The organism is Rhodococcus sp. IEGM 27, from assembly GCF_033142305.1.
Classification (GTDB): Bacteria; Actinomycetota; Actinomycetes; order Mycobacteriales; family Mycobacteriaceae; genus Rhodococcus_F; species Rhodococcus_F oxybenzonivorans.
Genome location: NZ_JAWLSG010000004.1, coordinates 95,465 through 152,256, shown reverse-complemented (window position 1 = coordinate 152,256; position 56,792 = coordinate 95,465). Strand labels below are relative to the sequence as shown.

The following is a 56,792-nucleotide window of genomic DNA, read 5'->3' as shown; positions in this document are numbered from 1 at the left end:
GTGGGGCCATTCCGTCTGCAGCCATTCCTCCATCCAGTCGAGGATCTTCGCGGCGCCGCCGGTGGTGGTGAAGACCTGGAACCGGTCGTCGTCCAGGCGCATCACGGTGCCGTCGTCGATGACCATGCCGTCGACGCCGCACATGACGCCGTAACGAACCATGCCGACCTTCAGTGTGCTCATCATGTTCGTGTAGACCATGTCGAGCAGCACCCCGGCGTCGGGACCCTGAACGTCGATCTTGCCGAGGGTCGAGCCGTCGAGGATGCCGATGCTGCGGCGCACGGCGGCGCATTCGCGCAGCACGGCGGCATCCATGTCCTCCCCGGGCAGCGGATAGTAGCGGGGACGCTTCCACTGGCCGACGTCCTCGAACACCGCGCCGCGTCCGACGTGCCAATCGTGCAGTGCCGTCACCCGTTCGGGGTCGAAGAGGGCGCCGCGGCTGCGGCCGGCGAGGGCGGCGAACGCGACCGGGGTGTACGGCGGTCGGAATGTGGTGGTGCCCAATGTCTCGATCGGCCTGCCGAGCAGTTCGGCCGTGATGCCGGAGGAGATCACCCCGGAGGTCTTGCCCTGATCGTGTGCGGTGCCGATGGTCGTGTAGCGCTTGATGTGCTCCATCGACGTCATCCCGGCACCGACCGCGCGGGCGAGGTCGGCGACCGTCGCGTCACGCTGCACGTCGACGAACTGGGTGTCCTCGCCGGCGGTGTCGGGCACCCGCCACAACACCAGGGGCGCCAAGCCACTGTCGTTCGCCGCATGACGGTCGACAGTATCGACATCGGTGACGGAGGCCGTGAACCCGAGATCGCGCACGGCAGCAGCACCCACGTGCTGGCCGTCGCGCAGGCACCCCTCCAGATCGAACACACCGTTCGCGGATCCGGTGACGGAGACTCCGTCAAGGGTCTCGCCGGGGACGAAGGCGCCCAGGTTGTCGTCGTAGCGGAGTTTGCCGCGGGCCTGGGAGAACAGGTGCACGGCCGGGTTCCAGCCGCCGCTGACGAGCAGGACGTCGCAGGCGAGGGGAACTGGGGTGCCGGTGTCCGCGCGTTGTGACACGACGGCGTGACTGATCCGGCCGTTGCCGCGGGTGCCGGACACCACCGACGCAGTGCGGATGGTGATGCCCCGCTTGTCGCATTCGGCCTGCCAGCGGGCGGGTGCCTGGTCGCGGGCATCGACGATCGCGTTGATGCGAACACCGGCGTCGTGCAGGTCGATCGCCGCTTCGTAGGCGCTGTCGTTGGTGGTGAACACGACGGCCTGCTCGCCGACCTTGACGCCGTAGCGGTGCAGGAAGGTGCGGGCACCGTGCGCGAGCATGATGCCGGGCCGATCGTTGTCGGTGAAGATGACGGGACGCTCGTGGGCGCCGGCCGCGACGACGATGTGCCGGGCCCGGATCCGCCACACGCGTTGCCGGCTCAGCGCGGTGGGGGCTTCGGCACCGAGATGGTCGGTGCGACGCTCGAGTGCGAGGACGAAACCGTCGTCGTAGTTTCCGAACGCGGTGGTGCGCTGCAGGTGCAGCACATCCGGGAAGGTGGCGAGCTCGGCGACCGCGGCGGCCACCCAGTCGAGGGCGGGGGCGCCGTCGATGAGGTCGGTGGACCCGAGCAGGTCTCCGCCGGCTTCGTTCTGCTCGTCGACGAGCACCACCCGCGCGCCCGCCCGGGCGGCGGTGAGCGCCGCGGCGAGACCCGCCGGGCCGGCGCCGGCGACCAGGACGTCGGTGTGGACGTGCGTGGCGTCGTATTTCGCCGAATCGGCGATCGTGGCAAGACGTCCCTGACCGGGGATGCCGCGGGCGACGAGGCCGTCGAACAACTCGATGGTGGTCGCGAGCAGCATCGGCTCGGGGAACGGCTCCTCGATCTGCACGAGGCCGCCGGTGTCCTCCGCCCACGCCGCGGTGATCCCGCGGGGCCGGCCGAGTTTGATGCTGGTGGTGATCTGGTGGACGCCGTTCGCGAGCAGGGCCGAACCGAGCGTGTCACCGGGGTGGCCGGTCAGTTCCCGGCCGTCGAACGTGAAGGTGTAGGAGGTGTCGCGGTCGAGGCGACCGCCCTGGCGGGTGCGGAAGGGTGCGTTCACGATATCGTCGGCTTCTGCTCGTCCAAGCGGTAGACGCTGTGGAATCGGTAGGTGGCGGTGTCACGTACGGCGTTGAACCAGCGCCGGCAGCCGACGCTGTGGTTCCACCGTTCCGCGAAAAGACCTTTCGGGTTCGCACGGAAGAACACGAAGTGTGCCCATTGTTCGTCGGTCAACGATTCGGGGTCTTCCGGGTACACGACGTGGGCTTCGCCGCCGTAGTGGAACTCGGTTTCCTCACGGGGTCCGCACCACGGGCATTCGATGAGTTGCATGGTGACTCCTGATTTCAGTGCGCGACGGGGGGATCAGTGCGCGACGGCCGCGGCGCCGTGCTCGTCGACGAGGGCGCCGGTGACGAACCGGTCGAGGCTGAACGGCGCGATGAACTCGTGCGGTTCGTCGTTGGCGATCGTGTCCGCCAGGCACCAGCCCAATCCCGGGGTTGCCTTGAATCCACCAGTGCCCCAACCACAGTTGAGGTACACGTTGTCGTACGGGGTGCGTCCGACAATCGGGGAGGCGTCGGGGCACACGTCGACGATGCCGCCCCAGGTGCGCAGCAGGTGCGCGCGGGCGAAGACGGGGAACAACTCGACCGCGGCCGCCATCTGCCGTTCGATGATGTGGAACGCGCCGCGCTGGCCGTAGCCGTTGTAGGAGTCGACACCGGCGCCCATCACCAACTCACCCTTGTGCGCCTGCGAGACGTAGACGTGGATCGCGTTGGACATCACGACGGTCGGGTGCACGGGCTCGAGCAGTTCGGAAACCAGTGCCTGCAACGGGTGACTCTGCACCGGGGTGCGGATGCCGAGCATGTCGGTGAGCGTCGAGGTGTGCCCGGCCGCGCACAGCGCGACCTGCCCGGCCGCGATGTCGCCGCGGTTGGTGCGCACCCCGGTCACCTTGTTGCCGTCCGTGACGAATCCGGTGACCTCACAGTTCTGGATGATGTCGATGCCTGCCTCGTCGGCGCGGCGCGCGAATCCCCAGGCCACGTAGTCATGCTTGGCGATGCCGGCCCGCGGCTGATACGTCGCGCCGAGGACGGGGTAGCGGATGTCGCTCGAGATGTTCACCAGCGGGCACAGCTTCTTGACCTCGTCGGGTCCGACCCACTCGGCGTCGATGCCGTTGAGCTTGTTCGCCTCCACCCGGCGGACGCTGTCGCGGACGTCCTGCAGGCTGTGCGCGAGATTGAGGACGCCGCGCTGGCTGAACAGGATCGGGTAGTCGAGGTCGTCCTCGAGACCCTCCCACAGCTTGAGGGCGTGCTCGTAAATCTTCGCACTCTCGTCCCACAGATAGTTCGAGCGGATCAGCGTGGTGTTGCGGGCCATGTTGCCGCCCGCGAGCCAGCCCTTCTCCAGGACCGCGACGTTGGTGATGCCGTGATTCTTGGCGAGGTAGTGGGCGGTGGCCAGGCCGTGTCCGCCGCCGCCGACGATCACGACATCGTACGACTTCTTCGGTTCCGGGTTACGCCACAGGAAGTCGGGGTGATCGGGCAGGTGGGCGCCGGGCGGCTGGGTGGCACTCATCGGTTCGCCTCCGTCAGGTCGGGGTAGAGCGGGAAACGCAGGGCGAGGGCGTCGACGCGGCCGCGGAGTTCGTCGAGATCGGCCTCGTCGGTGGCCGGCCGCAGCGCGTAGCTGATGATGTCGGCAACCTCGGTGAACGCGTCCAGGTCGAAACCGCGGGTCGCGAGGGCGGGGGTGCCGATCCGCACACCCGAGCTGACCATCGGCGGCCGCGGGTCGAACGGAACGGCGTTGCGGTTCACCGTGATTCCGACCCGGTGCAGCCGGTCCTCGGCCTGCTTTCCGTCGAGTTCGGACTCGCGCAGATCCACCAGCACCAGGTGCACGTCGGTGCCGCCGGAGACGACGTTGATCCCGGCCTCGCGGGAGTCGGGCTGCAGCAATCGGTCGGCAAGGATCTTCGCCCCGGCGAGGGTGCGTTCCTGGCGCTCGCGGAACTCCGGCTCGGCGGCGAGCTTGAACGAGACGGCCTTGCCGGCGATCACGTGTTCGAGCGGGCCACCCTGCTGTCCGGGGAACACCGAGGAGTTGAACTTCTTCGCCAGAGCCTCGTCGTTGGTGAGGATGACGCCGCCGCGGGGACCGCCGAGGGTCTTGTGCGTCGTCGACGTGACCACGTGGGCGTGCGGGACGGGGGAGGGGTGCAGTCCGGCGGCGACGAGTCCGGCGAAGTGGGCCATATCGACCATGAGGTACGCGCCGACCTCGTCGGCGATGCGCCGGAATGCGGCGAAGTCGAGCTGGCGTGTGTAGGCGGACCAGCCGGCCAGGATCAGCTTCGGGCGGTGCTCACGGGCCAGACGCTCCACCTCGTCCATATCGACCAGGTGATCGTCCTCGCGGACGTGGTAGGCGGCGACGTCGTAGAGCTTGCCGGAGAAGTTCAGCTTCATCCCGTGCGTGAGGTGACCGCCGTGTGCGAGGTCCAGTCCGAGGATGCCGTCACCGGGCTTCAGCAGTGCCGCCATCGCGGCGGCGTTGGCCTGCGCCCCCGAATGCGGCTGCACGTTGGCGTATTTCGCGCCGAAAAGGTCGGTGAGGCGGTCGATGGCGAGCTGTTCGATGACGTCGACATGCTCGCAACCGCCGTAGTAGCGGCGTCCGGGGTATCCCTCGGCGTACTTGTTGGTGAGCACCGATCCCTGCGCCTGCATCACTGCGAGCGGGGCGAAGTTCTCACTGGCGATCATCTCCAGGGTGCCCTGCTGGCGCTCGAGTTCGGCTGCGATCGCCTGGTGGACGGCGGGGTCGAGGTCGGCGAGCTGATCGGTCAGCGTCGGATTGCCTGCCGGTGCGGCTGTCGTGCGGCCGTCGATGTCGAGAGTCAAGAGTTCGCCCTTCTGAGAGATCAGTGACTTGTAGACTGATATATCAACTTGAAGGTAGAGTAGGGTCAGCGATGGATCGCAGTCAAGGCTCTACCGGAATTGTTTGGGAGATGAACATGAGCGTGGCGCAGCCGCCGGTTATCGAAGTTCAATCCGTAAGCGGCACCAATGCCGACCGTGCGTACGAGATCGTGCGCGAACGCCTGGTCATGCTGGACATCCGCCCTGGTGAGCCGATCAACGACGACCGGCTCGCCGAGGAACTCGGATTCGGACGAACACCGGTGCGGGAAGCGCTCAAGCGCCTCGAGCGGGAGCGTCTCGTCGTCGCGTACCCGCGTCGCGGCACGTTCGCCACCGCCGTCGACATGACCGACCTCGCCGACATTTCCGAAATCCGTAAGCAACTCGAACCCACCGCGGCCGCCCGCGCGGCACGGAGCGCGTCCCAGGACGCGCGGGCGCGGCTGTCCCTGCTCTCCGACGAGATCGCCGAGATCGATGACAGTGAGGATCCACGCGAAGTCCTGCGCAAGGACGTGCGCGTCCATCGCGAGATCTACCGAGCATCCGGAAATCCTCACCTCGAGGACATCCTTGTCAGCCTCGACGCACACGCCACCCGCATCTGGTGTCTCTTCCTCGATCGGCTGCCGGACGTCGCCGGCCATGTGCGCGAGCACGTAGCGCTGCTCCACGCCATCGTCGACGGGGACGAGGACACCGCCTCGTCCCTCACCCGCGCCCACGTCACCGGCTTCGAGAAAGCCATCCGCGACCTGCTCTAGTGCCGATTCTGCCTCAGCGGAAGGATCTGCCAACTTCCTAAGGATTTCGTGGTGCGCGAGTCGATCACTCACCCGACTCCTGACCGGCGGATTTCGAGATGACTCTTCACGACATCGACAGCAAGGCAGAGTGGAGACGCCGAGTTCTCCAGGCCCGTAGACAGCAGAGCGGCGACGAAATGCACCGCGCGAACCAGTGCATCGCCGACCACGTGCGGAACCTAGTACAGCCAGGACGATCTGTCGCCGCCTACGTACCTATGGACAGCGAGCCAGGCTCGGTGTCCATGCTGGATGCGCTGAAGGACAATGGCGCTCAGGTACTGCTCCCTTTCACCAGCGCGAACAGACCACTGTCGTGGGCCGTCTACAGCGGAGCTGACGATCTGGTCCCGGCCGCCTTCGGGCTGCTCGAGCCGACCGGTCCGGAACTCGAGCCAGACAGGCTCTCGCTTGTCGACGCGATCATCGTTCCCGCGCTTGCGGTCGACCGGCGGGGCGTCAGATTGGGGCGAGGAGCCGGATACTACGACCGGAGTCTGGCGATGGTCGACGGCGATATCCCACTGATCGCTGTGGTCAATGACGAGGAGTTCGTCAGCGCACTTCCTGACGAGCCGCACGACGTCCGGATGACACACGTCTTGACCCCCGCGGGAGGTCTTCAGTTGCTCGACCCGGCGCCATTCTTCGCGATCTACTCATAGACAGGGATTGGCATGACGTCCGAAACAGACCTGATCGACTTCGCGATCAAGTGGCGTCACTGGGGTGGGGGCACCCCCGAAGACATCTTCCGCGAGTTCGGACCGAGTTCCGAGCAGTACCTCAGCCGCCTGGCCTCCGTACTCGAGCGCAACACGTGGATGTACCCCGATATTGACCTTGCCCCAGATCTTCTCGCCCCGCTCGAGCACATCTGTGTCGTTCGGGGGAGTTCGCGTGCGCGGGCTTACCGGCGAGAGTGACCGTGGATTCACCACTCGAAGATTTTCCGCGCCAGTGCAGGCCGCCGCTGATGATGTGCGGCGGCCTGCACTTTGCTGATGGCGGCCTGCGTTTCGCAGCACAGGAGATGCAGCAAACATGCACCCTCTGCGCCACTCGGCCATGACAGAGCATGGCCTGGCCGCCGTCACTCGTCGTGTGGCAGGGCGGCGAGGATGGTCCAGCTGGCGGCCGGATAGGACGCGGCGATCTGCTTGTCGGGAGCGAGAATGCGAAGCGCCCCACCATCGAGCACATGACCGGTGAATCCCGCTGAGTATTCGTCAGTTCTCGTGCCACACTGCACGGACAGTCGTCTCATCGCAGCACCTTTCAGCTCGACGCTTTGCCTAGGCGATCGGACTCGGAATGTGCTGCCGCAGAGAACATCATGGCTGAGGGACTCTGCGGCAGCCGAAGGCCGTCAGCTGAAAATGACGGTCCTGTGCCCGTGCAGAAGAATACGATTCTCGCAGTGCCAACGAACAGCCCGGGACAATGCCAGCGCTTCTGCGTCCTGGCCGACGGTGGCGAGTCGGGCGGGATCGTAGCTGTGATCGATGCGGATCACTTGCTGCTCGATGATGGGCCCCTCGTCCAGATCCGGCGTGACGTAGTGGGCAGTAGCCCCGACCTGCTTGACGCCGCGATCGAATGCCTGGTGGTAGGGCTTGGCGCCCTTGAATCCGGGCAGGAACGAGTGATGGATGTTGATCGCACGGCCGTGTAACTTCCGGCATGCGTCATCGGACAGCACCTGCATGTACCGCGCGAGCACGACCAGGTCGGCGTTGTACTGATCCACGAGTTCGAGGAGCTGTGCCTCGGCCTGCGGTTTGGTCGCCGCCGTCACGGGGATGTGGATGAAGGGCAGACCGGCGGCTTCGGCCATTGGGCGCAGGGTTTCGTGGTTGGAAACCACGGCGACCAACTCTCCACCGAGATTGCCGGCACGCCAACGAAAAATGAGGTCGTTGAGGCAGTGACCCATCTTCGAGACCATCACGACGACGCGCGGCTCGCTGCACCCGTTGAAGTTGAATGACATACCGAATTTGTCAGCGACACTGCGAAACTCGGCGGTGAGCCTTTCCACGTCGAGGGCGCCCGCCGCGACAAACGATGTGCGAAGAAAGAAGGCGCCGTTTTGTGTGTCATCGAACTGCTGGTGTTCGGCGATGTCGCAGTTCTGTTCGAACAAGAAAGAACTGACTGCGTGGACGATTCCGGGCCGCTGAGCGCAGCTGAGCGTCAAGGTGAAGGTTTCGGTCATGTGCGTCTCCTCGGTGCTGGACGCTCTCCCTGGCAACGGCGGCGTCTCGGGTGGATATCGGGCTTGTTGTTGCGGCGAACGAGACCATCCGTGTCTCGATGGCTTCGACGGCTAGCGTGTCAGTAGCACAGAAGTGATATATCAGATGAGTATTAGCATTTCAGGCTGCGACGAAAGGGTCAAGAGGCGGAGTGGAACGCTAAGATGACGCCCATGGGGCTGCAGGCGATAGAGGCCGATGCTGGCGTGATCTCTCGCGCTGATCGTGTCTATTCCGCGATTCAAGACAAGTTGATCATGCTCGATATCCGCCCCAACGAGGCAATCGTTGAGAGTGCCCTCGCCGAGGAGCTCGGTGTGGGGCGAACACCGGTCCGGGAAGCGCTCAAGAGGCTCGAGGGGGAGCGTCTGGTCATTTCGTTCCCTAGGCAGGGAACGTTCGCCACAGGTGTCGACGTATCCGACCTCAGTCATATCTCCGAGATCCGGGCTCATCTCGAGCCCGTAGCCGCGCGACGAGCGGCGGAGGCGGCTTCCCCTACTCTCCGCCAGCTGCTTCTCGACATGGCGGACAAGACAGATGGACTCGATGTTTCCGGTATGGAACGGCACGAATTGATGCGATGGGACCTTACGGTGCATCGGACGATCTATCGGGTCGCGCGCAATCCGCATCTCGAGGACGTCCTCGTCCGATACGACAATCTCGCGACCCGAATCTTCTGTCTCTACCTCGAGCGGCTACCGTCGGTGCCCGAGCACGTCGGTGAACATGGGGAGCTATTGCGGGCTATCGCCAACGGTGACGGTGACCTCGCCGGAGAAATCGCGCGCCAACATGTCACGGGGTTCGAAAAAGCCGTCCGGGCAGTCGTTTAGCGTTAGGAGGGCGGGCGATCAGCTTCCCCTCGGGAGACAGCAGTTCACCCACGAAGACATCATTCGCTGCTGGGCGTTCCGACGAGGTTCAATTGCTTTCTCACTCGGGCGGTGACGGCATCGGCGCGGTCGGTGAGGGCATCGACAGTGGCGGCAGCGTCGATGAGGGACTGTCGGATGTTCGCATCGGTGATGCCGGGCAGATTGATCTCGACATTGACCCGAGCTGTTGTGGCTGCCGCTCGGGCCGCCTCTGCGGCAGCCGCGACGTCACTGACGACAGTGCGGTTGCCGACCGGTACGAGCTCCTCGGCAAGCGCGACCACCACCCCTGCTGCATTGATGACCTCGGCCGGAACTCGCGCCGCGCTCACGAGAGCGTTCTCGATCGCTGCCGATCGTGCGGCGATCTCCGCATCTGTGCTCTTGGGAAGCGTGTACGAGTCGATTACGGAACTGAATGCGGCCATATCGTCCTCGGCAAGCTCCAGTGCCCGCTCGCGAACCGTATCCGCTCCGGTGCACACACGCTCGATCAGAGCGCTGTGTTCGGCGTACCGATCACCGGTCGTGTATCGAGCCACCATCGCTACGAGCGCAGCGGATTGACCGAGGTGTAGCGCAGCGGTGGCACCGCCGCCGGGTGCGGGTACGCGGTCGGCGAGCGACGCGAGAAATGCGCTGATCGTGTCATGTCGCATGAGTGGGGTCGTCCTGTCGGTGGGGAAGGGCTGAGATGAAGCAAAGGGCACCACGTAACCGAGCGAGGGTGCCGGCCCCTGAGTAGCGAGCCGGCACCCCGACAGAGAGAGCTACGACCGGATCTTCTTCATCTCGGGGTCGACGAGCGGTTCGGCCACGACGGTGGCGGGGATACGCCGACCGAAGTACTCGATCTCGACCGCGGTGTCGACCGTCGCGCCGGCGGGCAGCCACGCGTAGGCGATCGGCGCCCCGACAGTGTGGGCGAACGAAGCGCTGGTGACATAGCCTGCTGGCTTGCCGTCGACGAAGACGGGCTCGTGGCCCAGCACGACCGACGTGCGGTCATCGATCATCAAGCACGCCAGCCGCCGGGCCACAGTGGCATCGGAGACACCCTCGAGTGCGTCGCGGCCCACGAAGTCACCCTTCTGCGGGCGGACCGCAAACCCGAGACCGGCCTCATAGGGATTGTGCTCGGTGGTCATGTCGGAGCCCCACGAGCGGTAACCCTTCTCCATCCGCAGACTGTTGAACGCTGCACGGCCGGCGGCGATGACCTCGTACTTCTGCCCCTCCGCCCAGAGTACGTCCCACAAACGTTGCCCGTAGTCGGCCGAGGTGTACAGCTCCCAGCCGAGTTCGCCGACATAGGACAGCCGCATCGCGGTGACCGGGATTCCGCCGATCCGGACCTGCTTGGAACGAAAGTACTTGAAGTTCTCGTTCGCGAAGTCGTCCCGGCTGATCGCCTGCACCAGATCCCGGGCACGAGGGCCCCACAGGCCGATGCAGCAGGTGCCGCCGGTGATGTCGCGGACCTGGACGGTACCGTCGTCGGGCGCCTGGCGGCGGAAGTAGTCGAGGTCGAGGTTGCCGTTTGCGCCGATCTGAAAAATGTTGTCGGACAACCGTGCAACGGTGAGATCGCTGCGCACCCCACCAGTGGCGTCGAGGGCGAGGGTGTAGGTGACGGACCCGATCGACTTGTCCATCTTGCTTGTGGTCAGGCGCTCGAGCAGGGCAAGGGCGCCGGGGCCGGAAATCTCGAGACGCTTGAGCGGTGTCATGTCGTACATCGCCACCGAGGTGCGGGTCTTCCACGCCTCAGCCGCGGCGATGGGGGAGTGGAACTTCGCTGCCCAGGGCTCGCGGGCCGGCGGCTGCCACTCGGTGGGAAGCTGCTGGACCAGGTGGGCGTTTGCTTCGTACCAGTGCGGGCGCTCCCAGCCGGCTCCCTCCAGAAAGACTGCGCCGAGCTCCTTCTGCCGAGCGTGGAACGGGCTGACCCGCACGTCACGGGGCGAAATTTTGGGCTGCAGGGGATGCAGGACATCGTAGATTTCGACAAAGTTCTGCTGAGACGTCTCGCTGACGTAGTCGGGGTCGAGCTGGAACTCCTCGAAGCGGTGCACGTCGCAGCCGTGCAGCTCGACCTCGGAGCGGCCGTCGACGAGCAGCTGCGCGACGGCCCGGCCGACACCGGCCGAGTGCGTCACCCAGACTGCTTCGGCGATCCAGAATCCGGCGATGTCGGGGGACTCGCCGATGAGCGGTCCACCGTCAGGGGTAAAGGAGAAGACCCCGTTGAATCCGTGCTCGATCTTCGCGGTCTCGAGGCAGGGAAGCAGCAGTTTGGACTGCTCCCACGACGGTGCGAAGTCCTCTTCCGTGAACGCCAGCATCGACGGCATGTCGGAGTCGGAAATCTCGTCGCTGTCGGTCAGCCCGCGGGTGTCTACCGGCATCGGACGGTGCGCGTAGGTGCCGATGCCGAGGCGGTCGACGTGCTCGCGGAAGTAGAGGTCCTGATCCTGGTGCCGCAGGATCGGGAAGCCCGCCTCGGCGAGTTCGGTGTTGCGACCGACCAATTCGGGAATCTGACCGGTTTTCGCGTACTGGTGCGCCAGGGGGAGCAAGGGCACGTCCATGCCGATCAGCTCACCGACGTCGGGCCCCCAGAAGCCGGCGCAGGACACGACGATGTCGGCGGGTACTACGCCGTGATTGGTGGTGACTCCGGTGACCTTGCCGCCGGAGTGCTCGATACCGATTACCTTGGTCGAACCCTGGAACACCGCGCCGCGCGATTCGGCGCGCCGGGCAAGCGCCACCACGACGCGGGAGGCCTTAGCGAGTCCGTCGGTCTCGACGTACAAGCCGCCGAGGACCCGCTTCTCGTCGAGAAGCGGGTGGAGCTTCGCACATTCGGCGGGGTCGAGGATGCTGCCGTCGATACCCCAGGAGGTGGCCCAGCCCTGTTTACGGTGCAGGTCCGCGAGTCGCTCTTCGGTGGTGGCGACCTCGAGTCCACCGAGCTGGCTGAAGCACCATTCGCCGTCGACGTCAAGGCTCATGAACTTCTCGACGGTGTATCGAGCCAATTCAGTCATCGTCTTGGACGCGTTGGTCTGGAACACGAGGCCCGGTGCGTGCGACGTCGAGCCGCCGGTCAGTGGCAGCGGCCCTTGATCGAGGACGGTGATCTTGTCCCAGCCCCGAGCTGTGAGCTCGTCGGCCAGGTTCGTGCCGACGATGCCGGCTCCGATGATCACTACGCGCGGTGAACCCATGATGGTCCTTCCTGGAGTGGTTGTGCGATCGCCTGCTCCCCGCGGATCGCCTCGGCATGCGCTGTCGCTGTGGGCCGACAGTCGATGTGCTCAGTGAGAACGGATGACCAGCAGCCGCGGGGCAAGTCGACAACTGATATATCAATCACAGTAGTGTGTGTCACAGGGGCGGTCAACCCCTGCCTTTGGGTGGTATTGCCTGACTCGAAGCTTGGCCGCACGAACCCTGGCCGGTGCGGAGGCCCGCCGGGATTCATGCGCGTTCCGCGGTCGGAGAGGCCGCGCTACCGACCGATGCACCGGTAGAAGTGGAGGTCGTCGTCGAAGTCGAGTGAAGCGATCGAATGAGTGGAGCTGTCGATTTCGCCGGTCGCTCCTGCCGATCGCATTGCACAAAATGCAGGCTTCGAACCCTGATTTCCGTACCGATCTCGGCGCTCTTACGGCGATCGGATTCCGACATCCCGCCCCACACCCCATACGGTTCCCTCGTGGTGAGTGCATAATCGCGACACCAATCAATGACCGGGCATGCGGCGCAGATGGCCTTTGCCGCTCGTTCTCGTTGAGCGCGCCGTGGCTTACTTTCCCCGCAGGGCGAGAAGAACACCTCCATGCCTTCCGACCGGCACCGTGCCTGTAGGCGCCAATCCGTTTCTTGCGGGGGCGCGGCGACTGTGGTGACGTTGTGCAAGGACATTCGGCTCCCTTGTAGTGCGCGGCAGAAGCGACGGGTAAGCATCCCTCCGACGTCGATGTCGTGGCGCTCAGGCGAGCTGGATGCGATGTATGAATATGAGCGCCGAGCCAATCGTCAAGGCCCGGCCTTTATCCGGTGGATTCAGGGCGGGCCTTGACGTTGTGCTGGTCTACCTCTGCGGGGTACTCACCCGCCGCGGCTTCCGAGGGGCTGCGATCAGTGGATCTCGGGTGATGTCGCGATACAGCGACACACACATGCCGATCATCACAACGGCGAACGGAGCGGCGACGATGATCGTCATCGTCTGCAGGCCGTTCAGCGCGTCCGAGCCGCCGGTCCACAGGATCAGCATGGCAACGCCTCCGGTGGCAACACCCCAGAACGCTACGGTCGGGCGGGTCGGTTCCAGCGTTCCCCGTTGGGACAGCGTTCCCATCACTATCGAAGCAGCGTCCGCGCCGGAGACGAAGAAGATCGCGACGAGAGCCATCACCAGAAGTGATGAGGCGCCCGCGAGGGGCAGATGATCCAGCATGCCGAACAGCTGCGATTCCGGAGTACCGCGGGAGAACAGGTCGTTACCGCCACGTTGTTCGCCGATAGCTGCCCCGCCGAAGATGACGAACCAGACAAGGCTCACGGAACTCGGGATGAGGATTACCCCGACGACGAACTGACGAATCGTCCGGCCCCGGCTGATCCGGGCCAGGAACATCCCGACGAACGGGGTCCACGAGACCCACCACGCCCAGTAGAAGATGGTCCAGGAGGAAAGCCAGGTTTCGGTCGCCGCATCGCCGGATGCTGCCGAGCGCGCCGACATGCCGGCAATTTGGGAAGCGTAGTCGCCCAACGTGGTGGGCAACAGATTCAAGATGAACACAGTGGGGCCGGCGACGAATACGAAGACGGCCAGAAGAAGTGCAAGCACCATGTTGATGTTCGAAAGCCACTGAATTCCACGAGAGATCCCCGACACCGCCGAGGCCACGAAGGCCAGTGTGAGTATGGCGACGATCGAGACGAGCAGCAGAGTTCCGGCCTCGCCCATCCATCCGAGAACTTTGATCCCGGAGCCGATTTGGAGTGCTCCAAGGCCAAGTGAGGCGGCGGTGCCGAACATTGTGGCGAAAATGGCCAGGATGTCGATGACCTTACCGATCGGCCCTTCAGCGTGGCGGCCGATGAGCGGAATGAAAGACGAGCTGATGAGTTGCTTGCGTCCCATCCGGTACGTGCCGTAGGCGATCGACAGACCAACCACTGCGTACATCGACCACGGGTGCAGTCCCCAATGGAAGAGTGCGGTCGCCATCGCGGTACCCACCGTGGAATCGGTGATTCCCGGTGGCGGCTGGACGAAATGTGTCAGCGGTTCCGTCACGCCCCAGAAGATCAAACCGATCCCCATCCCGGCGCTGAACATCATCGCAATCCAGCTGACGGTGTTGAACTCTGGTTTCTCCCCGTCCTTGCCGAGCGGGATTCGCCCGTACCGGCTCAGTGCCAGCCACAGAGCGAACAGGACGAAACCTGTGGCAGACACAACGAACAGCCAACCCAGGTTTGTCACTACCCAGTCCAGGATCGACGACATCGTGGTCGTCAGGCTGGCCGGCCATAACAGTCCCCACCCCAGGATCGCCACCACGATGGCGGTTGTAATTCCGAACACCACGCGATCGGTCTTCTTCTCGGGTGCGAGGCCCTCCGCCTCGTCGACGGCGCGAGGATCGGTGGCCAAGTCGTCCGCGCGGGGGGCGGTGGCCCCGTCGACGGCGCGAGGATCGGTGGCCAAGTCGTCCGCGCGGGGGGTGGTGGCCCCGTCGACGGGGCGGGGGTCGACTACCTCGCAGCGGCGTGATTGGTGGGGGGTCGCTTCCGTATCCGCATCGAGTGAGTTGCCATTTGTTGTCACATCGGTCTCCCTGCAGCACATCGCTGAGTAGGTTTGTGAACGGAGTCCGGACTGCCCGGTGCGAGGCGTCCCGGTCCCGAATGGTGTTGCTTATAGCGCAACGACGTTTTCTATGGGGAACAACACTGCGGCCAACTGTGATCTATGTCAAGTCCGACGGTCAAAATGACATAGATCACTAAATGGTGAACTTACGCTTTTTGCGAGAAGTTGACATCTGCTGGCCAGCGCGTGGACGAGGCCGATTCGTCACGCGCTCCGCTCTCCGAAGGCGTTGGAGCGGCCTGGTTCGCTGGTTCGCAGACCGCGAATGAGTGATAAGTAGGCCATGGACATGCCGAGCCTCGCATGGTCCCGACGCCGATTGATATATTAGTATTTGTCAGATTGGTACGACAGGTGTCGGGTCGGCCAGGAGGCGGCGGGCATCGTGGAGAGCGTCGGCGAGGGTGTCGACTCGGTCGACACGCTGATCGGGTGGGTCACCACACTGATTGGTGACCCACGCGGTGAGGTCTATGCCCGTCACCAGGGCGGCCGTCAGCACCAAGAGAACTTTCGTATAGTTGCTCCATGACCAACAGCAACGGAGCGCGGGCTACTGACGGCGGTGTCCAGTCGGTAGACCGGGCATTTCAAGTGCTGGAGGTTCTCGCCCGCAATGGTGAGGTCGGGGTCAGTGCGATCGCCGCGGAAATTGGGGTGCACAAGTCCACGGTGTCCCGTCTGCTGGCTTCGCTGGAAGAGCACGAAATGGTTGTGCAAACCTACGACCGGGGAAAATACCGCCTGAGCTTAGGCATCCTGCGCCTCGCCGCGTCTGTTCCCGAACGGCTCGAGATAACGGAGCAGGGCCACGCCGTATGCGAGCGACTCGCCGCGAAACTGGGCGAAACCGTGAATGTGGCCGTTCTACGTTCCCGTTATGCCATCCACCTCGACCAGGTACGAGGGCCCGCCTCCGTGGGCACACAGAATTGGATCGGCGAGCCGACACCGGTGCACGCGACGGCAAGCGGAAAAATACTCCTTGCCCACTTGGACGTGCACCAACGGCATGAAGTCCTAGGCGCAACGGTGCTCGAGCGGTTTACCGAGGACACCATCACGTCGGTCGAGGCGCTCGACGAGGAACTGGACGCGGCCAGGAGCCTCGGCTACGCCGTAGTCGTCGAAGAGTACGAGAAAGGGCTGAATGCCATCGCGGCGCCGGTCCGGGACTACGACGGCAGAGTCGCGGCTGCGCTGAGCGTCTCCGGACCTGTATACCGCTTCACCGAGGCCCGGATGCGCCTCGTGGTGCCCGATGTCATCGCAGCGGCCGCCGAGATCAGCGAACGGATGGGCTTCCGGCAATCCGTCACGCCCAGCGCCTGAGCTCACTCGATCTGACACTGCCTCGGAGCGGAGAGCCTCCGCGTCAGCCCGGTCCGATGCCCTCTGCCATCTCGACGACGTTCGTGAGCAGCATTGCCCGCGTCATCGGACCGACACCGCCTGTTGCTCCGCTGAGCTTTCCTGCGACGCGGTCGACCGAGGGATGCACATCGCCCAGAATTCCCTCCACCGTGCGGGTGATACCGACCGACAACACAGTGGCGCCTGCGCGGATCCAGTCCGGCTGCACCAGGTTGGCAACTCCCGCCGCAGCAATGACGACGTCGGCATCGCGCGTGTGAGTAGCCGTGTCGACCGTCGCTTCATGACACAGGGTCACCGTGGCATGTTCGCTGCGGCGGGTCAGCATCAGCCCGAGTGGCCTACCAACGGTCACACCACACCCGATGACGCAGAACCGAGCGCCGGTGATCGGGACATCGTGATGACGAAGTAATTCGATGATGCCGCGGGGGGTGCACGGCAACGGTCCCGGCATCCCGAGCACCAGACGCCCGAGATTCGTCGGGTGCAACCCGTCCGCATCCTTCGCGGGATCGATCAACGCAAGGATCCGGTGGGTGTCGATGTGCTTCGGCAACGGCAGTTGAACGATGAAGCCGGTGCACGAATTGTCCGCGTTCAGCCGCAGGACGGCCGCCTCGATATCCTCCTGTGCAGCGGTCGCCGGCAGGCGGACCTCGAGGGAATTCAATCCGATGCTTCGGCAGTCGCGGTGCTTCGCGGCGACGTAGGCATGGCTGCCGGGGTCGTCGCCGACGAGGATAGTTCCCAAGCCAGGCCGGATTCCCTGCAATTGCAGCACTGCGATCCGGTCGGCCAGGTTGTCCTTGATCTGCGCGCTGACGGCCTTGCCGTCGAGCAGTGTCGCAGTTGCCACGGAATATGCCTTTCTGGGTGACGAATAGGTCAAGTGGACCAGTGCGGCCAATTGTCGGTCGTGCACGAAACGCCTGACCCGATTGGCGACTGGAGTCGCGTGGGGTGCGGTGGTCGGTCGATGGGCGAGAAGACGAAGAGATACGTCGTCGGACCGGGAGGAGCCGTCGCAATAACGGTGGATTACCGTGACGACAATTGATATATCAGACGCAGAATAGCTTAGACCGGCTGAACCGGCGGGTCAACGCCCTGCGGGGCAGTTCGTGGGGCTCATGGGTCGCTCGGCTTGCATCGGTCGCGGATCGCCTCCCGGCGGACCAAAGGTGTGCCGACGTTGCGGGCTGCTGACACCGTGGGGTCCCTGCTATTCATAGTGTGACCAGGAGTTTCAGTAAAAGTTCCCGATGTCCTTGTTCCCCGGAGTTGCTGAGTTGTTGCGAGCACCCATCAGTTCGGCGGGACGCGCAGCTCCTCTTGACACTGCGCTATGACCATTGTCACACTGTTGCGTAACGCAGGACTTGTTTCGCATCGCGCTACAGAGAGGCATCTTATGCTCGAGGTCTGTCCGCTAGCCTCCTTACCTCGCGGTGACGCACGCCGCGTCGACACCACCCCGCCGATCGCCGTGTTTCACACCGACGATGGCGAGGTGTTCGCAATAGACGACACTTGCTCGCACCAGGACGCCTCGTTGGCAGACGGCTGGCTCGAGGGATGCGAGGTCGAGTGCCCACTACATGCGTCGAAGTTCAACCTCCGAACCGGGGCGGTCGATGCGCCACCCGCGAAGCTGCCCGTGCGAACTCATGAGGTCCTGATCAAGGACGAGGTGATCTACGTGGAGGTCAGCACCGAAGCGCCGAACCTGCCGCCCGATATTCGTAGCCGCCTCAACGCGGAGGGGAACGCATGAAAAGTATCGCCGTCATCGGGGCATCCCTCTCCGGTCTCAGTGCCGCGCGTGCCCTGCGCGCACAGGGTTTCGAAGGTGAGCTGAACATTGTCGGAGCGGAGCGCAACCGGCCTTACGACCGGCCGCCGCTGTCGAAGGAGTATCTGGCCGGAGACATCGACGAAACCTGCCTCACTTTGGAACCGGAAGGGGAAGACCTCCAGGCGAATTGGATGCTCGGACTGTCTGCAACAAACCTCGATGCCGGCACCCGCAGCGTCACGCTCAGTGACGGTTCACAGCTGACCGCCGACGGCTTCGTCCTCGCGACCGGCTCACGTGCGAGGGCGTGGCCGGACACCGAGCATCTAGCCGGCGTCCATGTTCTACGCACGATCGACGACGCAGACCGGCTGCGCGCAGAACTCATCCCCGGCGCCACACTGGTAGTCATCGGCGCCGGCTTCATCGGCGCCGAGGTCGCCTCCACAGCGCGCAAGCTGGGACTGGACGTCACAGTGGTCGAGGCTGCCCCTTCACCGCTCATCGGCGCACTCGGTCCGCAACTGGGATCCGCCGTCGCCCGCCTCCACGGCGACAACGGCACCAGACTGCACTGCGGAGTCGGCGTCGCCGGGTTGACCGGTGCACACCGTGTGACCGGCGTCGACCTTGTCGACGGCCGTCACCTGCCCGCTGACGTCGTCGTCGTGGGCATCGGCGGGATCCCGAACACCGAATGGCTCGCAGGGAGCGGCATCGAACTCGGTAACGGTGTTCTGTGTGACCGTGGCGGCACCACCTCGATCCCAGGCGTTGTTGCAGTCGGCGACTGTGCGGCCTGGATGGACACATCCGGCGGCCACCGTCGCGTCGAGCACTGGACCGGCGCCTCGGAACGCCCGGCGATCGCAGTGTCGTCTCTCCTCTCGGGTGAGTATCAGGGTCAGCAGGTCAAGCCACCGTACTTCTGGTCCGATCAGTACGGTTCGCGTATCCAATTCGCTGGAATCGCCGGGCCCGACACCGAATTCACCATCGAAGAGGGAAGTCTGGAAGCGGGAAGCTTCCTCGCCGTCTACCGCCGAGACGGGCAACCCGTTGCAGTCCTCGGCGTCGACCAGGTCCGCCTGTTCACCCGCTGGCGCCGCCAACTCTGCGCGCTGCCGGCACCGCTCTGATCCTTCTTGTAGACCTTCTTCCAGCCCGCAGATCCACGAGATCAACCACTAAGGGAGACCCCACAGTGACAACCACGCACCTGCCCGAGAGTCTCATCTCCACGCTCCCGGGAACGTATTACACCGACAGCGACATCTTCACGCTCGAACAAGAGAAGGTCTTCGAGCAGATGTGGTTCTGCGCTGTACGGTCGGGTGATCTCGACAAGCCCGGGGCTTTCAAGACCGTTCAGGTCGGTCGTGAAAGCGTCATCGTGACACGATCCAGGACCGGCGAGATCCGTGCCTTCCTCAACATCTGCGCCCACCGTGGCGCCCGGCTGTGCATGGAAGAGAGCGGAGAGGTCAAGAGGTCTTTCCAGTGCCCGTACCACGCATGGACGTACGACCTCGAAGGCAAGCTTATCGCGGCGCCCAACCTGACCAAGATGCCCGACATCGACCGTGTCGAGTACGGACTGAAGAAGGTGGCAGTGCAGGAATGGCTCGGCTACGTCTGGCTCAATCTCGCCGACGAGCCCGAGTCCTTCGATCGGACGGTCATTCAGGACATTCGCGACCGACTCGGCGACGTGGAATCGATCGATCGATACCAGATCGCTGACTTGGATCTCGGCCGTCGCATCGTCTACGACGTGAAGGCCAATTGGAAGCTCATCATCGAGAACTTCATGGAGTGCTACCACTGCGCGACGATCCACCCGGAATTGACCGAGGTTCTGCCGGAATTTGCCGACGGCTATGCGGCGCAGTACTACGTCGGGCACGGTGCCGAGTTCGGTGAGGATGTCGAAGGGTTCACCGTCGACGGCTCGGCCGGTCACGACGTCATCCCCGGTATCGCCCCGGAGCAGGACCGGCGCTACTACGCGATCACCGTGCGACCGACGGTGTTCGTCAATCTCGTCCCCGATCACGTCATCGTCCACCGGATGTTCCCACTGGCGGCCGACCACACCATCGTCGAATGCGACTGGCTGTACCTGCCCGACGTCGTCGCGAGCGGAAAGGATCTCGACCGCTCCGTGGAACTGTTCCACCGGGTCAATCAGCAGGACTTCGACGCGTGCGAGCGGTGCCAGCCCGCGATGGCCTCGCGCCGCTACCGCGACGGTGGTGTGCTCGTGCCCAGCGAGCACCACATCGGCGAGTTCCATGACTGGCTGAAGGAAAAGATCGCCCACTGATTGCCGCGCAACGCTGACCGCTCCACGGATCGAGAGATCCGTGGAGCGGGCACGCGGTTGCGATACTGCACCTTCGGGTACCGCGGCCCGCAGTTGCTGGTTCGCGACGCCGCGCTATGCCAAATTCGATGCAGCTGAACGTTCTTCGTGATTCGAACGGATGCGGCACCATGTCGTTGTCCTGCCTGGCATCCGAGTTGCATGAAGTGCCAGATATTTTCGCAAAAGTCTTGACTCGTTCCAGATTGGTAGGTCATAGTGTACGCAGAGCAATTGCGTGCGGCCGAGCTGCGTGTGACGCGTCCTCGAGTGGCAGTGCTGGAGGCAGTGCAAAAAAATCCACACGCCGATACGGAGACGATCCTCGGAGAAGTGCGGGCAGTGCTTCCCGGTGTGTCTCAGCAGGCGGTGTACGGCATTTTGCACACGACGACTGCTGCCGGTTTGGTGCGCAAAATCCAGCCGGCGGGTTTGGTGGCTCGCTACGAGACGCGGGTCGGTGACAACCACCATCACGTGGTCTGCCGGTCCTGCGCAGCCATCGCGGACGTCGATTGCGCTGTCGGTGAGTCGCCGTGCCTGCCCACTGTCCACGACAACGGATTCCATGTCGACGAGGCGGAGGTCATCTTCTGGGGCCTGTGCGCCAACTGCTCGACATCGCTCACCTCGTAGCGCTCATCTCATCAACAGCCCGAATTATCCCCTTTTGGAAGGAAAGCCGTGTCTGACACCACCCGGACTCTCGCAGAAGAGCACCCGCCCATCGCCGAGGCCCAAACGGAACCTGCGGAGAGCGGCGGCTGCCCTGTCGCGCACGGTCGGCTCGAGCATCCGACTCGGGGCGGCGGTAACCGTGACTGGTGGCCGAACCAGCTCAACCTGAAGATCCTGCAGAAGAACCCCGCCGTGCGTAATCCCATGGACGAGGACTTCGACTACACCCGGGAACTCGAGAACCTGGACTTCGAGGCCCTGAAACGGGACATCGAGGAGGTTATGACGACCTCGCAGGACTGGTGGCCCGCCGACTACGGCCACTACGGCCCGCTGTTCGTCCGGATGGCGTGGCACGCCGCGGGCACCTACCGCGTGACCGACGGCCGCGGTGGTGCCGGCGCCGGAATGCAGCGCTTCGCGCCGCTGAACAGCTGGCCCGACAACGCCAACCTCGACAAGGCACGGCACCTGCTGTGGCCGGTGAAAAAGAAGTACGGCAAGACCATCTCGTGGGCCGACCTGATCGTCTTCGCCGGCAACTGTGCCCTCGAGTCGATGGGCTTCGAGACTTTCGGCTTCGGCGCGGGCCGGGTTGATCAGTGGGAGCCCGAGGAAGACGTCTACTGGGGCCCGGAACTCACCTGGCTCGGCGACGAGCGTTATACCGGTGACCGGAACCTCGAAAAGCCGCTCGGTGCGGTCCAGATGGGACTGATCTACGTCAATCCCGAAGGCCCGAACGGCAACCCGGATCCCGTCGCAGCATCACGGGACATCCGCGAGACGTTCGCGCGGATGGCGATGAACGATGTCGAAACCGCTGCACTGATCGTCGGCGGACACACCTTCGGCAAGACCCACGGCGCCGGACCGGCCGATCTGGTCGGTCCCGAGCCCGAGGCTGCTCCGCTCGAGGAACAGGGTCTGGGCTGGAAGAGCGCCTTCGGCACGGGTAAGGGTGGCGACACCATCACCAGTGGTCTCGAGGGTGCCTGGACGCCGACCCCGCGGACGTGGGACAACAGCTTCCTCGAAACCCTGTACGGGTACGAGTGGGAGCTGTCCACGAGTCCCGCCGGTGCGTGGCAGTGGATCCCGAAGGACGGCGCCGGTGCGGGCACCGTGCCCGATGCGCACGATGCGTCGAAGACTCATGTGCCGGTGATGCTGACGACGGACCTGGCCCTGCGAATCGACCCGGCTTACGAGAAGATCACCCGCAACTGGCTGGAGAACCCGGATCAGCTCGCCGACGACTTCGCCAAGGCGTGGTACAAGCTGACCCACCGCGATATGGGCCCGATCGTCCGTTACCTCGGCCCGCTCGTGCCGGAGGAGACCCTGCTGTGGCAGGACCCCATCCCCGCGGTCACTCACGAGCTCGTCGATGCCGACGACATCGCGTCGCTGAAGAGTCAGATCCTCGGGTCCGGACTGACTGTTGCAGAGTTGGTCTCGACCGCGTGGGCGTCGGCCTCCTCGTTCCGGGGCAGCGACAAGCGCGGCGGCGCCAACGGCGGCCGTATCCGTCTCGAGCCGCAGGCGAGCTGGGAGGTCAACAACCCAGCCGAGCTCGCCCAGGTGGTGAAGACCCTGGAGGGAATTCAGGAGTCCTTCAATACCTCCCAGAACGGGAACAAGCGGGTCTCCTTTGCCGACCTCGTCGTGCTCGGTGGCGTTGCCGCCGTCGAGCGGGCCGCGAAGGATGCCGGACACGATGTCGAGGTGCCGTTCACTCCCGGCCGCACCGATGCCACACAGGAACAGACCGATGTGGAGTCGTTCGCTGCGCTCGAGCCGACTGCGGATGGTTTCCGCAACTACCTCGGCGAGGGCAACCGTCTGCCGGCGGAATTCCTGTTGGTCGACAAGGCCAACTTGCTGACGTTGACTCCTCCCGAGATGACGGTTCTCGTCGGGGGCCTGCGCGTGCTCGGCGCGAACTACAACACCAGGTCGGAAGCGGGCGTCTTCACGTCGAAGCCGGGGACGCTGACCAACGATTTCTTCGCGAACCTGATCGACCTCGGCACGACATGGGCGCCGAGGTCCACGGACTCGGAGATCTACGAGGGCCGCGACCGCGTCACCGGGGAGGTGAAGTGGACCGGAACCCGCGTCGACCTCGTGTTCGGGTCGAACTCCGAACTGCGCGCTCTCGCGGAGGTGTATGCCTCCGATGACGCGAAGCAGAAGTTCGTGCGGGACTTCGTGTCCGCCTGGGACAAGGTGATGAACCTCGACCGGTTCGAGCTCGCCTAACCCGGCGGCTCCGCCACCCGTGAGTACTTGTTAACCGCCCGCGGTTAACAAGTACTCACGGGTGGCGTCAGCGCACCACGGGCTGGTGCTGCGTGATGCAGTGGATTCCGCCGCCGCGGGCGAAGAGGGGTCGTGCATCGACGGTCACCACGTCACGTCCGGGGTAGGCGGCCGACAGGAGCGCGACGGCCTCCTCGTCTGCGGGATCGTCGAAACTGCAGGCGATCACTCCGCCGTTGACGACGAGATGGTTGATGTAGCTGTAGTCGACGAATCCCTCGTCGTCGCGGAGCACCGTCGGCGCCGGCACCGGAATGATCTGCCAGGATTGGCCGCGGGCGTCCGTGGTCTGCTTCAGCAGGTCGATGACGGTCCTGCTGACCTCGAAGTCGGGGTGTTCCGGGTCGCGCTGATCGTGTACCAGGATGACGCCCGGAGACGGGATGGCGGCCACGATGTCGACGTGTCCGCGCGTGCCGAACGTGTCAGAGTCGCGGGTGAGTCCGCGGGGCAACCAGATGACGTTAGTGGCGCCGAGGGTGCGCGCGAGTTCGGCCTCGACATCGGCCTTGGACAGTCCCGGATTGCGGCCGGGATCGAGTTGCACCGTCTCGGTGACCAACACGGTGCCGAGGCCGTCCACGTGTATTCCGCCGCCCTCGTTGACGAGCGTCGACTCGACGAGTTCGGCGCCGGACCGCTCGACCACCATCTTGCCGATCTTGGAATCGCGGTCCCACCGCGCCCAGTCCTGGCCGCCCCACCCGTTGAACACCCAGTCGACGCCTCCGAGCCTGCCGTCCTCGGACACCACGAACGTGGGACCGATGTCGCGCATCCAGGCGTCGTTCAGCGGGGCCTCGACGACGTCGATGTGAGGGGAGAGGTATTCCCTCGCGACGGCCATCTCGTCCGGGTCGACCACGACGGTGACGGGTTCGAACCGGGCGATCGCGTGTGCCACCGCGGCCCAGGTGCTGCGGGCCTCGTGGTGGGCTGCGGGAGTGTCCCCGAGCGAGTATCCCTCGCTGGGAAAGGCCATCCAGGTGCGCTCGTGAGGTTCGCCCTCCGCGGGCATGCGCCAGCCCATCAGGATTTCCCGAAGGGGGAGGCGTGATCGACGGGCTCGGTGAGGGCACCGTAGGTGTCGGGTCGCCTCGTCGTGAGAAACGGGAACAGTGCGAGCCAGTCTTCTCGCTGCTGAAGGTCGAGATCGGCGACCAGGACGGCTGATTCGTCACGCGGTGCCTGAACGAGAATGCGGCCGTAGGGGTCGGAGATGAACGACGACCCGTAGAAGGTGATGAGGCCTTCGTTGCCGTGGCGGTTGGGCACCACCATGAACGTGCCGTTGGCGATCCCGTTCCCGACGATCACCTGTTGCCACAGCGGCTGGGTATCGAACTGGGGGAAGTCGGGTTCGGAGCCGATGGCGGTGGGGTACACCAGAACTTCGGCGCCACCGAGCGAATACGCGCGAGCAACCTCGGGGAACCACTCGTCCCAGCAGGTCGGCATGCCGAGTTTCACACCGTCGAGGGCAGTGTGCACGGGGTATGGATCGGTGGCCGGTCCGCCGCGGAAGTAGGTGTCCTCGTAGTAGCCGGCGGTCACCGGAATGTGCAGCTTGCGGGTGCGTGCCAGCAGCCGGCCGGACGGGGACACGAGGATGGCCGTGTTGAACCCGAGGCCGTCGTCGTAGTGGTCACCGCTCTCGCGGTCGTCGCGCTCGTAGAGCGAGGCGTGGACGGGGATACCGTGTTCGGCCGCCGCCTTGGCCGCGAAGGTGAATGTGGGGCCGGTGAGGAGGTCTTCCGCCTGGCGGCCGGGGTTGTCACCGCCTTCCACGAATGCGGGATAGCGGCTCAGCGTCAGCTCGGGCAGGAAGACGACCTGAGCTCCGAGTCGAGCCGCCGCGGCGATTCCTTCGTCGAGTTCGGCGCGGAGGTCCTGCTCGTCCTCGTGCCACCGGTGCTGCACCAGCCCGACGCGGAGCAGGGGGCGTTCGGTCGTCCGCGCCCCCGTGATAGGCGTCCTCGAAAGGGGCGCGGGAGGGGTCGGTGCGGTGATCGTCAACATTGTGGTCCTCGGATGTCCGGTTCGGCGACTGCCTAAAACGAATTGGATTCGTTAAGTATGGTGGGTGAGTGCTCGACGATCAAGGGGTGGGACGTGTCGAATTCGACTTTTTCTCGCTCGACCCCGCCATCGGCAGCGAAACATCGACCAGAGGGGCGCACTCATGCCACGGCCATCACAGCGGCTGCTGTCACCGGAGATCATCACGGAAGCGGCCATTCGCCTGGTGGACCTCACCGGTGACTTCACGATGCCGGGTCTCGCCGAGCGGCTGAAGGTGCGGCCCTCCTCGCTGTACAACCACGTGTCGGGGAGGGCGGAGATCATCGAATTGATGCGCGCCAGCGTGATGGCGGGCATCGTGGTGGCGGACCCTGACGGCCAGTGGAGCGAGACGGTGGCCTCCCTGGCGCGCGAGTATCGGCGCAACTACGCCGAGCATCCTCGGCTGATTCCTCTGTTCACCGCGCACACGGTGCAATCCGGTGTGGCGTTCGGAATGTACAACGCGCTGGCGCAAGCCTTTTCGGACGGCGGATTCTCACCGGAGGACGTTCTCCACGCCATCACGACGGTCGACAGCTTCGTTCTGGGCTCCGCGCTCGACCTCGCTGCCCCCGAGGTGGTCTGGGCGACCGCCCCGGAGGCGAACGAGCCGATGCGGGCAGCGTTGGCCACGTCCGGACCGAACCCCGGACGGGCCGACGCAGCATTCGAGTTCGGACTGCGCACCCTTATCGCAGGCTTGGTGGCGCAGGCTCCGGAGCAAGATCGCTCTCGTCCCGCAGCGCCGATGTCTCGCGGGTGAGGGTTCGGCCCTGGAAGAACGCAGGTTTGCGGAAACGCATGATCACCATCAGGAGGGCACCGAGCAGAAGAATGCCGAACCCGAGGTAGAACACGAGTCCGATACCGCCTATCTGTGCGCCACTCCCGTTCTCGGGGTTCATGCTCTCGTCGACCGAGATGACGAAGACCGCGAGCAGCATGAGTCCGCCGAGCAGCGGGAACACAAAGCGGAAGACAGCGTTGCGGACACTGGTGAACAGCCGTCCCCGGAAGTACCACACGCAGGCGAACGCGGTGATGCCGTAGTACCAGCAAATCATGATTCCCAGCGCGGCAATGGTGTCGAGCAGGGCGCTCTCGGACAGGAAGGTGACCACCGTGTAGAACACGGCCGTCACCACACCGGCGACGACGGTGGCGTAGGACGGCACCAGGAACCGGGGAGACACCTCGGCGAGCTTCTTCGGAAACGCACCGTACGCGCCCATGGCGAGCATCGTGCGCGCTGCCGGGAGGAAGGTGGTCTGCAGGCTCGCGATCGAGGAGACGAACACGGCGAGGAACAGCAGCATGCCACCCCAGTTGCCGAGAACGGGATCTGCGAGAGCACCGAACACGTTCTCCGAGTTCTCCGGGTTACCGAGGCCGAGGCCCTCTTCGCCGACTCCCGCATACATCATCGCCGCGACCGACACCAGCAGGTAGGTCAGCAGGATCGTCGCGACGCACAGCAGTCCCGCGCGACCGGGAGTCTTCTTGGGGTTCTTCGATTCCTCGCCGAGGGTCAGGCAGGTGTCCCATCCCCAGAAGGCGAAGATCGAACCGGTGACACCGATGACGAAGGCGCCGATGGCAAGTCCGGAGAAGGGATCGAACCAGCTGAGGTCGAACGACAGGTTCGCGGGCGAGTCGCCTGCCCCGACGTGGACGAGGGCGACCACGGCGAAGGCGATGAGGAGCACCATCTGGAAGCCGACGAGTGCGACCTGCAGGCGCTCACTGGTGGTGATGCCGCGACTCGCGATCCACGTTGCGACGCCGATGAAGACGAGTGTGGTGCCGACGTTGACCACTTTGTTGCCGGGTAGATCGGCGATGCCCGGACTGTCGAACAGTCGGGCGATGAAAAGGTAGAAGAACTGGACGGCGATCGCCGCCAGATTCGACAGCACGATGATGGTGGCAATAACCATTCCCCAGCCGCACATCCATCCGACGTACGGACCGAACGCCTTGGTCGACCAGGTGAAAGACGCACCGCAGTCCGGTGATTCGGAGTTCAGCTCACGGTATGCGTAGGCGGTGAGGAACATGGGAATGAATCCGGCGATGAAGATGGCGGGCATCTTCAGTCCGACCGCGGCGACGATCAGTCCGATGCTCGCCGTGAGGGTGTAACCCGGTGCGACGGAGGAGATACCGAGAATCGCACCGGAGAATGTCCCCACAGTGCCGGTGGCCAGGCCCTTGGCGCTCACCCCGCCCGCGGTGGGCCCCTGTGCGACTTCGTTGTTCGTCATGGTCGAACCTCCGGTGGGGAACAAGCGTGGATCCGGGGCGGGTGTGGTGGAAGGTCTACTCACTGTGCGGGAACTCCTGCTTCGGTACGACGACCATGGGTACCGGCAGGACACGGAGCATCTTGGCGGCGGTGGACCCCAGGAACAGTCGATGAGGTTGGGCGAGGCGGCTGGAGCCGACCATGACGAGGTCGCCGTCCTGCCAGTCGAGTGTGCGGACCGCCGATTCCACGGTGGAGCCGTCGGCTATCAGCACGGAGATCGGAAACTCCTCGGGCAGAGCGGAACGTGCCGTGTCGAGAGTGCTCTGTGCGTGGGCGACGGCGCGTTCGCGGATGTCCTCGGGTGTGTCGCGGTGGTCGCGGAGGTCGTTCCGCGGGTCCAGTGCCACCAGCGACACCAGGCGTAGGGGTGCCTGCATGAGTTCACTGGTTCTCACCGCGGTTCGCAGCAGCACGTCGGCGCCGGCGCGGGTACCGAGTGCGCAGGTGATCTCCCGGATCTGCTTGGCCGTGGAATGCCGGGCACCGCGCGGAGCCAGGGCCAGCGGAACGTGTGCCGAGTGCAGCAGCTCCGTCGACACCGAACCGACGGAGTGCCGCCCGAGGAGTCCGTCGCCGGCGGCACCGACGACGATGGCCTGTGCGCCGAGCCGGGTCACCTCGTCGAGGAGACCCTGCGCGAATGACTCGTGGAAGCTGAGGTGGACGTCCACGTCGATGTCGCTCGGCACCGACGACTTCGCCTCCTCCAGCCAGCGCTGGGCACGGGAGGCGAGGATGTCGTCGTATCCGGTCTCGGCCGGGACTCGCGCCGGGACCGTACGGTCCGGCGGGAGCACCATGCAGATGTCGAGCTGGGCACCGAGACTGCGGGCGAGCTGCACCCCGAGGGCCAGACCGTCCTCCCCGCTGGGGGTGGCGAGATATCCAACGACCAATCGCTTCATTGACGGTTCCGATCTGGCTCGAGGCGGGGTGTTTACGCGAAGCCGATGTATTTGGTCTCGAGGTATTCCTCGATGCCCTCGGTGCCGCCTTCGCTGCCGAGCCCGGATTGTTTGACGCCGCCGAAGGGTGCTGCGACGTCGGAAATCACCCCGCGGTTGACGCCGACCATGCCGCTCTCGAGCTGGTCGGCGACGCGGAACGCGCGATCGACGTCTCGCGTGTAGATGTACGCGGCGAGTCCGTATTCGGTGTCGTTCGCGGCGGCGACAGCTTCGGCCTCGGTGTCGAAACCGGTGATGGCGGCGACGGGTCCGAAGATTTCCTCCCGGATGATGCGGGCGCCGGCGGGTACCTCGTCGAGGACGGTCGGCTCGAAGAAGTAGCCGGGCCCGTCGACGGACTTGCCGCCGGTGCGGACCCGGGCTCCCGCGGCGACGGCGTCGTCGACGAGGGACGCCACGTTGCGACGTTGCTTGTCGTTGACGAGGGGCCCGACGTCGGTGCCGTCTTCGCTGCCCGGCCCGACGGTGAGTGCAGCGATCCGCTCGGTGAGCTTGGTGGTGAATTCCTCGCGTACCGAGTTGGCGACGATCAGGCGGTTCGCGGCGGTGCAGGCCTCGCCGCCGTTGCGCATCTTCGCGGCCATCGCACCGTCGACTGCGGCATCGATGTCGGCGTCGTCGAACACGACGAACGGGGCGTTGCCACCGAGTTCCATCGAGGTGCGCAGCACCTGCTGGGCGGACTGCTCGATGAGAATCTTGCCGACGCGGGTGGAGCCGGTGAACGTCACCTTCCGCAGTCGCGGGTCGGCGAGGAGAGGTGCGGTGACGGCGGCGGCGTCGAGGGTGGGGAGCACCGAGAGCACACCGGCGGGCAGGCCGGCGTCGGCGAAGATCTCGGCGAGCAGCAGCATGGTCAGCGGGGTGTCCTCGGCGGGTTTGACGATGATGGTGCAGCCGGCGGCGAGGGCGGGACCGATCTTGCGGGTGCCCATGGCGAGGGGGAAGTTCCAGGGGGTGACGGCCAGGGTGGGTCCGACGGGGACCTTGGTGACCATGATCCGTCCGTTGCCGGAGGGGGAGGTGGTGTAGCGGCCCTGGATGCGGACGGCTTCCTCGCTGAACCAGCGCAGGAACTCGGCGCCGTAGTTCACCTCGCCGCGGCTCTCCGGCAGCGCCTTGCCCATTTCCATCGTCATCAGCAGGGCGAGGTCGTCGGTGCGTTCGATCACCTTCTCCCACGCCGAACGCAGGATGATCGACCGCTGCCGGGGTGCGGTGGCGGCCCACTCGTCCTGGACGGCGGCGGCGGAGTCCAGGGCGCGGAGTGCGTCCTTGCCGCCGGCGTCGGCGACGTCGGCGAGGTGGGCGCCGGTGGCGGGGTCGTAAACCGGAAAGGTGCCGCCGTCGATCGGGTCGGTCTGGGCGCCGTCGATCCACAAGCCGGTGGGCAGGGTGGTGCGGAGCCGTTCGAAATCTGTCATGGGAGTCCTTCTGGTCGGGGTGCGGGCGCTTCGCGCCCGTGCGCCGTTCTGGTAGCGGTGGCAACCAGAAAGGCGCACGGGTCAGACGAGGGAACGAACTATCTGCTCGATGACCGTCAACGCGTCCTCGAGCAGGTCGTCGCCGATCACCAACGGGGGAAGCAGGCGGATCACGTTGCCGTAGGTACCGCACGTCAGCAGGATGACGCCGTGCTCGAGAGCCTGGGCCGCGATGGCCTTGGTCAACTCCGCGTCCGGTTCGGTGGTTCCGGGCTTGACGAATTCCATCGCGAGCATGGCGCCGCGACCGCGCACGTCACCGATCACACCGACCTCGGCGGCGAGGGCGTGCAACCGCGGCAGGACGAGGTCGGCGATGTGCCGAGCCCGGCCCGGCAGGTCGAATGTCTGCATGGTGTCGAGGGCGGCGAGCGCGGCGGCACAGGCGACGGGGTTGCCGCCGTAGGTGCCGCCGAGTCCGCCGGGGTGGACCTTGTCGAGAAGTTCGGCCCGTCCCGTGATCGCGGAGAGGGGCATACCGCCGGCCATGCCTTTGGCCATGGTGATGATGTCGGGGACCACGTCCTCGTGCTCGCACGCGAACCAGGCGCCGGTGCGGGAGAACCCGGTTTGCACCTCGTCGGCGATGAAGACGACGCCGTTGGCGCGCGCCCAGGCGACCAGAGTGGGGAGGAATCCCTCGGCGGGCACGATGAATCCGCCCTCGCCCTGGATCGGCTCGATGATGATCGCCGCGAGTGAATCGGCGCCGATCTGCTTCTCCATCTGGCTGATGGCCCGCTGGGCGGCCTGCTCGCCGGTCAACCCGTCCTGATCGCGGTAGGGGTACGACATCGGGAGGCGGTAGACCTCGGGAGCGAAGGGACCGAAGTGCGCCTTGTAGGGCATCGACTTGGCGGTCAGGGCCATCGTCAGGTTGGTGCGGCCGTGGTAGGCGTGGTCGAATGCGACGACGGCGTCGCGTCCGGTGGCGAGGCGGGCGACCTTGATCGCGTTCTCCACCGCTTCGGCGCCCGAGTTGAACAGGACGGTCCGCTTCTCGTGATCGCCGGGGGTGAGGGCGGCGAGTTCCTCCGCGACCCGCACGTAACCCTCATACGGGGTGACCATGAAGCAGGTGTGGGTGAAATGTCCGACCTGCTCCCGAACTGCCTCGGCCACAGCGGGATCCGAGGCTCCCACGCTGGTGACGGCGATACCGGAGCCGAGGTCGATGAGCGAATTGCCGTCGACGTCCACGATGACGCCACCGTCCGCGTCCGCGGCGTACACGGGCACGCTCGAGCCGACGCCCGCGGCCACGGTGGCGCGGCGGCGAGCGGTGAGGGCCGCCGACTTCGGGCCGGGAAGCTCGGTGACCAGTGCTCGCTTCTGCGGCAGCCGGTACTGGATGTCGTTCATCAGGGTGCAGTCCTCAGGGTCGTGACGGTAGATGGGAAACAGGAGTCGAGGTCAGTCGTGTGAGCTCATGACGTGCTTGATGCGGGTGTAGTCCTCGACGCCGTAGCCGGAAAGGTCTTTGCCGTAGCCGGAGTACTTGAATCCGCCGTGCGGCATTTCGGCGACGAGCGGGATGTGGCAATTGATCCATACGGCGCCGAAATCGAGTGCCGCCGAGAGTCGTTGCGTGACACCGTGATCGTGCGTCCACACGCTCGACGCCAGACCGTATCGGACGTCGTTGGCGAGGGTCACGGCCTCCTTCTCGTCCGAGAAGCTCTGCACGGTGAGGATGGGCCCGAATGTCTCTTCCTGCACGATGTCGTCGCGCTGGTCGACTCCGGTGATCACGGTGGGCTCGAAGAAGAAGCCCTGCTCGCCGGAACGTCTGCCGCCGGTGGCGATCTTGGCGGAGGCGGGCAGATCCGCAATTTTCGCGCTGACGGTGTTGAAGTGGTTGATGTTGTTGAGTGGACCGTAGAACGTGTCGGGGTCGTCCGGGAGTCCCGGCTTCAACGTCTCGGCCTTACGGACCAGTGCATCGACGAGCTGGTCGTGGATCGACTCGTGGACGAGGACGCGGGTGGCCGCTGTGCAGTCCTGGCCGGCGTTGAAGAACGCCGCTTCGGCGATTCCGTCGGCGGTCTTCTCGATGTCGACGTCACCGAACACGATCGCCGGCGCCTTGCCGCCCAATTCGAGGTGCGCGCGCTTGAGCTGGCGGGCGGCGGAAACGGCCACCGCGATGCCGGCGCGCACCGACCCGGTGATCGACACGAGTCCGAGCGCGGGGTGCTCGACGAGGGTCGCACCGGTCTCCCCGTTGCCCAGCACCACGTTGAACACGCCATCCGGCAGGATGCCCTTGGTCAACCGGGCGAGCACGAGAGTGCTGTTCGGGGTGGTGTCGCTGGGCTTGAGGACGATGGTGTTGCCGGCGGCCAGGGCGGGGCCGATCTTCCACAGCGCCATCATGAACGGGTAGTTCCACGGGGTCACCTGTCCGACGACACCGATCGGTTCGCGGCGCACGTAGGACGTGAATCCCTCCATGTACTCCCCGGCGGCCTTGCCCTCGAGCATGCGGGCCGCCCCGGCGAAGAACCGGAGCTGATCTGCCCCGACCTTGATCTCCTCGTCGGCAATGACCTGTTTGGGCTGCCCTGTGTTGCGGCATTCCGCCTCGACGAGTTCGTCGCTGTGCGCCTCGATCGCGTCGGCCAGCTTCAGCAGTGCCGTCTGGCGCACGCTCGGCGTGGTCTTGCCCCACGACACGAAGGCTCGCTCCGCCGCCTCGACGGCAGCGTCCACATCGGTCTTGGTGGACACCGGCGCACGGCCGACGACACTCTCGTCCACCGGATTGATCAAGTCGAGGGTCTCCGTCGTCGACGAGGCGACGAACTCGCCATTGATGTAGTTCTGGAGTACGTCGATCGACATCCGTACCGTTCCTCTCGTGGGGTCGAACGGCCCGCCGGCAAGCGTTCGCCGGGGTCCGTAGTGCATCTGGTAGTCAGTGTGCGCTGCCTCACAAGGTGGTGGCAGCTGACGAAATGGTGAAAGCAAGAGCGTTGGGCGCGCCGAGTTGTCCAGCCTTCAGAGCGGCCGGTGAGTGGTTCGATGGCGGATCCGGCCCGCCACGACGGTGAGCCCCACGCGGGAGGTGAGCAACGAGCCGGCGCCCTCGGTGAACGGGTTTCCGTCGAGGACGACGAAATCGGCCGCCTTGCCGGCGACGAGTTGCCCGGTGAGGTCGTCCCAACAGCAGGAATAGGCAGCGTCACGGGTCGCGTGCGCCAGTGCGTCCGCCATCGGGAGCGCGTACTCGGGCAGGTTGGGTGGCAGAGTCGGATCGATCGCGGACTTGCGCGTCGTCGCGACGTACATGTTGGGCAGCGGCGGATGCGGTGCGGTGGGGGCGTCGGAACCCAGCGCCAGGACCGCGCCCGCCGAGGTCATCTCGGGCCAGGGGTACGCCCGCTCGACCCGGTGGTCACCCAGAACGGCGCGCCAGTTCTCCTGGATCGCCGGGTCGGCGTGCACCGGCTGCATCGAGGCGACGACACCGAGTCGTGCCAGACGTTGCACGTTGTCCTTCGTGATCGTCTCGAGGTGTTCCATGCGGTGTCGACGCGGCCGGATTCCGTTGGCTGCGATTGCCTTCTCCAGCGCGGTGAGCCCGATCTCCGAGGCCTCGTCACCGATGGCGTGCATGGCCACCTGGAGTCCCGCGGCATCAGCCGCGGTGACCACGGGTGCCAGCGACTCGAGATCCCAGATCGGTTCGGCATTGGTGCCGTCGGAGTACGGCTCCTTCATGGTGGCGGTGCAGCTGTCGATGACACCGTCGATGATGATCTTGATCCCGGCCATCCGCAGCCACGGCCCCTGCAGACGCTGGGCGTACGTCGCGGCCTCGCGGACCTGACGGACGTTCTCCTCCGTCGAATCGGTTCGGGTTATGAGCCAGTGCCCGGCTACCCGAAGCGGCAACGTGCCGCCCCCGGCTGCCAGGGCTCGCTCGAGCGCCGCCACCTCGTCCGCACCGAGTGCCATGTCGACGGCTCCGGTGACGCCGTCGGCCAGGTACCGCTCGAACGCCGCCGCGAGCGCGACGTCACGTTCGTGGTCGGTGACCACCTTCGCGAGGGCGGGCCACACGATCTGGGTCACCGCCGTTTCGTACAACATCCCGGTGGCGTGGCCCGTCGCCGGATCACGTTCGATCCGGCCGCCGAGGGGATCGGGCGTGTGGTCGTCGATCCCCAGTTCGTCGAGTGCTGCGGTATTCACCCACACGGAATGGACGTCGTTGGAATCGAGGTACACGGGGCGGTCCGCTTCGACCGCGTCGATCATCTGCCGGGTGGGCGTCCGGCCGCCGACGGCCGGAAACAGCCAGCTGCGCCCCAGAATTCGGGGTGCCGTCGGATTGTCGGCGGTGAAACGCCCGATGCGATCCTGGATGCCGGCCAGATCGACGGCGCTCTGGAGATCCACCTTCTGCAACGACTGCCCCATCATGAGCAGGTGGGTGTGAGCGTCGATGAACCCGGGCAGCACGAAAGCGCCGTCGAGTTCGACGATGTCGGCGTCGCGGGTCAGCGCGTCTGCGGTGACCGTATCCCCGACGTACGTCAGCCGGCCGTCCTCGACGATCATCGACTCCGCCCACGCGGGCTCGGCCGCGGTGAAGATTCGCCCGCCTCGGTAGTGGGTGGCCTTCGCTGTCATGGTGTTCTTCCTGTCCATCGAATTCATCAGACGATCACCGAGGTGGTGTAACGCACGGTGGGATCCTGGCCTACGGCGAGGGATGTGGCTTCGGTACGTGCAGAGAGAGCGGCGATCGCCGTAATCGGCAGCAGCACAATGAGACTGATCCCGCCCACGATGACACCGAACGACGGATAGCCGACGGCCTCGGTGACGAGAGTGCCGAAGAGCGGGGCGAACGCGGAACCGACCAGGTAGGTCCCGAGTAGTGGGGCGGACCAGCGGCCGGACGAATCCAGTGCGGCCGCGATGGCCACCACGTAGATGAAGGCCGCCGCGTAGACGGTGTTCCACGTAATGATGAGCACCAGGTAGGTGGTGGGCTCGGTGGTCAGGCACGCGCCCAGTTTGAGGGCGGCGCCGAGTGCCAGCAGAACGGCCACGGGAACCGTGCGCCCGAGACGGGAGCCCAGAGCGGTGAGGATCAGTGCGATACCGATACCACCTGCAGTCGATGCGGACAGGGCCAAGCCCATCTGCTGTTCGGTCAGCCCCGCGTGCTCGAATCCCATGATGCCGGACACCGCCCACAACGAGTCCTCACCGATCGCCCAGACGGCGAACAGCACGAGCAGCGATGCTCCGGCGACCGTGACGCGTTTCCGGGTGACCCCTTCGGGCAGTTCGGCGCGGGTTCTCGTCGTGCCTGCCCCGAGGTCGGGGGCGGTCGGCAACCAGGTCATGGTGAGTGCAGTGGCCAGTGCGAGTACGGCCACGATGCCGAAGGCGTTGGTCATCCGTGTGCCGAGAATCGGGATCAGCGCGAGGACACCGGTGACGGCCACGCGATTGACGAGACCGCTCAGTCCGGAGACACGGTTCGGGTTGGTGAACGCCGCCATCGCCGCGCCGCCGACGGCGACGGCACCGCCGGCCCCGAGGCCTCCGACGACGATCGCGATGCAGGCGATCGGTGCGGACGGAACGACGGCTGCCGCCCCGAATCCGGAGGCCATGACGACGAGGCCCGCCCGGCCGAGCCGCCGCCGGAACTGTCCGGCCGCCCATCGGGTGGTGGCGAGGCATACCAGCGCACATGCCAGCAACGATCCCGTCAGAACGGCACCGGCGACGGTCTGGGACACGCCGAGATCGTCGACCATCGCGATGATCATGAGCGGGACGAGGTTGGCGGTCATGTATCCGACCACGAAGACGCTGAACGTGGCGATTCCGCTCCTGGCCGTCAGTGGGACGCGGAGGCCGTGAATTTTTGGGGTTTCCGGTGGTTGCACGAGGAGAACTCCGTGTCTCGAGTAGTGTGCCGGACCGCTCGCGGGACGTCCTCCCGGTGAGATACGGATCACTTAGCGAATCATATTCGTTAAGTATGCGGAGCCTCGGGTTCGGGTGCAAGACCTCAAACGAACGAAATTCGTTAATGTTGTGTTTCGGTGTCCGTACAGGTCACCGGTACCGAATCCTCTGACAGAATGGAGTCGATGCTCGGGTTCCGATGGCCGATCTGTCCAGCCACGTTCCCGGGATGACGGGTCAGGGTGGCACACACCAGACCGCAACGCGCAGGAGCCCGACATGACCGTTCCCGTCCGCTGGATGTTGTCCCAGCCGGATCTGGCTCTCGAACTCCGGGGCGGAGCCGCCGGCCTCGGTAACGAGATCACCTTCGCCATCACCACCGAATTGTCCGATCCGTTCCGGTGGCTCTCCGGTGGGGAACTGCTGCTTACCACAGGGCTGCGACTGCCCCTGACAGCGGCCGACCGGGCCCGGTATCTACGCGGACTCGACGGCGTGGGAGTGGCCGCCGTCGGATTCGGCACGGGGCTGTCGCACCCGGAGGTGCCGGAGGACCTCGTCGCTGTGGCCGACGACCTCGGTCTTCCGCTGCTGGAGGTGCCGTTGCCGACCCCGTTCGCCGCCGTCGTCAAACGCGTGATGAACCGTCTGGCCGAACAAGAATACGAGTCGGTCCTGCGGGCGTCCCGGGCACAGCCACGGATGACGCGGGCCGTCATCTCGGGTGGAACCGGCGCCACCGTCCGTGAACTCGCGATGGCCACCTCCGCCACGGTGCTACTTCTCGATCTGTCCGGCAGGGTACTCGAACACCATCCCGCGCGACCGGACGACGAGGTACTCGACGAAGTGCGCGATGTGCTGGCGGCAGGAACGGGTGGAGCGTCGAGCAGCGTGTCGCTGGCGCGGTCGGGGGCCTCGATCACCGTCCAGCAGATCAGTGTCGGAAGCACCCCGCACGGGCATTTGGCGGTGATCAGTCCGACGGCGCTCAGCCACGTCGATCAGATTCTGCTGGGTCACGCCAATTCGCTGCTGGCGCTGGACTTCGAGAAGCCCGCTCGCTTGCGCGTCGCGCAGAATCAGCTCAATTCGCACGCGCTCGGTCTGCTGCTGACCGACGATCGCGATCTGGCGCCTGCGTGGGAGCAGATTCGGGGCGCGACCGATGCCGACGGGATGGTGCGAGGTCTGACGGTGGTCGCCGAGACTCTGGAACTCGCGCAGCGGGTGGAGTCGGCGGTCGCCGCGGCGATGGACACGGTTGGGCGCCAGCTCTTCTCGCGTCGCCACGACACCCGGATCACAGTTCTTCTCCGTGGAACCGACGACGTGGACTTCGCACGGTCGATGCTGAGCGCGCTGCCCCCGGGCACGCGCAAGGCGGTCCGAGCCGGGTTGAGCGGGCGACGGGAGCTGTCCGGTGTCGTGGCGGCGATCGAGCAGTCGCAACTCGCGGCGTCGGCGGCCGAAGCCGGGGCCGAACCACTGGAATTCGCGGCGCTCACCGGCAGTGCCCTACTCGCGTTCAGCGCGACCCGCGAAGTACTCAATTCGCTGGCGGACACGATGATTGCGCCCATCGACGACTACGACCGCGTCAACGGCACAGAGCTTCTGGCGTCGTTACGGGCGTTTCTCGAGGCGAACGGGCATTGGGAGTCGGCGGCCGCCGCGATGGGCGTGCACCGGCACACCCTGCGCAGCCGGATGGCGCGGATCGAAGCCCTGATCGACTGCAGGCTGGACGTTGCGCGGGTGCGCGCCGAACTACTGCTCGCGATCATCGCCCGGCAGTCGTGACTGCCGGGCGATGATCGACGCGGTCTACTGTCCGAGGCGCGCGACGATATCCGCGGCGGTGCGCTGACCCATCCGGACGGCGCCGTCCACGTGCTGGTAGCCCTCGGCCGCGATGTCCGAGCAGGAGAAATGGAACGGCCCCACCGGGGTCCGCGTGTCCTTTCCGTACCGGTGCAGGCCACCGAGGTCGAAGCTGGCGGCGTACGCGCCCCGCGTCCATTCCTCGGAGCCCCAGTCGGACTCGTAGTACACCACCGGCTCGGCCGCCTTCGGTCCGAGGTAGCGGGCGAGCGAGCCGAGAATGGTGGCGCGACGCTCCTCTTCGCTCAATTCGAACATCGCGTCGGCTTTCTCGTCCGACACGAACGCGACGAGGGTACCCCGGGTGTCCTCGTAATTGGTGTTGTCGTACACCTCCTGCACGATCTCCGAGGCCCCGAAGCCGGTGCCGGACAGACCGTCTTCGCGCCAGAACGGCGTCTCGTACACGGCGTGCACCTTGATGACGAGTCCGAGTGACTGATGCTGATGCATCTGGTGCTGGCGGCGCGGCAGCGGCGGATCGTAGGAGATCCGGGAGTACAGGTTGGGCGGCACCGCGAGCACGACCCGCGACGCCTCCACACGGACGTCGCCGTCGGCCAAAACGACGGCACCCTGCTCGCTCCACTGCACGGTGCGCACGGGTGCGTTCAGGAACACGTCGTCCCCGAGTGCGGCGGCCATCCGGATCGACACCTGCTGCATGCCGCCGATGACGCGCTTGTCGAGGATGAAGTCCTCGTCCACGAGGTGCGAGAACGAGCCGGCGGACGCGGCCATCAGGACGGCTTGCAGCGCGGAGAATGCGTGCGCGGGCTTGGTGAGCATGCCGCCGGCGATGAACAGGCCGATGTTGTCGCGGGCTTCGGCGTCGTCGGACTGCTCGATCAACCAGTGTTTGAACGAGATGGTGTCGAGCTCGCGGGCACGGGGATGCGCCCAGGGCTCCTCTGCGCCGACCTGCGCTGCGAGGTCGTCGAGAATGGAGATCAGGCGGTCCATCTCCTTCCGCGTCGTCTCGTCGACGGGAAACGATTCACCGGTGTAGCGGGTGCGCTTCCCGGCGGCCGAGATGTAGACGGATTCGCCCTCGCGGTAGCGGTCGAACGTCTCCAGGCCGAGCTCGTCCAGCAAGGAGATCAGCGCCGTCTGATCGGGCGAGACCCATTGGCCGCCGATTTCGAGCGTGGCCCCGTCGATCGTGTCGGTCCAGGTGCGTCCTCCGACGCGGTCGCGCGCCTCGAGGACTGCGACGGACAGGCCTGCCTTGCGCAGTGCGGTCGCGGCGGCCAGCCCGGACGGGCCGGCACCGACAATGGCGACATCTCGCTGGAGAGTGGGCACTTTCGAACTCCTTCGATCGGTGGTGAGGTATGGGGTTACGGCGATAGGGGTCATCGGCAGCGGGTCAGTGCGAGAGTGAGCTCGGCATCGATCACGCAGATACTCGAATTGTCCACCCGATCGCGACTGCGGAGCTCGCCGAGCATGTGTGACAGCCGTTCCGCGGCCGTCGGATGCCGGTCGAGCCAGGCGGCGACGGCGTCCGCCGCGGAGGTGTCGGGGGAGGCGTCCTGCAGAACCGAACCGATCAGCGCGTGCCAGTGCTCCTGCAGGTTGTCGACGAGGACGGCCGCCGCCATCGTCTCCCAGTAGGCGGTCCCGGTCTCGCCGACGGAGAATCGTTCCGACAGCCAGTCGAGGCCGATGACCTTGCCGAATTCTCGGTAGGTTTCCGCAACCTGGGTGATCGGCAAGCCGAGTGTGCGTGCGGTGTCCTCGAGTGCGAACGCTTGCGCGAGGATGCGCAGCGTGCTCAAGTCCTGCGCGGGTGCACCGGTCAGCCGGGGCAGGGCGGTAGCCAGTTCGCGGACGGGGTCGGTGAATCGCTCGATCGACGCGCAAGCGTCGGTGTCCGCGGTGCGGTGCCGCAGGAGCCACGACGTGGTGCGCTCGATCAGGTCCTGGATGCCGAAATGCAGATTCAACCTCGTGCGGTGGGAGGCACCCGGCAAGGCCAGTACCTGGTCCCACAAGCGATCGATGTCGAACACCTGCCGCACCACCGCGTAGGCGCTGGTGATGTCGGGGGTGCCGACACCGAGGCGCTCCTCCAAGCGATGGATCAGTCCGGGTCCCACCCGGTCGATCATGTCGCCTGCGACGAGCACGGCGACGATCTCGCGGGCTAATCGGTGACCGCTGATCTGCTGCGGTACCCGCTCCCGGATCGGTGCGGGAAAGTAGTCCGCCAGGACACCGTCGAACACCGCGTCGTCGAGGACCGGGGAGGCGAGTAGTTCCGTGACGACGAGATTCTTGGACTGTGCCAACAGGACGGCGATCTCGGGACGGACCAGTCCCTGCCCGGCGCGGTGTCGTGCAGTCAGTTCCGCTGCGGTCGGGAGGACCTCGGCGGACCGACTGAGTCCTGCGTCCCGTTCAAGGTTCTCGATCAGCCGTTCATGACGTCCGAGAAGGAAGGGGGCGTGCACCTCGGCGAGACTGATCGCGAGGGTCTGGGCCGACGCGTCGGCCAGCACCGACTCGGCAATCTCGTCCTGGACGCGAGCGAGGAGCGAGTTCCGTTCCGCGGCAGGCAGTTCTGCGGCCGCTACCGCCGCGTCCACCGCGATCTTCAGGTTCACTTCGCGATCGGAGGTGGCGACACCGGTGGCGTTGTCGATGAAGTCCGCATTGATGCGGCCGCCCCTCAGCGCATACTCGATGCGGGCCCGCTGGGTGAACCCGAGGTTCCCGCCCTCGCCGACCACTGCGGCGCGCAGCATGTCGGCGTCGACGCGGACGGAGTCGTTGGCCGGGTCGGCAGCGTCGGCGTTGCTTTCCGCGGACGCCTTGACGTAGGTTCCGATTCCGCCGTTCCACAACAGATCGACCTCGGCCGTGAGCAGGGCCTTCACCACCTCGTGCGGGGGCAGTTCGGCTTCCTCGACGCCGAGCCGTTCGCGCACCCGAGCAGACAGCGGAATCGTCTTGGTGGTCCGGGGCCACACCCCGCCACCGGCGGACACCACGTCGCGGTCGTAGTCGTCCCAGCTGCCTCCCGGCAACCCGGCCAGTCGTTCGCGCTCGCGGTAGGACGCTTCGGAATCCGGGTCGGGGTCGAGGAAGATGTGCCGGTGGTCGAAGGCGCCGACGAGGCGGATCGCGCGACTGAGCAGCATGCCGTTGCCGAAGACGTCCCCGGACATGTCGCCGATTCCCACCACGGTGAACGCGTCGGTGTCGACGTTCTTGCCCATCTCGGCGAAATGTCTACGTACCGAAACCCATCCACCGCGTGCGGTGATACCCATCGCCTTGTGGTCGTAACCCGCCGAACCTCCGGAGGCGAAGGCGTCGCCGAGCCAGAAACCGCGGCGCACCGCAATGCTGTTGGCGAGGTCGGAGAACCGCGCCGTCCCCTTGTCGGCGGCCACCACCAGATACGGATCGTCGCCGTCGTAGAGCACGGTGTCGCGGGGGTGCACCACCTCGCCGTCGACGATGTCGTCGGTGACGTCGAGCAGTCCCTCGATGAAGGTCGTGTACGCCTGCCGCACAGCATCGGGAGTCGGATCGGTGCGCACGACGAACGCGCCCTTCGCGCCCATCGGAACGATCGGCGAGTTCTTCACGTGCTGCGTCTTCATCAGTCCCAGTACCTCGGTGCGGAAGTCGTCCTTGCGGTCCGACCAGCGCAGACCGCCGCGGGACACCGTGCCGCTGCGCACGTGACTGCCCTCGACTATTCGAGAGTGCACGAAGATCTCCCGGTAAGGGGTGACGGGAGCGGACAGCGAGAGCAGCGCAGGATCGATCTTGAACGCCGCCGCGGTGCCGGTTCCCGCCGTGCGGTCGTGCTGAAACCAGTTGGTGCGCAGTACGGCCGAGATGAACGACAACAGGCCGCGCAGCAGGCGGTCCTCGTCCAACGTCGTGGTCTTCTCGATGGCGGTGAGGAGGATCTTCTCCGCATCCGCGACGGCCGCGCCCCGATCGGTCTGCGCGGGATCGAAGCGAGCCGCGAACAGTGCGCCGAACCCGCGCACGAAACTGCTGTTGCGCAACAGGATTGCCACGATGTTCGGCTCCGACAGGCCGAGTCCCACCTGGCGGAGATAACGGCAGGCCGCACGGATCAGGACGGCGTCGGACCACGACACATTGGCGGCCGGAATGAGACGGGTGAATCCGTCCACCTCCAACTGGCCGGCTGCCGCGGCCCCGAACGCGGCGGAGACGAGGCCGGGAGTCGTGCTGTCCCAGGCGGAGCCGTCGGTGCTGAAATCGAAGCGGTGCACTACCGTCTCGCCGAATTCAGCGGCGGGAAGCTGCTCATGGGAAGCAACCCGCAAACCGAGGTCGGCGAAGAGCGCGACGAGTTCCGCGAGTAGGGGAGCCTGCGGCCAGACCATCACGGCCGCCCGCCCGGACCCGGTGTCGGCGGGGTCGAGGAAACGTAGCTGCGGAGTCGTGTCGCCCGATGCTTGTACCGCGCTCGATACGGCGCGCTCGTCCTGATGTGGACGAGGAGTGTCGGTCGTGCTCGGAATGACACCGGTAAAGCTCATCGTGTGGCTCCTGACCCCTGATCTGGCAAACGCGTGACTGGGGACAAGTCTGCCGAGGAGAGACGCACGCCACAGCCGACGAAGTGGAGCGTCGAGCAGCGGCCGGTGCGACATTTAGGCACCCGTGAGTACTTATTAACCGCGGGTGGTTATGAAGTACGCACGGCTCGCCAGGTGGACACCGCCGCCGTGCCCAGAAGACCTCCGGTGATCACGAAGATCGACGCCGTGCCCGCGACACCGGCCATAGCGCCTGCGGTCAAGGGGATCAGCACCTGGCCCAGGCGGTTACCGGTCAGGCGCAGAGACAACGCGGCGGCCCGGTTGGGGCCGGTGACGAGGCCGGTCACCCAGGTCATCGTCAGCGGTTGCCCGATGCCCCAGAAGAAGCCGGCCACCACCAGGAGCAAGGCCATCCACCACGGATCGCGGACGAACGGCAGGAGCGCGGTGGGCAGCGCCGAACACAAAGTCGCGGAGATGAGCAGTCGCTGTCGCGGTGCCCGGGTGAGCAGCCACGGCAGAAACGCCCGGGACACGATCGATGCCGCCGTGCGCGCGGTGAGCAGCAACGACACCAGGAGAACGCTGAAACCGAATTCGTGGCCCAGGACGGGCAGATAGGCCACGACGACGTCGACGGAGGCGAGGACGATGAGGCTGCTGAACACCGCGGGTCGCATACCGGGCGTCGAGATCATGCTCGCGACGGATTGCTGCTGGTCTTTCGCGGCCGGCTTCCTGGACTGCGGACGCTCGCGGATCGGCCACGCGAACGGAATCGACGCCAGCGACACCGCGGCCATGACCGCCAGCGCGAGAGTGGTCTGCACCGGTCCGCCGTCCGAGCTGCGGGCCGCGATCAGCCCCACGACCGGCACGCCGACGGCCTGACCGACCGACACGCCGAGGGTCAGGCCCGCGAACCCCTTGTCCAGCTCGCCCGGTTTCGACAGCAAGGTGATGAATCCCTGCCCGGCCACGGTGACGAGGATCTGGCCGAACCCGAGGACCACGTTGCCCACGGCGAGCACGATCAGGTCGTTGCTGAGCGCGATCACCACGACACCGAGTGTCGTGAGCGCGACGCCGGTACGCAGGACTGCGGCCGCGTGCCGCTGGTCGACCGCCCGCCCGATGCGGACCGCGACGAGCAGGGGTGCCAGCGAGAACAGGGCCGTCACGATTCCGATAGTGACCGCGTCACCGCCGAGAGCGAGGACACGGTACGAGACGAGAACGCGGACGGCGTGATAGACGGCCTGTAGTAGTGCGGTGGCGATGCAGACGTTGAGGAACCAGTGCTTCAACGGCTCACCCGTTGATCACCCGACGAGCGCCGAGCGGCGCCTGCAAAGGCACCTCGAGCGTGCCGAACACTGCGACCAGGATGCACATCTTGTCGGCCGACTCCGGCAGGCTTCCGGTGCGTAGGGAGATGGTGACGGTGGTGTCCGTCTCGGTGACGGTCGCATCGGCGCCGTAACACTCCGGGGTTCCGGTGACGAAATGGATCGCGACCTTGTTGCCGTCGGCGCGGGACCACGACTCGAACGGGGTCGGATGGGCGCGGACGATGTCGGGCCGGGCGGTGAACACCGTACCGAATTCCTCGCCGGGTACCTCGCTGGGCACGGGCATCCCCGACGACGGATGGGTGGGGCTCGGGTCGACGGCGGATGCGATCTCGGGGGGAATCGTCGGTTCGTCGGTACTCGAGGTGGACCCGCATCCGGCGACGGCAAGGCAGGCCAGCACTGCGAGGGCGATTACGCGCATAAGCCACGGTAACCCCGTCACGCGAGCAGTCCTGAGACCAGCGCAATTGCCGGAATCGCCGCCAAAGTGGTGACGAAGGCCGTGTCCCGCGCCAGCACCGTTCCGCACCGGTACCGGCTGGCGTAGACGAAGACGTTCTGCGCCGTCGGCAGGGTCGACACAACCACGATCGCGAACAATTCGTGTCCCTCGAGGCCGAGCAGGTATCGCGCCATCAGGTACGCGAGGACGGGTTGCACGCCGATCTTGAGCACCGAAGCCAGTGCGACGTCCCGGCGTGGACTCGTTCCCTTCTCGAGGACGCGCACCCCGTACAGCGAGATACCGAAGGCGAGCAGGGCACCCGGTACGGAGGCGCCGCCGATGAGCCGGAACGGTTGCATCACCGCTTCGGGCGGGGTCCAGTCGACGAGGGCAAGCACCAGTCCCGCGGCGCCGGCCACGACGATCGGATTCTTGAACGGGGCGGTCACGGTCTCGAGTCGCGATGCGCTCCTGCGCAACGTGGTGATGTCCAGGATGGTCAACGCGATCGGCGAGTACACGATTATCTGGAACAGGAGCAGTGGGGCCACGAACGACGCGTCACCGAGCACGAACACCGCAATGGGAATGCCCAGGTTCGCGGAATTGACGTACGACGCCGACAACGCCCCGATCGTCGGCTCCGGAAGCGACCTGCGCAGCCATACCCGCGCCACCACCATGTACAGTGCGCCGACTGTCAAAGCGGTCGCAGCAGCGACGGCCAGCGTCGGCGAGAAGATCACGGAAAGGTCGGACGATGCAAGCGAATCGAACAGCAGCGCTGGTGTCGCGACGAAGAACACCAGCCTGCCCAGGACGGATTCGCCCTCCGCTCCGAGCGTTCCACGCCGGCCGAGAATGTAGCCGATCGCGATGATCACGAAGATGACGGTGAATCCCGCAACTATTCCCGACACGCTGCGGGGCACCTCCTCGACCGGTGAGCCTCTTGTCGGCAAACCGTCCGAAGTCTAGTGGGCGCCTTTCCGGTGGGTGACAATAGGCTCGAGCGGGAACCGGGAGAGGCACGCGCGTTCGGACGTGCACGAGGAGTTGCGATGCTGCGTCGGACGACCATTCTGTGCGCGCTGTTCTGCGCCTGCGTTCTCACGGCGGTCACGGCTCCCGCTACGTCTGCGCTGGCGCCCCCATCGAGCGGCGACCCGCAATTGGTGTCGCTCGCCGGACAGGTTCTGAGCCGCAGCTATCGTGAGAACGCCAGTGTCGCATACGTGGACGTCACCGGAACCCGGTTCGCCCACTTCGGCGCGGCCGACGACACCGAGTACGAGATAGGTTCTCTCACCAAGACGTTCACCGCGCAGCTGTTCGTCGATGCGGTGGCGCGCGGTGAGGTGCGCGAGGACACCACCGTCGGAGAATTGCTGCCGTTGCGTGGTGCGCCGGTCGCTGACGTGACCCTGCTCGAATTGGCCTCGCACACGTCGGGAATGGCCCAGTTTCCGATGACCACCGATGCCGTTGTGGCGGTGGGCCACTGGGTGTCCGCGACCAATCCCTTCACATACGACCGGGAGGCGCTGCTGCAGCAGGTGCAGTCGGCGCAGCTCGGCAGTCGCGGAATCTACGCGTATTCGACGGTCGGTTTCGCGTTGCTCGGACAGGCGTTGGCCGCAGCAGTCGGCACCGACTATCCGTCGCTCTTACGCGAACGGATGCTGGTACCGCTCGGGTTGTCGGATACCTGGTTACCGCTGACTGCGGCAGACCTGCCCGCCGACGCCACCCGCGGATTCGACGTACTGCACCGATCGCAGGCCCCGTGGCCGCTCGACGCCTACGCTCCCGCCGGTGGGCTGCGGTCCACGGCGGCGGACATGGCGGGCTACGTTCGGCAGCTTATCGACGGCACGGTGCCGGGCAGCGCCGCGATGGATCAGCGGTGGATCGGCAACACCTACCGGGCATTGACGTGGTCGGTGGTGCCGTTCGAGGGCCGCGAGTACACGCTCCACGGCGGGGCGACGGGCGGCTTCCAGTGCACCGTGGTTCTCGATCGGCGTGGCGAGCGCGGATTGGTCATCCTCACCAACACCATCGGTGGCCTCGAGCAGCAGGGACTGGACATCTTGTCGTCGCTCTGAGCTCATGCGAGTGCGACCAAAGGCTCGGCGTCATCGTCATACCCCTGGCGGGTATGTGCCGCTACAGTGGAAGTCATGACCCCGGCGGCGAGACGAAGGCGTGTGCCCACCGCACGCATTGCGTTGCTGGTCACGCTGGCGGCTGCGGTCCTTGTGATGCACAGTGTCACCGCCGCTTCCGCTCCGGCTCATGGCGGTTCGTTGCATGCCGTGGCCGCCTCGCACGACCCCGGCACGAACCACGGCCACGACTGCGGAAACGAGTGCGAACAGTCGCACCCCAACGGACATCACTGCGCCGGCGTGGTCGTCGTGGCACCGGTGCTCACGCGTGCGACGGTGCCCTGCGTGGCCGGTGCCGAGGCGCCGTCGCCGACGTCGCGGGTGAGTGTCGACCGGGTGCAGTCCGGACGTGGACCACCGGCGTGGACCGTGTTGTCATTGGCGCAGCTGTCGATACTGCGGGTGTGACGGGGAGTCCGGAGCTCAGGGCTCCGGCGGAGCTTGCTGCCACTTTCCCGAAGCATGTCCATGAGGAGATTTCCCATGCGTTCCACCTATACAGCTTTCATTGCCGCGGCGGCCGGCGCCGCGCTCGTCCTCGCCGGCTGCGGCACCGACTCGTCCGACCCGAGCAGCTCGGGCGCCTCGGCGACGTCCCACTCCCTGTCGACCTCGGCCGAGGCCGGTAGCGGGGCCGAAGCATTCAACGACGCCGATGTCACGTTCCTGCGCGGCATGTATCCGCATCATGCGCAGGCGGTGCAGATGGCCGAGATGGTCGACGGCCGCACCGACAACGCCGAACTGCTGGCGCTCGCCCAGCGGATCGAGGCCGCTCAGGCACCGGAGATGGATCAGATCACCGGGTTGCTCGCTCAGGCGGGTGACACCGCTCCGACGTCAACCGGTCACGAAGGGATGGACCACGGGCCGGGTGACGGAATGATGTCCGAAGACGACATGTCCACCTTGATGGGCATGTCGGGGCCCGAGTTCGACCGGATGTGGCTGACGATGATGATCGAGCACCATGAGGGCGCCGTCGAGATGGCCGACACCGAACTGGCGGAGGGCGAGAATCCCGATGCCAAGCAACTGGCCACCGGCATCGTGAGCGCTCAGCAGCGGGAAATTGCCGAGATGCAGGCGATGCTCGGCTAGCTCCGCTCGGAATACGCCGAAGGTCGCGTAGTCCGTGGACTACGCGGCCTTCGGGTGTCTGTGAAGAAGCTGCTACCGGCTGGTGAAAGGCAGCAACGCCATCTCGCGAGCGTTCTTGACGGCAACGGCAACCTGACGCTGCTGCTGCGGAGTCAGGCCCGTCACGCGGCGGCTACGGATCTTGCCGCGATCGGAGATGAACGTGCGGAGAAGGTTGATGTCCTTGTAATCGACGTACTCGATCTTCGCCGCGAACAACGGGTTCTTCTTCGGCTTGCGTCCCTCGACGGGACGCGGCTTCTTCGACGGTGCTCTCTTGACTGCCATCTTCTTCCTTTACCAGCTCGACTTGTGGACGCCTGGCAGCTCCCCGCGGTGTGCCATCTCGCGAACACGCACGCGAGAGAGCCCGAACTTCCTCAGGTGGCCGCGCGGACGTCCATCCGCAGCGTCTCGATTGCGCAATCGTACCGGACTCGAGTCCCGGGGCAGACGCTGCAGTGCCGTCTGCGCCTGCGCGCGCTCGTCATCGCTGCTCGACGGGCGGCGGATGACCTCTTTCAGTTCGGCCCGCCGCTCCGCGTAGCGCGCAACGATGATTTTGCGCTGTTCGTTCTTTGCGATCTTCGACTTCTTCGCCATCGGGGGTGTCTTCTACTTTTCTTCTCGGAAATCGACGTGGCGCCGGACGACGGGGTCATACTTCTTCATCACCAGTCGGTCGGGGTCGTTGCGGCGGTTCTTCCTGGTGACGTAGGTGTATCCCGTACCCGCCGTCGACTTCAGCTTCACGATCGGACGGATTTCGTTCCGGGCCATCAGACCTTCTCTCCGCGGGCCCGGATCTTGGCAACCACGGCCTCGATTCCGTCCCGGTCGATGGTTTTGATCCCCTTGGCGGAGACGGTGAGAGTGATCCGCCGCCCCTCGCTGGGCAGAAGATATGTCTTCCTCTGAATGTTCGGATCCCAGCGCCGATTGGTGCGCTTGTGGGAGTGCGATACGGATTTGCCGAATCCTGGCCGGCGTCCGGTCACTTGGCAATGTGCCGACATGGGCATTCCTTTCTGTCTCCTCCCGCATCCAGGCGACTACCGGTCAGCAAGGTGATGACAATCATTTTCGACAACGACGAAAAACCAATGTAGCGTTTCTCGGTAAGCAATGACAATCGTTATCGAAAGGGTGCTCGTGAGCGAGATTCACCGGACGCCGCTCGTCCTGGTATCCGGATGGAGCGGCCCCACCGACACCGTCGCGCGGTCGCTGCTCCGTGACGACACCGTGGTCGTGCATCACGACCTCGACCTCGTGCACGAAGGCGTCGTGCGGCGCACCGTCACCACGATGGGGTCGGGGCGAGAGCGCACCCGCGTCGGAATCCTCGAGCTCGCGCACGGCTGTATCTCCTGCACACTCCGGGAAGACCTGCTCCCGTTGCTCCGCCGCCTTCATGCGCGCAGCTCCGTGCAGCGCATCGTGTTGCACCTCGACCGCCGGCTCGAACCCGAGGCCGTGTGCTGGGCAATCGAGCACGTGGTGGTGTCCGGGGTGGTCGGCCAGCTTGACGGAACCGCCTCACGCGATGTCCGTGTCGAGGCCGTGATCACGTGCATCGACGCCCAGACGTGGCTCGACGACGCGACCGGTGACGAGGCTCTGGACGACGACCGGACCGTCGCGCAGGTCGCCGTCGGGCAGGTCGACTTCGCCGACGCCCTGGTGGTATCGGGCAGCGCCGGCGACGGGTGGCAGCAGGCCAGGCTCCACGCCGTCCTCGCGCGGCTCGCTCCCGGCGCACCGATCGCTTGGGACGTCGACGGACTCGACGTCGAGCGGTTACTCCTGGAAATCCCCTCCGGTGCCCGGCGCGGCGAGCTGACGAACGCCCACTCACCTCTGCTGCGGGGGCAACCTCCGCTGTCGCACGACTGCGGGGTCATGATCGTCGAGTTCTCGGCGAACCGGCCCTTCCACCCCGAGCGACTGCACGAGGCCATCGACGTTCTTCTGGAGGGTGTGGTCACGGCGCGCGGCCGGGTGTGGGTGGCCACGCAGCCCGACGAGGCGCTGTGGCTCGAATCCGCCGGTGGGGGACTGCGGGTGGCGAGTGCGGATCGATGGCTGGCCGCGATGACCCCGGCCGAACAGGACCAAGTCCCCACGGCGCGGCGAGCAATGGCGGCTCTGTGCTGGGACGAACGATTTGGCGACCGGCACAGCTCGATGGTGGTCCTGGTGCACGCGGCCGACCCCAGCGACATCGACCGGACGCTCCAGTGGGCGCTGGTCACCGACGAAGAACTCGCCGACGAGGCCGCGTGGGAGTCGTGGCCCGACCCGTTCGGCCAGTTCCACGAAGACCCCTGCGACAGCAGCGAATCACCGTACGCAGAACCCGACAGCTCGAGAGAGGGACACGAATGAAACCGAACATTCACCCCGACTATCACCCCGTGGTCTTCCAGGACGCCAGCACCGGAACCACGTTCCTCACGCGGTCGACGGTGACCAGCGACCGCACTGTGGAGTGGGCGGACGGCAACACCTATCCGCTGGTGGTGGTCGACGTGACCAGCGAGTCGCACCCGTTCTGGACCGGCGCGCAACGCGTCATGGACACCGCGGGCCGCGTCGAGAAGTTCGAACGCCGATATGGAGTGCGCAAGCGCCTGTGAGTACTTCTTAACACTCCGTGGTTGAGAAGTACTCACAGGCGACGAAGGAGGAGAGAGAAAGATGGCAGTACCCAAGCGCAAGATGTCGCGGTCCAACACGCGTAGTCGCAGGTCGCAGTGGAAGGCTCAGGTTCCCGAGCTGGTGGAGGTGACAGTCGGGGGAACCACCCATCGTGTACCCCGCCGGTTGGTGAAGGCCGTGAAGTTGGGATTGCTGGACCCGGCTGACAGGTAGGCCCGGCCCGGCCGGGACGAAACGGCGGCAGGCCCGCGTGCGAACCTTGGCGGGTGCTGCTCTACATCCTCGAACTGGTGGGCATCGCGGCGTTTGCGGCGTCGGGTGCCCTGGTGGGCGTGACGAAGCGGCTCGACATCTTCGGGGTGTGCGTGGTCGGTGTCTTCACCGGTATCGGTGGTGGCATCGTCCGCGACCTCCTGCTGGACATCCATCCGCCCACGTCGCTGGGGAGCTGGCCCAACTTCGGCACTGCCCTCGGCACGTCGTTGCTGGTGTTCTTCCTGCACTCGGCGCTCGGCCGACTGCGCCGAGAGATCCTCGTGCTCGATGCGGTGGGTATGGGCCTGTTCGCGAGTACGGGTGCGGTGATTTCCCTCGACCACGGCGCGAGCCCGCTGGCCTCGTGCCTGATCGGTGGCACGGCGGCCATCGGTGGGGGAATATTGCGCGACGTGTTGGTGAATGAAGTTCCGCTGCTGCTCCACAGGGATCTCTACGCAATCCCCGCGCTCCTGGGGTCGGCGCTGGTGGTCGTGTCGAGTGAACTGGGGTCCGGTCCGAACGCCGCTCTGATCGCGGGCACAGCGCTGGCCTCGGTGCTCCGTCTGCTCGCACTCTGGCGAAAGTGGAGCCTGCCGGGACCGCGCATCGTGGAGTGATCACATCCGGCTCCGTACCGACCCTTCTCAGCCATTACTCAGTCGGCCGGGTCAAACTGTCGGGTATGCGCATTCTGGTGGTCGACGACGATCGGGCCGTGAGGGAGTCCTTGCGGCGGTCCCTGAGCTTCAACGGGTACTCGGTGGAACTGGCCGTCGACGGTATCGATGCGCTCGAGAAGGTGGCGGCCGCACGACCCGATGCGCTGGTGCTCGACGTGATGATGCCGCGCCTCGACGGCCTCGAAGTGTGCCGGCGGCTGCGGAGTACCGGTGACGACCTGCCGATCCTGGTTCTCACCGCCCGCGACTCCGTGTCGGAGCGGGTCTCTGGACTCGATGCGGGAGCCGACGACTATCTTCCCAAACCGTTCGCCCTCGAGGAACTGCTCGCCCGGCTGCGCGCTCTGCTACGCCGGGCGGCGCCCGAACCGGGAATCGACTCGGAGAAGATGACCTTCGAGGACCTGACCCTCGACCCGGTCACCAGGGAGGTCACGCGCGGCGATCGGTCCATCAGCCTCACCCGTACCGAGTTCTCGCTGTTGGAAATGTTGATGGCCAACCCGCGCCGGGTGCTCACCCGTGGCCGCATCCTCGAAGAAGTGTGGGGTTACGACTTCCCGACGTCGGGCAACGCCCTCGAGGTCTATGTGGGGTATCTGCGTCGCAAGACGGAGGCTGATGGGGAGCCGCGCCTGCTACATACCGTCCGGGGCGTCGGCTACGTGCTGCGGGAGACTCCGCCGTGATGGCTGTGCCGTTCCACCGAACCGCCGACAAGCCGGGGTTGCCGGGGCACGAACCGCACGCCACCGGCCGCTACCACACCGGACCGATTCCGCTGCCGCCGGAGATGCGTCCACCGATGCCGTTGACGCGGTCGGTGTCGCTGCGCTGGCGTGTCACGCTCCTCGCGGCGTCGGTAGTGGCAATCGCGGTGGCCGTGATGGCGATTGCCGCCTACGCGGTGGTGTCCCGGGCGCTCTACGCGGACGTCGACAATCAGCTGCGCACGCGCGCATCGGCGTTGATCGACAGCAATCTGGTGACGTTCGACCCGCGCTACATCGCGGGTGCGACGCTGTACACGACGGACATCAGTGTGGCGCTGATCTTCCCGGACCTCGACACGTACACGCCGCCCGGTTCGAGTGTTCCCATCGGCGAGCCCGAGTTGGCGGTCGCCCGTGGTGAGGAGGGCACGTCGCTGCGTACTGCCGAGAACCAGCGGGTGCTGGCCGAGCGCACCCAGGACGGCAGCACCCTGGTGATTGCCCAGCGCCTCGCACCGACCGGTGCGGTGCTGGACCGACTGGCGTGGGTGCTGTTCGTGGTCGGTGGGTGCGGTGTCGTTCTCGCGGCGGTCGCCGGAACGACGGTGGGACGCACCGGGCTCCGGCCGATCGCGCGGCTCACCGCGGCCACCGAGAGGGTGGCTCGCACCGATGACCTGACCCCCATGCCGGTGACGGGTAACGACGAACTCGCGCGGCTGACCGAGAGTTTCAACACGATGCTCCGGGCGCTGGCCGAATCACGTGAGCGCCAGAGCCGGTTGGTGGCGGACGCCGGTCACGAACTGCGGACACCGCTCACCTCGTTGCGGACCAACATGGAATTGCTGATCGCGTCGAGCCGCCCTGGCGCTCCGCACATTCCGGACGAGGACATGGCCGAACTGCGCACCGACGTGGTAGCGCAGATCGAGGAGCTGTCCACCCTGGTGGGCGATCTCGTCGATCTCGCCCGCGAGGATGCGCCCGAGACGGTGTTCGAGCGCGTCGACCTCAGTGAGGTGGTGGAACGCTGCCTCGAGCGGGCGCGCCGCCGCCGCAACGAGATCGACTTCACCGCCGTCACCGTTCCGTGGTTCGTCTACGGCGATCACGCCGGGTTGTCCCGGGCGGTATTGAACGTGCTCGACAACGCGGCCAAGTGGAGTCCCACCGGTGAGCAGGTGCGTGTGATGATGAAGCCTGCCGGCGAGGGTTTGCTCGAGCTGACGGTGGACGACGCCGGCCCCGGCATCCTCGAGGAAGACCGCGAGCTGGTGTTCGACCGCTTCTACCGTTCCATGGCGTCGCGCTCGATGCCCGGCTCGGGATTGGGGCTCGCCATCGTGCGGCAGGTAGTCGTCAAGCACGGAGGCACCATTGCCGTGGACGTCTCCGAGCGGGGCGGTGCACTCATCCGCATCGTGCTTCCCGGGGAACCGGAGTCGGAATAACCTGGGGAAGGGTTGGGCAAACTCAAAGGCCGGTCTCAGGACCTTCTCAGTCCCACCGGGCAGTCTCGTACACAGAGACGGTGCGGCTGCCCCTGCGGGTGGCCGCGGGAGATGGAAGTGATGCGATGACCGAAGATCGAAACAGTTCCGACAGCAACAGTCGCGACACCGGTGACCAGGCTGCCCGGCCCGCTCCGGGTTACCAGCCGACCGAGCAGTTCCCGGCCACGCCGCACCGCCCGGCCGGACCGGGCCCGCAGGCCTACGGATCGGCGGGCTACCAGCAGGGCGCCCCGTACGGCGTTCCACATCAGTCCACACAGCAATTCGGGCAGCCGCAACACGGTGCGGGACCCCAGCAGGCCGCCCCGCAGCAGGGAGCGCCCACGGGGTCGTTCTCCGGTCACTACGGGCCGGGACAGCCGGCGTCGGCAGCGACGGCCAAGCGTCCCGCGCGGACGGCCATCGTCGTCGGGGCCGTCGCACTGGCGTTGGTGAGCGGCGGCATCGGCGGTGCCGTCGGTTCACTCGCTACCCAACGGGACGGCAACGGCGCTGCGGTCACCAATTCACTCGACGCTCCGAAGAACAACACCGCAACTCCCGCGGCCAACGCCCCGGCGGGCTCCGTGCAGGCCGTCGCGAACAAGGTGGTCCCGAGTGTCGTCCAGATCGAGGTCGCAACCGCCGGCGGATCCGGTGGGGAAGGGTCGGGGGTCGTGTTGTCCTCCGACGGTCTCATCCTCACCAACAATCACGTCGCCGGCGCGGCGGCGAGAGGAGGCAAGCTGACGGTGGCCTTCTCGGACGGCAGTACCGCGGACGCAACCCTGGTCGGCGCCGACCCGGTCTCCGACCTGGCTGTCATCAAGGCATCGGGCAAAACGGATCTGACACCCATCGAACTGGGAACGTCCGCCAACGTCCAGGTGGGCCAGCAGGTGGTGGCGATCGGTTCGCCGCTCGGGCTGGCAGGCACGGTCACCGAAGGAATCATCTCAGCCCTCAACCGTCCGGTGTCGACCTCCGGTGAGTCGGGCAACCAGAACACCGTCATCGATGCCCTGCAAACCGACGCGGCGATCAACCCGGGCAACTCGGGTGGCGCTCTCGTGAACATGGACGGGCAACTGATCGGGATCAACACGGCGATCGCGAGTATCGGCGGAACCGGAGCGGGGGAGCAGAGCGGCTCCATCGGCCTCGGATTTGCGATTCCGGTCGATCAGGCCCGCCGCATCGCCGACGAGTTGGTCGACACCGGCAAGGCCACGCAGGCCATCATCGGCATCCAGGTTCCGTCGCAGGATGCCGCCAACGGTGCCACCGTCGTCGAGGTGACGCCGGGCGGCCCGGCCGAGAAGGCCGGAATTCCGAAGGGGTCGGTGATCACCAAGGTCGACGACCGTGTCATCACCAGCGGTGACGCCCTCATCGCTGCCATCCGTTCCCACGCACCAGGAGACACAGTGTCCATTACGTACTCGGACGGAAACGGGTCGAACACCAAGACCGTCGATGTCACGCTGGGAACCGCAGAACAGGGCGGCCGATGATGAACGCAGGGATCCTCGGGCAGGTCGAGTCCGTGTTGAACGGGGCCACTACGGTAGGGACCATGGATATCGAAGCCTCGCTGGCCGGCCGCGCGCTGGTAGTTATCGTCGACGACCGCACCGCCCACGGTGACGGCAAGGACTCCATCGGTCCGCTGGTCACTGAGTTGCTCAACGAGGCCGGGTTCATCGTCGACGCCATCGTCGCGGTGGCAGCCGATGAGGTCGAGATTCGCAACGCCCTCAACACCGCCGTCATCGGCGGGGTCGACCTCGTCGTCTCCGTCGGCGGTACGGGTGTCTCGCCGCGTGACGTCACGCCCGACGTCACCGCGGAGGTACTCGACCGGGAGATTCCGGGAATCTCCGAAGCGCTGCGCACGTCCGGCCTCGCAGCAGGTTCCCTCGACGCCGGTTTGTCACGCGGTCTCGCGGGTGTGTCGGGGAGCACGCTGGTGGTCAACCTGGCGTCTTCGCGCGCTGCCGTGCGAGACGGTATGGCCACGCTGACGCCTCTCGCGTCGCACGTCATCACCGAGCTGTCCGGTCTGGAAGGCTGAGCCATCTCCACTTCCCCTCCGTCGGACGGCGAGCCGACCGAGAACGCAGCACCGAGCCGGGCCCCGATCGACAGGGCCCGGCTCGCGCGCATCTTCGGGGACGTCTTCCCCGACACCACCGCCGACGAACGCGGGCCCGACGACGCCTCGAGTCGGGATGAACGGGGCAGTGAATCCGACGAGTGGCTGCGCCGCCAGAAACCTCCCCATCACGGATAGTTATCGTCGGAAAGAACTACCGTAAGGCAATCGTGATCTGCTGTCTGCCTCTGGAATCAGCCGAAGTTTTTGTATCCGGCGGCGGACCGGGGCACTCGTGGCCCAGGCCACACTTTGCTGCGACATCGACGGTTTTCTTCGCCCAGAACAGACATCGTTCTAGCTCGTGAACCAGGTGTTAACGTTACCGAACTTCACGTGAACGCCGCATGAATGCGCTGGTCAGCGAAGCGGCGCGAGGTCCGAATTCTCGCCGAAATCCCACACGGTGGACACGTTTTGCGATGTGGCATACATCACGATTCCGTTTCCTCAGGAATTAATTGCTTAAGCAACCAACTCCCGGTTACTGTCCTCGGCGAGTCAGTACTGGAGATGGAGGGCAGGGTCGTGTGCCGTTGCCCAGTCGAAACTCTGATGCTTTGTCAGTGATTTCGACTTCAGTGCGGTAATCAGGTTGTGATAACCCGGAATTCACTCCGCGGTCATGACGGCCGTGAATGCTGCTCTGGGCCCGACATGGACCACTCCTCAGTCTCGAAGGTCGTGACTGGGAACCAGCAAGAATCCTGATGAGGGGAACGAATGAGCGAGAACCGAAAGACCGGTCTGCGCCGTGGAGTCCGCGTTGCCGGCCTGGGTGCCGCTGCGGCTGTTGTGCTCGGCCTGATGTCGACGGGTGCTGCGAATGCAGATACTTTTGTGCCGCTGCCGGGTGGTGAGAAGGTCGTGAACGCCGGTGGTGTGAGCGCGAAGATCGCCCGTAATGCTGAGAGTGCTCTGGTTTCTCCGTCGCTGGCCGCTAATGGTGCTGGCCGCACGGCGTGGGTGTCGGGCGATGTGTTCGCCGAGCTCGGTGGGGAGATCCCCGAGGAGGGTGCGACGCTGACCACCGGGTACATCGTGGGTTGCCAGGTCGACATCACCGGTCTGAAGGGCAAGCTCAGCGCGGATCTCGGTTTCGATGCGCTGGGTATGGGTGGCTCGTTGTCGGTGCCGATCGAGGCCGGC

53 protein-coding genes and 2 pseudogenes (1 of these 55 cut by a window edge) are annotated in these 56,792 nt (G+C 65.7%); 25 read left to right on the top strand and 30 right to left on the bottom strand.

Going from position 1 to position 56,792, the window contains the following annotated elements; translation table 11 throughout:
- The 4 genes in view from R4P95_RS15615 to glyA are tightly spaced (at most 33 nt apart) and all read right to left on the bottom strand, a layout consistent with a single transcriptional unit that may run on beyond the window.
- Positions 1 to 2,103: the 5' portion of a 2Fe-2S iron-sulfur cluster-binding protein gene (locus R4P95_RS15615; protein ID WP_317746024.1), read on the bottom strand. The gene continues 762 nt to the left of window position 1, outside the view; only the first 2,103 of its 2,865 coding nucleotides appear in the window; its start codon is at positions 2,101 to 2,103; its stop codon lies off the left edge, out of view.
- Entirely contained in the window at positions 2,100 to 2,378 is a 279-nt protein-coding gene (locus tag R4P95_RS15610) for a sarcosine oxidase subunit delta (protein WP_317746025.1), read from the bottom strand. Before R4P95_RS15610 ends, R4P95_RS15615 begins: the two co-directional genes overlap by 4 nt.
- A gap of 33 nt (positions 2,379 to 2,411) precedes the next feature.
- Entirely contained in the window at positions 2,412 to 3,647 is a 1,236-nt protein-coding gene (locus R4P95_RS15605; RefSeq protein WP_213576814.1) for a sarcosine oxidase subunit beta family protein, read from the bottom strand.
- The gene (gene glyA / locus R4P95_RS15600; protein ID WP_397517728.1) at positions 3,644 to 4,963 is read right to left on the bottom strand and encodes a serine hydroxymethyltransferase; all 1,320 of its coding nucleotides are present in this window, start codon (positions 4,961 to 4,963) and stop codon (positions 3,644 to 3,646) included. The genes R4P95_RS15605 and glyA overlap by 4 nt, the downstream gene beginning before the upstream one ends.
- 128 nt (positions 4,964 to 5,091) lie before the next feature.
- Here glyA and R4P95_RS15595 point away from each other — a divergent pair, with 128 nt between their 5' ends.
- The 3 genes from R4P95_RS15595 to R4P95_RS15585 all read left to right on the top strand — a co-directional run bounded on the left by R4P95_RS15595 (position 5,092) and on the right by R4P95_RS15585 (position 6,731).
- A complete protein-coding gene (locus tag R4P95_RS15595; protein WP_317746026.1) occupies positions 5,092 to 5,763 on the top strand; it encodes a GntR family transcriptional regulator in 672 nt (223 codons plus the stop codon).
- 98 nt (positions 5,764 to 5,861) lie between these two features.
- Entirely contained in the window at positions 5,862 to 6,470 is a 609-nt protein-coding gene (locus tag R4P95_RS15590; RefSeq protein WP_317746027.1) for a 5-formyltetrahydrofolate cyclo-ligase, read from the top strand.
- A 12-nt stretch (positions 6,471 to 6,482) separates the two neighbouring features.
- On the top strand, positions 6,483 to 6,731 hold the full coding sequence (locus R4P95_RS15585) for a hypothetical protein (RefSeq protein ID WP_317746028.1): 249 nt from the start codon (positions 6,483 to 6,485) through the stop codon (positions 6,729 to 6,731).
- 167 nt (positions 6,732 to 6,898) lie between these two features.
- Here R4P95_RS15585 and R4P95_RS15580 read toward each other — a convergent pair whose 3' ends face one another.
- Both R4P95_RS15580 and purU read right to left on the bottom strand, forming a co-directional pair.
- Positions 6,899 to 7,072, bottom strand: coding sequence for a hypothetical protein (locus R4P95_RS15580; RefSeq protein WP_213576818.1), 174 nt, complete (start codon positions 7,070 to 7,072; stop codon positions 6,899 to 6,901).
- Positions 7,073 to 7,174: 102 nt separating this feature from the next.
- Positions 7,175 to 8,023, bottom strand: a complete 849-nt coding sequence (purU, locus tag R4P95_RS15575) for a formyltetrahydrofolate deformylase (protein ID WP_109332680.1) — start codon at positions 8,021 to 8,023, stop codon at positions 7,175 to 7,177.
- A gap of 204 nt (positions 8,024 to 8,227) precedes the next feature.
- On the opposite strand from purU, the gene R4P95_RS15570 reads away from it, so the two are divergent.
- Entirely contained in the window at positions 8,228 to 8,902 is a 675-nt protein-coding gene (locus tag R4P95_RS15570) for a GntR family transcriptional regulator (RefSeq protein WP_317746029.1), read from the top strand.
- A gap of 59 nt (positions 8,903 to 8,961) precedes the next feature.
- Here the strand turns inward: R4P95_RS15570 and R4P95_RS15565 are convergent, their stop codons facing one another.
- Together R4P95_RS15565 and R4P95_RS15560 are read right to left on the bottom strand one after the other, a co-directional pair.
- Entirely contained in the window at positions 8,962 to 9,603 is a 642-nt protein-coding gene (locus tag R4P95_RS15565; protein WP_317746030.1) for a cyclodeaminase/cyclohydrolase family protein, read from the bottom strand.
- A gap of 111 nt (positions 9,604 to 9,714) precedes the next feature.
- On the bottom strand, positions 9,715 to 12,177 hold the full coding sequence (locus R4P95_RS15560; protein WP_317746031.1) for an FAD-dependent oxidoreductase: 2,463 nt from the start codon (positions 12,175 to 12,177) through the stop codon (positions 9,715 to 9,717).
- 245 nt (positions 12,178 to 12,422) lie between these two features.
- Here R4P95_RS15560 and R4P95_RS15555 point away from each other — a divergent pair.
- Positions 12,423 to 12,512 (top strand): annotated as a pseudogene (locus R4P95_RS15555) (RidA family protein); the annotation flags it as partial.
- Between the two features lie 119 nt (positions 12,513 to 12,631).
- On the opposite strand, the pseudogene R4P95_RS15550 reads toward R4P95_RS15555, so the two are convergent.
- The 3 genes and pseudogenes from R4P95_RS15550 to R4P95_RS15540 form a co-directional block, all read right to left on the bottom strand.
- Positions 12,632 to 12,877, bottom strand: a pseudogene (locus tag R4P95_RS15550) (WhiB family transcriptional regulator); the annotation flags it as partial.
- A 169-nt stretch (positions 12,878 to 13,046) separates the two neighbouring features.
- The gene (locus R4P95_RS15545; RefSeq protein ID WP_397517727.1) at positions 13,047 to 14,624 is read right to left on the bottom strand and encodes a BCCT family transporter; all 1,578 of its coding nucleotides are present in this window, start codon (positions 14,622 to 14,624) and stop codon (positions 13,047 to 13,049) included.
- A gap of 556 nt (positions 14,625 to 15,180) precedes the next feature.
- Entirely contained in the window at positions 15,181 to 15,345 is a 165-nt protein-coding gene (locus R4P95_RS15540) for a hypothetical protein (protein ID WP_317746032.1), read from the bottom strand.
- Positions 15,346 to 15,371: 26 nt separating this feature from the next.
- Here R4P95_RS15540 and R4P95_RS15535 point away from each other — a divergent pair, with 26 nt between their 5' ends.
- A complete protein-coding gene (locus R4P95_RS15535) occupies positions 15,372 to 16,175 on the top strand; it encodes an IclR family transcriptional regulator (RefSeq protein ID WP_213576822.1) in 804 nt (267 codons plus the stop codon).
- Positions 16,176 to 16,218: 43 nt separating this feature from the next.
- Here the strand turns inward: R4P95_RS15535 and R4P95_RS15530 are convergent, their stop codons facing one another.
- Positions 16,219 to 17,076 carry a bifunctional methylenetetrahydrofolate dehydrogenase/methenyltetrahydrofolate cyclohydrolase gene (locus tag R4P95_RS15530; RefSeq protein WP_109335297.1) on the bottom strand — a complete coding sequence of 286 codons (858 nt, stop codon included), beginning with the start codon at positions 17,074 to 17,076 and terminating at the stop codon, positions 16,219 to 16,221.
- A gap of 489 nt (positions 17,077 to 17,565) precedes the next feature.
- Here R4P95_RS15530 and R4P95_RS15525 point away from each other — a divergent pair, with 489 nt between their 5' ends.
- The 5 genes from R4P95_RS15525 (at position 17,566) to katG (ending at position 23,323) form a co-directional block, all read left to right on the top strand.
- Entirely contained in the window at positions 17,566 to 17,994 is a 429-nt protein-coding gene (locus R4P95_RS15525) for a bifunctional 3-phenylpropionate/cinnamic acid dioxygenase ferredoxin subunit (protein ID WP_397517714.1), read from the top strand.
- Complete coding sequence (locus tag R4P95_RS15520; RefSeq protein WP_317746033.1) at positions 17,991 to 19,154, top strand: NAD(P)/FAD-dependent oxidoreductase; 1,164 nt, start codon at positions 17,991 to 17,993, stop codon at positions 19,152 to 19,154. The genes R4P95_RS15525 and R4P95_RS15520 overlap by 4 nt, the downstream gene beginning before the upstream one ends.
- A gap of 65 nt (positions 19,155 to 19,219) precedes the next feature.
- Positions 19,220 to 20,341: an aromatic ring-hydroxylating oxygenase subunit alpha gene (locus tag R4P95_RS15515; protein WP_213576825.1), complete on the top strand. Its 1,122-nt coding sequence runs from the start codon at positions 19,220 to 19,222 to the stop codon at positions 20,339 to 20,341.
- A 255-nt stretch (positions 20,342 to 20,596) separates the two neighbouring features.
- Positions 20,597 to 21,016 carry a Fur family transcriptional regulator gene (locus R4P95_RS15510; protein WP_317746115.1) on the top strand — a complete coding sequence of 140 codons (420 nt, stop codon included), beginning with the start codon at positions 20,597 to 20,599 and terminating at the stop codon, positions 21,014 to 21,016.
- 48 nt (positions 21,017 to 21,064) lie between these two features.
- A complete protein-coding gene (gene katG, locus R4P95_RS15505) occupies positions 21,065 to 23,323 on the top strand; it encodes a catalase/peroxidase HPI (protein WP_317746034.1) in 2,259 nt (752 codons plus the stop codon).
- Between the two features lie 67 nt (positions 23,324 to 23,390).
- On the opposite strand, the gene R4P95_RS15500 is transcribed toward katG, so the two are convergent.
- Entirely contained in the window at positions 23,391 to 24,413 is a 1,023-nt protein-coding gene (locus tag R4P95_RS15500) for an agmatine/peptidylarginine deiminase (RefSeq protein ID WP_213576827.1), read from the bottom strand.
- Positions 24,413 to 25,402, bottom strand: coding sequence for a nitrilase-related carbon-nitrogen hydrolase (locus R4P95_RS15495; protein ID WP_317746035.1), 990 nt, complete (start codon positions 25,400 to 25,402; stop codon positions 24,413 to 24,415). The genes R4P95_RS15500 and R4P95_RS15495 overlap by 1 nt, the downstream gene beginning before the upstream one ends.
- A gap of 163 nt (positions 25,403 to 25,565) precedes the next feature.
- Here R4P95_RS15495 and R4P95_RS15490 point away from each other — a divergent pair, with 163 nt between their 5' ends.
- Positions 25,566 to 26,210, top strand: a complete 645-nt coding sequence (locus tag R4P95_RS15490) for a TetR/AcrR family transcriptional regulator C-terminal domain-containing protein (RefSeq protein WP_213576829.1) — start codon at positions 25,566 to 25,568, stop codon at positions 26,208 to 26,210.
- Here R4P95_RS15490 and R4P95_RS15485 read toward each other — a convergent pair.
- The 7 genes from R4P95_RS15485 to R4P95_RS15455 all read right to left on the bottom strand — a co-directional run bounded on the left by R4P95_RS15485 (position 26,137) and on the right by R4P95_RS15455 (position 36,122).
- Positions 26,137 to 27,711: an APC family permease gene (locus tag R4P95_RS15485; protein WP_317746036.1), complete on the bottom strand. Its 1,575-nt coding sequence runs from the start codon at positions 27,709 to 27,711 to the stop codon at positions 26,137 to 26,139. The genes R4P95_RS15490 and R4P95_RS15485 overlap by 74 nt on opposite strands.
- Positions 27,712 to 27,766: 55 nt before the next feature.
- The gene (locus R4P95_RS15480) at positions 27,767 to 28,660 is read right to left on the bottom strand and encodes a universal stress protein (RefSeq protein WP_317746037.1); all 894 of its coding nucleotides are present in this window, start codon (positions 28,658 to 28,660) and stop codon (positions 27,767 to 27,769) included.
- Between the two features lie 32 nt (positions 28,661 to 28,692).
- On the bottom strand, positions 28,693 to 30,147 hold the full coding sequence (locus tag R4P95_RS15475; RefSeq protein WP_317746038.1) for an NAD-dependent succinate-semialdehyde dehydrogenase: 1,455 nt from the start codon (positions 30,145 to 30,147) through the stop codon (positions 28,693 to 28,695).
- Between the two features lie 81 nt (positions 30,148 to 30,228).
- Positions 30,229 to 31,569: a 4-aminobutyrate--2-oxoglutarate transaminase gene (gabT, locus tag R4P95_RS15470; protein ID WP_213576832.1), complete on the bottom strand. Its 1,341-nt coding sequence runs from the start codon at positions 31,567 to 31,569 to the stop codon at positions 30,229 to 30,231.
- A 51-nt stretch (positions 31,570 to 31,620) separates the two neighbouring features.
- A complete protein-coding gene (locus R4P95_RS15465; RefSeq protein WP_317746039.1) occupies positions 31,621 to 33,051 on the bottom strand; it encodes a gamma-aminobutyraldehyde dehydrogenase in 1,431 nt (476 codons plus the stop codon).
- A 156-nt stretch (positions 33,052 to 33,207) separates the two neighbouring features.
- Positions 33,208 to 34,845, bottom strand: coding sequence for an amidohydrolase (locus tag R4P95_RS15460; protein ID WP_317746040.1), 1,638 nt, complete (start codon positions 34,843 to 34,845; stop codon positions 33,208 to 33,210).
- 26 nt (positions 34,846 to 34,871) lie between these two features.
- Complete coding sequence (locus R4P95_RS15455; RefSeq protein ID WP_317746041.1) at positions 34,872 to 36,122, bottom strand: MFS transporter; 1,251 nt, start codon at positions 36,120 to 36,122, stop codon at positions 34,872 to 34,874.
- A 301-nt stretch (positions 36,123 to 36,423) separates the two neighbouring features.
- Between R4P95_RS15455 and R4P95_RS15450 the strand changes: the two genes are divergently transcribed.
- Positions 36,424 to 37,950, top strand: a complete 1,527-nt coding sequence (locus R4P95_RS15450; RefSeq protein ID WP_213576835.1) for a PucR family transcriptional regulator — start codon at positions 36,424 to 36,426, stop codon at positions 37,948 to 37,950.
- A 24-nt stretch (positions 37,951 to 37,974) separates the two neighbouring features.
- Here R4P95_RS15450 and R4P95_RS15445 read toward each other — a convergent pair whose 3' ends face one another.
- From R4P95_RS15445 to R4P95_RS15425, 5 genes are all read right to left on the bottom strand, one after another.
- Entirely contained in the window at positions 37,975 to 39,336 is a 1,362-nt protein-coding gene (locus R4P95_RS15445; RefSeq protein WP_213576836.1) for a flavin monoamine oxidase family protein, read from the bottom strand.
- Positions 39,337 to 39,386: 50 nt separating this feature from the next.
- Entirely contained in the window at positions 39,387 to 42,566 is a 3,180-nt protein-coding gene (locus R4P95_RS15440; protein WP_317746042.1) for an NAD-glutamate dehydrogenase domain-containing protein, read from the bottom strand.
- Positions 42,567 to 42,715: 149 nt separating this feature from the next.
- Positions 42,716 to 43,876 (bottom strand): MFS transporter, encoded by a 1,161-nt coding sequence (locus R4P95_RS15435; protein ID WP_317746043.1) that lies wholly within the window; start codon positions 43,874 to 43,876, stop codon positions 42,716 to 42,718.
- Between the two features lie 4 nt (positions 43,877 to 43,880).
- The gene (locus R4P95_RS15430) at positions 43,881 to 44,345 is read right to left on the bottom strand and encodes a hypothetical protein (RefSeq protein ID WP_317746116.1); all 465 of its coding nucleotides are present in this window, start codon (positions 44,343 to 44,345) and stop codon (positions 43,881 to 43,883) included.
- A gap of 17 nt (positions 44,346 to 44,362) precedes the next feature.
- A complete protein-coding gene (locus R4P95_RS15425; RefSeq protein ID WP_317746044.1) occupies positions 44,363 to 45,289 on the bottom strand; it encodes an AEC family transporter in 927 nt (308 codons plus the stop codon).
- Positions 45,290 to 45,430: 141 nt separating this feature from the next.
- Between R4P95_RS15425 and R4P95_RS15420 the strand changes: the two genes are divergently transcribed.
- From R4P95_RS15420 to R4P95_RS15410, 3 genes are all read left to right on the top strand, one after another.
- On the top strand, positions 45,431 to 46,477 hold the full coding sequence (locus R4P95_RS15420; protein WP_317746045.1) for a serine hydrolase domain-containing protein: 1,047 nt from the start codon (positions 45,431 to 45,433) through the stop codon (positions 46,475 to 46,477).
- A 75-nt stretch (positions 46,478 to 46,552) separates the two neighbouring features.
- Entirely contained in the window at positions 46,553 to 46,948 is a 396-nt protein-coding gene (locus tag R4P95_RS15415) for a DUF6153 family protein (protein WP_317746046.1), read from the top strand.
- A 75-nt stretch (positions 46,949 to 47,023) separates the two neighbouring features.
- Positions 47,024 to 47,641, top strand: a complete 618-nt coding sequence (locus R4P95_RS15410; protein WP_317746047.1) for a DUF305 domain-containing protein — start codon at positions 47,024 to 47,026, stop codon at positions 47,639 to 47,641.
- A 72-nt stretch (positions 47,642 to 47,713) separates the two neighbouring features.
- Here the strand turns inward: R4P95_RS15410 and rpsR are convergent, their stop codons facing one another.
- The 4 genes from rpsR to rpmB are packed head-to-tail and all read right to left on the bottom strand — an operon-like array spanning position 47,714 to position 48,696.
- On the bottom strand, positions 47,714 to 47,968 hold the full coding sequence (gene rpsR, locus R4P95_RS15405; protein WP_005238639.1) for a 30S ribosomal protein S18: 255 nt from the start codon (positions 47,966 to 47,968) through the stop codon (positions 47,714 to 47,716).
- 9 nt (positions 47,969 to 47,977) lie between these two features.
- Entirely contained in the window at positions 47,978 to 48,283 is a 306-nt protein-coding gene (gene rpsN / locus R4P95_RS15400) for a 30S ribosomal protein S14 (protein ID WP_109332620.1), read from the bottom strand.
- A 12-nt stretch (positions 48,284 to 48,295) separates the two neighbouring features.
- Positions 48,296 to 48,460, bottom strand: a complete 165-nt coding sequence (rpmG, locus tag R4P95_RS15395) for a 50S ribosomal protein L33 (protein WP_109332619.1) — start codon at positions 48,458 to 48,460, stop codon at positions 48,296 to 48,298.
- Positions 48,460 to 48,696 (bottom strand): 50S ribosomal protein L28, encoded by a 237-nt coding sequence (rpmB, locus tag R4P95_RS15390; protein ID WP_317746048.1) that lies wholly within the window; start codon positions 48,694 to 48,696, stop codon positions 48,460 to 48,462. The genes rpmG and rpmB overlap by 1 nt, the downstream gene beginning before the upstream one ends.
- 109 nt (positions 48,697 to 48,805) lie before the next feature.
- Here rpmB and mrf point away from each other — a divergent pair, with 109 nt between their 5' ends.
- The 9 genes from mrf to R4P95_RS15345 form a co-directional block, all read left to right on the top strand.
- The gene (mrf, locus tag R4P95_RS15385; RefSeq protein ID WP_317746049.1) at positions 48,806 to 50,068 is read left to right on the top strand and encodes a ribosome hibernation factor-recruiting GTPase MRF; all 1,263 of its coding nucleotides are present in this window, start codon (positions 48,806 to 48,808) and stop codon (positions 50,066 to 50,068) included.
- Complete coding sequence (locus tag R4P95_RS15380) at positions 50,065 to 50,319, top strand: type B 50S ribosomal protein L31 (protein WP_109332605.1); 255 nt, start codon at positions 50,065 to 50,067, stop codon at positions 50,317 to 50,319. Before mrf ends, R4P95_RS15380 begins: the two co-directional genes overlap by 4 nt.
- Positions 50,320 to 50,380: 61 nt before the next feature.
- A complete protein-coding gene (rpmF, locus tag R4P95_RS15375; RefSeq protein WP_109332604.1) occupies positions 50,381 to 50,554 on the top strand; it encodes a 50S ribosomal protein L32 in 174 nt (57 codons plus the stop codon).
- A 53-nt stretch (positions 50,555 to 50,607) separates the two neighbouring features.
- A complete protein-coding gene (locus R4P95_RS15370; RefSeq protein ID WP_213576844.1) occupies positions 50,608 to 51,216 on the top strand; it encodes a trimeric intracellular cation channel family protein in 609 nt (202 codons plus the stop codon).
- A 65-nt stretch (positions 51,217 to 51,281) separates the two neighbouring features.
- Entirely contained in the window at positions 51,282 to 51,968 is a 687-nt protein-coding gene (locus R4P95_RS15365) for a response regulator transcription factor (RefSeq protein ID WP_213576845.1), read from the top strand.
- Positions 51,968 to 53,446 (top strand): sensor histidine kinase, encoded by a 1,479-nt coding sequence (locus tag R4P95_RS15360; protein ID WP_213576846.1) that lies wholly within the window; start codon positions 51,968 to 51,970, stop codon positions 53,444 to 53,446. Before R4P95_RS15365 ends, R4P95_RS15360 begins: the two co-directional genes overlap by 1 nt.
- 125 nt (positions 53,447 to 53,571) lie before the next feature.
- Positions 53,572 to 55,002, top strand: a complete 1,431-nt coding sequence (locus R4P95_RS15355; protein WP_317746050.1) for a trypsin-like peptidase domain-containing protein — start codon at positions 53,572 to 53,574, stop codon at positions 55,000 to 55,002.
- Positions 55,002 to 55,562, top strand: a complete 561-nt coding sequence (locus R4P95_RS15350) for a molybdenum cofactor biosynthesis protein B (protein ID WP_109335291.1) — start codon at positions 55,002 to 55,004, stop codon at positions 55,560 to 55,562. The genes R4P95_RS15355 and R4P95_RS15350 overlap by 1 nt, the downstream gene beginning before the upstream one ends.
- A gap of 804 nt (positions 55,563 to 56,366) precedes the next feature.
- Positions 56,367 to 56,792: MspA family porin (locus R4P95_RS15345; RefSeq protein WP_317746051.1), on the top strand; the 426-nt coding region annotated here is incomplete at its 3' end.

What these genes read in the sequence shown, in the direction of transcription:
- R4P95_RS15415 (WP_317746046.1), top strand. Translation starts at nt 46,553, where the DNA reads ATGACCCCGGCGGCGAGACGAAGGCGTGTGCCCACCGCACGCATTGCG.
- R4P95_RS15610 (WP_317746025.1), bottom strand. Translation starts at nt 2,378, where the DNA reads ATGCAACTCATCGAATGCCCGTGGTGCGGACCCCGTGAGGAAACCGAG.
- R4P95_RS15535 (WP_213576822.1), top strand. Translation starts at nt 15,372, where the DNA reads ATGACCAACAGCAACGGAGCGCGGGCTACTGACGGCGGTGTCCAGTCG.
- R4P95_RS15480 (WP_317746037.1), bottom strand. Translation starts at nt 28,660, where the DNA reads ATGAAGCGATTGGTCGTTGGATATCTCGCCACCCCCAGCGGGGAGGAC.
- R4P95_RS15520 (WP_317746033.1), top strand. Translation starts at nt 17,991, where the DNA reads ATGAAAAGTATCGCCGTCATCGGGGCATCCCTCTCCGGTCTCAGTGCC.
- R4P95_RS15585 (WP_317746028.1), top strand. Translation starts at nt 6,483, where the DNA reads ATGACGTCCGAAACAGACCTGATCGACTTCGCGATCAAGTGGCGTCAC.
- R4P95_RS15475 (WP_317746038.1), bottom strand. Translation starts at nt 30,147, where the DNA reads ATGACAGATTTCGAACGGCTCCGCACCACCCTGCCCACCGGCTTGTGG.
- R4P95_RS15355 (WP_317746050.1), top strand. Translation starts at nt 53,572, where the DNA reads ATGACCGAAGATCGAAACAGTTCCGACAGCAACAGTCGCGACACCGGT.
- R4P95_RS15410 (WP_317746047.1), top strand. Translation starts at nt 47,024, where the DNA reads ATGCGTTCCACCTATACAGCTTTCATTGCCGCGGCGGCCGGCGCCGCG.
- R4P95_RS15365 (WP_213576845.1), top strand. Translation starts at nt 51,282, where the DNA reads ATGCGCATTCTGGTGGTCGACGACGATCGGGCCGTGAGGGAGTCCTTG.
- R4P95_RS15420 (WP_317746045.1), top strand. Translation starts at nt 45,431, where the DNA reads ATGCTGCGTCGGACGACCATTCTGTGCGCGCTGTTCTGCGCCTGCGTT.
- R4P95_RS15490 (WP_213576829.1), top strand. Translation starts at nt 25,566, where the DNA reads ATGCCACGGCCATCACAGCGGCTGCTGTCACCGGAGATCATCACGGAA.
- R4P95_RS15380 (WP_109332605.1), top strand. Translation starts at nt 50,065, where the DNA reads ATGAAACCGAACATTCACCCCGACTATCACCCCGTGGTCTTCCAGGAC.
- purU (WP_109332680.1), bottom strand. Translation starts at nt 8,023, where the DNA reads ATGACCGAAACCTTCACCTTGACGCTCAGCTGCGCTCAGCGGCCCGGA.
- R4P95_RS15565 (WP_317746030.1), bottom strand. Translation starts at nt 9,603, where the DNA reads ATGCGACATGACACGATCAGCGCATTTCTCGCGTCGCTCGCCGACCGC.
- R4P95_RS15450 (WP_213576835.1), top strand. Translation starts at nt 36,424, where the DNA reads ATGACCGTTCCCGTCCGCTGGATGTTGTCCCAGCCGGATCTGGCTCTC.
- R4P95_RS15460 (WP_317746040.1), bottom strand. Translation starts at nt 34,845, where the DNA reads ATGACAGCGAAGGCCACCCACTACCGAGGCGGGCGAATCTTCACCGCG.
- rpsN (WP_109332620.1), bottom strand. Translation starts at nt 48,283, where the DNA reads ATGGCGAAGAAGTCGAAGATCGCAAAGAACGAACAGCGCAAAATCATC.
- R4P95_RS15595 (WP_317746026.1), top strand. Translation starts at nt 5,092, where the DNA reads ATGAGCGTGGCGCAGCCGCCGGTTATCGAAGTTCAATCCGTAAGCGGC.
- R4P95_RS15605 (WP_213576814.1), bottom strand. Translation starts at nt 3,647, where the DNA reads ATGAGTGCCACCCAGCCGCCCGGCGCCCACCTGCCCGATCACCCCGAC.
- R4P95_RS15525 (WP_397517714.1), top strand. Translation starts at nt 17,566, where the DNA reads ATGACCATTGTCACACTGTTGCGTAACGCAGGACTTGTTTCGCATCGC.
- rpmF (WP_109332604.1), top strand. Translation starts at nt 50,381, where the DNA reads ATGGCAGTACCCAAGCGCAAGATGTCGCGGTCCAACACGCGTAGTCGC.
- gabT (WP_213576832.1), bottom strand. Translation starts at nt 31,569, where the DNA reads ATGAACGACATCCAGTACCGGCTGCCGCAGAAGCGAGCACTGGTCACC.
- R4P95_RS15580 (WP_213576818.1), bottom strand. Translation starts at nt 7,072, where the DNA reads ATGAGACGACTGTCCGTGCAGTGTGGCACGAGAACTGACGAATACTCA.
- R4P95_RS15570 (WP_317746029.1), top strand. Translation starts at nt 8,228, where the DNA reads ATGACGCCCATGGGGCTGCAGGCGATAGAGGCCGATGCTGGCGTGATC.
- R4P95_RS15500 (WP_213576827.1), bottom strand. Translation starts at nt 24,413, where the DNA reads ATGGGCTGGCGCATGCCCGCGGAGGGCGAACCTCACGAGCGCACCTGG.
- R4P95_RS15440 (WP_317746042.1), bottom strand. Translation starts at nt 42,566, where the DNA reads ATGAGCTTTACCGGTGTCATTCCGAGCACGACCGACACTCCTCGTCCA.
- R4P95_RS15350 (WP_109335291.1), top strand. Translation starts at nt 55,002, where the DNA reads ATGAACGCAGGGATCCTCGGGCAGGTCGAGTCCGTGTTGAACGGGGCC.
- rpsR (WP_005238639.1), bottom strand. Translation starts at nt 47,968, where the DNA reads ATGGCAGTCAAGAGAGCACCGTCGAAGAAGCCGCGTCCCGTCGAGGGA.
- R4P95_RS15485 (WP_317746036.1), bottom strand. Translation starts at nt 27,711, where the DNA reads ATGACGAACAACGAAGTCGCACAGGGGCCCACCGCGGGCGGGGTGAGC.
- R4P95_RS15560 (WP_317746031.1), bottom strand. Translation starts at nt 12,177, where the DNA reads ATGGGTTCACCGCGCGTAGTGATCATCGGAGCCGGCATCGTCGGCACG.
- R4P95_RS15495 (WP_317746035.1), bottom strand. Translation starts at nt 25,402, where the DNA reads ATGTTGACGATCACCGCACCGACCCCTCCCGCGCCCCTTTCGAGGACG.
- R4P95_RS15360 (WP_213576846.1), top strand. Translation starts at nt 51,968, where the DNA reads ATGGCTGTGCCGTTCCACCGAACCGCCGACAAGCCGGGGTTGCCGGGG.
- R4P95_RS15465 (WP_317746039.1), bottom strand. Translation starts at nt 33,051, where the DNA reads ATGTCGATCGACGTACTCCAGAACTACATCAATGGCGAGTTCGTCGCC.
- rpmG (WP_109332619.1), bottom strand. Translation starts at nt 48,460, where the DNA reads ATGGCCCGGAACGAAATCCGTCCGATCGTGAAGCTGAAGTCGACGGCG.
- R4P95_RS15590 (WP_317746027.1), top strand. Translation starts at nt 5,862, where the DNA reads ATGACTCTTCACGACATCGACAGCAAGGCAGAGTGGAGACGCCGAGTT.
- R4P95_RS15430 (WP_317746116.1), bottom strand. Translation starts at nt 44,345, where the DNA reads ATGCGCGTAATCGCCCTCGCAGTGCTGGCCTGCCTTGCCGTCGCCGGA.
- rpmB (WP_317746048.1), bottom strand. Translation starts at nt 48,696, where the DNA reads ATGTCGGCACATTGCCAAGTGACCGGACGCCGGCCAGGATTCGGCAAA.
- mrf (WP_317746049.1), top strand. Translation starts at nt 48,806, where the DNA reads ATGACAATCGTTATCGAAAGGGTGCTCGTGAGCGAGATTCACCGGACG.